Here is a 57,149-nt window from a genome sequence, read left to right as displayed (position 1 = left end):
AGCTGGGTCTCGATGATCTTGGCCGATCCGGCGATCTCGGCGAGCTTCTGCAGCCGCGGATCGGGCACCGCGACGTTCCCGACATTGGGCTCGATCGTGCAGAAGGGATAGTTGGCCGCCTGCGCCGCCGCGGTCTCGGTCAGCGCGTTGAAGAGCGTGGACTTGCCGACGTTCGGAAGGCCGACAATGCCGCAGCGGAAACCCATGGGAGAATGCCTGTTCGTCAAGAATTGGGGAAAGCCCGGCCGATAGAGGGTTCGCGACGCTTTTTCCAGCGTGGAGGCGGCGAGGCGCGGAAGCGGAGCGGTTCGAGGGCCTGCCCGTTGTATCGCCGATGATTCTCGACCTTCTCGACCGGCTCGCATCGCAGATCGCGGGCTTCGACGGTGCCGACTTCTCCACGCCCCCGGGCGAGCCCGCGGTGCTTCCGCCGGATTCGGTTTCCTGGCGCGTGTTCAGCAATCCGGTGACCATGTACGTCGGCGGGATCGCCGCGGTGCTGCTCGAGCTCGGCGAACCGCGCGTGCGCCACGGCGTGTGGGATCATTCCAGCTTCAAGCGCGATCCCGCGCGCCGGCTGCGGCGGACGGGCACCGCGGCGATGATTACGGTCTATGGCGCGCGGAGCCGCTTCGAGGCGCTCGCGGCGCGCGTGAGCCGCATGCACGGCGCGATCGAGGGAACGACGCCCGACGGGGAAGCCTATCGCGCCGACGATCCCGAGCTGCTGCTCTGGGTGCAGGCGACGGCCAGCTGGGCGTTCCTCGAAGCCTATGCCCGCTACGCCGCGCCCGTCCCGGCCGCCGACCGCGACCGCTATTATCGCGAGGCGAGGCCCGGCGCCGCGCTCTACGGAGTCGAAAATCCCCCCGAATCCGAAGCCGCGATGGATGCGCTGATGGCCGCGATGGCGCCGCGGCTGGAGCCTTCGCCGATCCTCGGCGAGCTGCTGGAGATATTGCGCACCGCCAGCATCCTGCCGCGGCCGGCGCGCTGGCTTCAGCGGATTGGCGCGCGTGCGGCGGTCGATCTGCTGCCGGCGGACATGCGGGTTCGCCTCGGGCTGGCCGGGCGGCTCGGGGCCGGCGAACGGCTGCTGCTGCGTCGCCTCGCCCGGCTGGCCGAGCGCGTCGAGCTGCCGTCGAGCCCTGCCGCCCGGGCCCGCGCCCGGCTCGCTACCCCTCGGTCCGCGCCAGCCACGCCCCCAGCGCTGCATTCACCGCTTCATGCTGTTCCCAAGGAATAAAATGCCCCCCCTCCTCGATCCTCACCAGCGTGAGGTTGGGGACCAGCCGATCGAGCCCGTCGAGCTGGCACGGGAGCAGCGCCTTGTCCTTCATGCCCCAGATCACCAGCGTCGGCTGGGTGACGGGCGGGAAGGGGGCGTCGATCCAGCCGGGCCGGTCGACCGCCTCGCCTTCCTCGGGCACGACAATGCTGCTCGCGCGGTACCAGTTGAGCATCGCCGTCATCGCGCCAGGCTGGCTCCATTCGTCGAGATAGGCGGCCTTGTCCTCGCCCGCGATGGCGCTCACCAGGTGCTGGGTGAAGGTGGAGGCGAAGAAACGCTCCAGTCCCGCGCCGACCAGCCCCTGGTCGATGCGTGTATCGCGGAAGGTGCGGATGTAGCGGCTCGCGCGGCGCTGCTCGGGGTCGTCGATCAGCGTGCGCTGGAAGATTTGCGGATGGGGCGCGTTGAGGATCACCAGCCGCGTGATCCGCCGCGGATGCTGGAGCGCCGCCATCCAGGCGATTGCGCCGCCCCAGTCGTGCGCTACCAGAGTGAAGCGATCGATATCGAGCGCGTCGGCGAGCGCGATCAGGTCCGCGACCGGCTTGTCGGGAGTGTAGTTCTCGACGCCCTCGGGCTTGGACGAGCGCGCATAGCCGCGCTGGTCGGGCGCGACTACATGATGGTTCGCCGCCAGCACCGGGATCTGGTGGCGCCAGGTGCGGTGCGATTCGGGGAAGCCGTGGAGCAGGATGACCGGCGGGTTCGCCGGGTCGCCGGCAATGGCGACGTCGAGCTCGACACCGGTGGGGAGAGCGAGGCGCTGGAGTTCGTAGGATTGCATGTTCCCCTCCCGCTTGCGGGAGGGGTTGGGGGAGGGGCTTCCCCTCCTCGCCGCGCCCAGACCATGCCCTCCCCCGACCCCTCCCGCAAGCGGGAGGGGAGAGGCTCAGGGATAGCTCACCGTCTTCGGCACTTCCGGGATCGGAATGAATTCCTTGTCGTCGCCCGGCACCTTGGGGAACAGCCCGGCCTTCCAGTCCTCCTTGGCCTGATTGATCCGCTCGCGGTCGGAGGAGACGAAGTTCCACCACACGTGGCGCGGCGTGCTGAAGGCCTCACCGCCGCACAGCATCACGCGCCCGCCGCCTTGCGAGCGCAGCGTCGCCGCGATGCCGGGGCGCAGGATGTAGAGCGTCATCGGCTCGAGCGTCATCCCGTCGAGGCTGGCGTCTCCCAGCGCGACATAGAGCGCACGCTCGTCGGCCTCGGCGTCGATCGGGATGCTCGCGCCGGGATCGAGCTGGATGTCGGCATAGATGGTGCCGGCATAGGTGGTGGTGGGCGCACGCGCGCCCCACAGGCTGCCCATGATCACCCGTGCCCGCGCGCCGCTCGCCTCGACGATCGGCAGCTCCGCGGCGGCGACATGCTCGAAGGCCGGGTCCATCTCCTCGACGGCTTCGGGGAGCGCGAGCCAGGTCTGGATTCCCGAGAGTTCGGGCCCCTTGGCGCGCTCGGCCGAGGGCGAGCGCTCCGAATGGACGATGCCGTTGCCCGCGGTCATCAGATTGACCGCACCCGGCTCGATCGTCGCGAAGGTGCCGAGCGAGTCGCGGTGGTCGATCGCGCCGGCGAAGAGATAGGTGACCGTGGCGAGGTTGATGTGCGGATGTGGACGTACGTCGATGCCGGTGCCGACCGACAGGTGCGCGGGTCCCATCTGGTCGAAGAAGATGAAGGGCCCCACCATCGTCCGCGGCCGCGACGGCAAGGTGCGGTGGACCTTGAAGCCGCCCAGATCGTGGCTGGTCGGTTCGATCGTTTGCATGACCAGATCGTCGAGCATCGCTTTCTCCGTGGCTGTCGTCAGGCCATAGCCCTTCCGGAGCGAGGGGGACAATCATCCCCAGGTACAGTTCATCCGGCGTCGAGCTCGGGATAGTGACGGAATATGCCCTGGGTGTTGAACCCGATCCGCCGGTCGCTGGCGAGGTAGGCCGCGACGCCGGGCAGGTGCGCGACGCGATCGCGGATCGCGAGCAGGCGCGGGTAATCGCGTTCGATCGCAGCCATCCGCCGGGGGAACATGTAGCGCAGCCCCTCGATCAGCTGGAAGATCGAGGTATCGCCATAGCTCCATTTGTCGCCCGCAAGCCATTCGCCCTGCACCGAGCGCTCGAACCAGCCGAGGAACTTGGGCATCCGCGCCTCGCGGAACTCGGCGGCGAAGCGGGCGGCTTCGGCTTTCTGGTCCTCGTAATACAGCCCGACGCCCACCGGATGATGGACCTGGTGCACTTCGGCGACGAAATCGGTGACGGTGAGCTGGACCTCGTGCAGCCAATACCGCGCGTCGGCGTCCGTCGGGCCGACGCCGTGCGCGTCGCCGAGGTAGAGCAGGATGTTGGCGACCTGCGCGATCACCTGGTCGCCGGTGTCGAGATAGGGCGGGGCGAAGGGCGGTCGGTGCGTGCGCGCCTTCATGTCGGCGATCAGCGCATCGCTGCCCCGCTCGCGGGCCATGTCGACATAGGCGATCCCGGCCGCCTCCATCGGCAGTCGGACGAACTCGCCCCGGCCCTGGATTTCGGCCCAGTACCAGAGCTTGTACGCCATCGTCATTCTCCCGGTGCGCGGGCCTTGATCGCGAGTGCGTGGATGCGCCCGGCGAGCAGGTCGGCGAGCGCATTGTTGATCAGCCGCTGTCGCTGAACGCGCGAAAGCCCCACAAAGGCTCCGCTCTCGACCGTCACGGTCCAGTGCGATTCGCCGGTGCCGTCGTCGCCCAGATGCCCGCGATGCCTGGCGCTGTCGTTGACGACCTCGAGCTGCGTCGGGTCGAGCGCGGCGGTGAGACGGGCGGCGATCTGGTCGGCCAACGGGCCGGTGGCAGGCGTGGTCATCGCGCCTATATAGGCCCTTTGGTTGAGGGAGTCCCGTGGCGAGCAGCCATAGCAGGAAAGAACGTCCGAACGCGCGTTTCCATGGCCGTGTGGAAGCGTCGGGCCGGCTGTGCGCCGAGCCCGGCTGCACCGAGCCCGGCGAGTTCCGCGCGCCCCCGGCCGAGGGCCGCCACGGCTTCGACGGACCGGCGCAATATCGCTGGCTGTGCCTCGAGCACGTCCGCGCGTTCAATTCGGGGTACAATTTCTTCGCGGGCATGAGCCCTGACGAGATCCACGACGCCCAGCGCCCGCTTGCCGGCTGGGAGCGCGAGACCCGCGCGTTCAACGCCACAGGCGGTGCCGACCGGCCGCCGCGCTGGGCCGACTTCTCCGATCCGCTCGACGCGATCGGCGCGCGCTTCCGCGAGAAGATGAAGGACCGCGCCGAGCGCAAGGACGGCAAGCCGCTGTCGGGCAAGGACCGCGAGGCGCTGCGCACGCTCGCGCTCGAGCTCGATTCGGACCGGACGGCGCTCAGGAAGCGCTATTCGGAGCTGGTCCGCAAATATCATCCCGACCGGAACGGCGGAGACCGCAGCCACGAGACCAAGCTGCAGCAGGTGATCGAGGCCTATCAGCAGCTCAAAAGCTCGCCGGCCTTCGCCTAGCTTGTATCGCATTCATCTCCCCTTCCTTTCAGGGAGGGAAGCGCGTTACGCTAGCGCCGCCGCGCATCCTGCGCGACCAAAGGTCACACCAGGGTCACACTATCGCGGCGGTTCGAGCGGGGCCTGACCATCGGCCGATCCGGCGCCGCGATGCCGGAAGTTGACACGGCGGAAGTGGACAAAGTGGATACCCAAACGCGGGCGCATGCGCGTGCGTACGTGCCTGCGCGCGTGCGTGTGCGTGTGCGCGCGAGACGCCGATTATATTCAGATTGAGAAAGAGCGTTCCTGATTTGTTTCAGGCCAAATCCTATTTTGCAAGCGGCAAGATTTTGCGCCGGGGGGCCTGGGCTGTATCGACATTCGTCTCCCCTCCCCAAAAGGAAGGGAGCGCGTTAGGCTGAATGTCGATACGCACTAGTAGTTCACCTTGGGAAAGAAATCGCCGCGGCCCTCGGGAACGGTGTCGAGCAGGCCCCACACCGGATCGATGCTGTCCAGTCCGCGATGGTCCTGCCCCGGGTCCTCGGGCGCGAACACCAGCTCGCTGCCCCAGAAGTGGCGTATCGTGTCGCCGTCCCGCGTGAAGACGTTGAGTATCGGCTCGTCATGGTTCTCGCCCTCGGCATAGCCGCGCTCGGCGCGCATCGCCGCGGGCATTCCGGCGGTGTTGCCATGATAGTCGACCGGATAGGCATTGCCTGCGGTCGAGAGCAACTGGAGGTGATTCCACCCGCGCGCATGTGCCCATGCGGCCAGCCGCGCGATCGGCGAGCGCGCGACGACGTAGAGCGGTGCGCGCTTGGTCACGTGTCGCGCGGCGCCGTCGAGCCCGTCGAGCAGGTGCGTGCAGCCCGGGCACGGACTGTCGCGCTCGGGGCCGTACATGTAGCTGTAGATCAGGATCGTGCGGAAATCGCCGAACAGCTCGGACAGCCGCACGGACCCGGGTCGAAAGTCCGCGCCGATACGCTCGAACACATAGTCCTGGGGCACCGCGCCACCGGGCGGAAGCGCGCGGCGCATTGCGGCCACGGCCTCCGTCCGGCGGCGTAGTTCGATCTCCGCATCGAGCAGCGCGTTGCGCGCCGCGCGATATTCACGGCTCTCGTTGGGGAAAGCCATGCGCGCGAAGTCCGTCGACATGGTTCAGGCCTCCGCCCTGGCTCCCTCGGCGAGTGCCGCCAGCTGGTCCGCGACCGCTCCCCAGCCGGGCTCGAAGCCCATCGCCTTGTGCTGGTCGTAGGCTTCCTGGGTCCAGTGCCGCGCGCGGCCGGTGTAGCGGGTCTTGTCGCCCTCGGCCTCGAACTCGAAGAAGCCGATCATGAAGGGGCCTGCCGGTTCCCAGTCGCCCTTGAAGGCATCGGTGAAGACCACGCGCTTGCCGGGCACGGCCTCGAGGATCACGCCCTCCAGATGCTGCTCCTCGCCGTCGGGACCGTACATGACGGTGTTGGAGCGCCCGCCGGCGCGCAGGTCCCACTGGACCTCGGCACGCCAGGGCTTGGGGCAGAACCATTCGTTGGTTTGTTCGGTGAAGACGCGCCACACGACGTCCACCGGGGCATCGATCAGCCGCGTGACCGAAAGCTCATATTGCGCCATCGTTCCTCTCCTTCACTTGGTTCCGACGAGCCCGAAGGCCGCACCCTGCGGATCGGTCGCCATGACCACCCATTCGCCGCCCGGCACTTCCATCGGGCCGGCGCGGACGGTGCCGCCACCCTGCTCGATGCGCGCCTTCGCCTCGTCGATCTGGCCCACGCGGAAATAGAAGCCCCAGCCGATCGGCTGTCCTTCGTTCTCGCGCGGCATCATCGCGCCCCAGACTTCCGCGTCGCTCGCACCGCGCAGGAAGCTGTAGTCGCCCCACGGCATCGGCATCGCGCCGTCCTTCTGCCAGCCGAAGACCTCGCCGTAGAATTGCAACGCGGCCGCATCGTCGGTGGTCGAAAGCTCGTTCCAGCTCGCCTTGCCCATGCCGCGGCGATCGTACGCCTTGCTCGCCTCGGGGCTCTCGCCGCGCATGACGTAGAATTTGACGCCCTGCGGATCCTCGACCAGCGCCATGCGGCCGACCTGCTCCATCGTCGTGGGCGGCATGTGCACCTTGCCCCCGAGCGACTCGATCTTCGCCACCATCGCGTCGACATCGTCCACGCCGATATAGCCGAGCCAGGCGGGCGGAGTGGGCATCGGGTTGGGCATCACGCCGCCCAGGCCTTCGCCGCCCGCGTTGAGGATGGTGTAGTCGCTCGGCGCGCCTTCGAACTTGGTCGGCGTCCAGCCCACGACCCGGGTGTAGAAATCGAGCGCGGCCGGCGCGTCGTTCGTCAGCAGCTCGTACCAGATCCAGCTTCCGTGCGGATTGGTCATCGTCCCTCTCCCTCTGCTTGGCCGTTCAGCCCTGGCTCTCGTCGACGATCGGCTCGAATCCGCCCCAGAACATGCGCTTGCCGTCGAAGGGCATCGGGCTCGGCGGCTGCATCCGCTCGTCCTTCATGATCTTCTCCCAGCCCGTGTCGCGCGTCGCCTTGTCGGGCCAGATGATCCAGGAGAAGACGACATTCTCGCCTTCCTCGGCCTTGGTCGCCATGAAGAAGTCGGTGTTGGTGCCGCGGGGCACGTCGCTGCCCCAGCCTTCCATGATGCGCAGCGCACCATATTCGAGGAAGACCTTGGAGGCCTTGGCCGCCATCTCCTGATAGGCCTGCTTGCTGCCCTCGGGCACCGGCACCACGAAACCGTCCAGATACGCCATTGTCCCTCTCCTCACGCTGCCTTGGGTTGTTCTGCAGTGAAATCGGCGAGCTGCGCCGTGATCGCCGCGGCATAGCCGGGCCTGGCGAGGCAGCGCTGCTGATAGGCCGCGAGCCGCGGCTGCTCGGCCAGCAGCTCGGTATGGTCGAGCATGCGGAGCGCCGAGGCCATCATCAGATCGCCGGCGGTGAACCGGCCCTGCAGATAGTCGCGTTCGCCCAGCGCGTCGGCCAAGTGTGCAAGCCGCTTGCGGACGGTCTCCACCACGCCGGGCCGGCGCAGCGCCGTCCATTCCTCACCCTCGGCGAAGAAGTCGATCGTGGTCAGCTCGATCAGGAATGGCTCGACGCTGTTGAGCGCCGCGATCATCCAGGCGGTGGCCCGGGCACGCCCCGCGGTGTCAGCGGGAAGCAACGCTTCGCTGCGCGCGCCGATGTGCAGCACGATCGCACCCGATTCGAAGAGCTGCACGTCGTCGTCGCGATAGGCCGGCACCTGGCCGAAGGGCTGCTCGGCGAAATAGTCCGCCGGCTTGTCGACCGGGCTGATCAGCCGCGTTCGATAGGGGATGCCGGCTTCCTCCAGCGCCCAGCGGACGCGGAAGTCGCGGACGTAGCCGCGCGCGAACTCGGGTACCCAGTTATAGGCAGTGACTTCGACGCGGGCGTTCGGATCGACGGGCATGGCCTCTCTCCTCTCAGTTGCCTGCGGCGGCGCGTTCGATCGTCGCGATGTCGATCTTGCGCATCTGGAACATCGCCTCCATCGCGCGCTTTCCGGCGGCCGGGTCCGGGTTGTCGAAAACCAGCTCGAGCAGGCGCTTGGGGGTCACCTGCCAATTGACGCCCCATTTGTCCTTGCACCAGCCGCACTGGCTTTCCTGCCCGCCGTTGCCGACGATGGCGTCCCAGAACTTGTCGGTCTCTTCCTGGCTGTCGGTATGTATCACGAAACTGACCGCTTCGCTCTGCTGGAACTGCGGTCCGCCGTTGAGGCCGATGAACTTCTGCCCGAGCAATTCGAACTCGACGACGATCACGGCGCCCGCTTCTTGCGACGGCGTGTCGGCCGGCGTGCGCTGGACGCGCGTGATGCGGCTGCCGGGGAACAGCGAGACATAGAAGTTCGCGGCTTCCTCAGCGGTGTAATTGTACCATATGCAGGTCGTGAGCTTGTCCATCTTCTCTCTCCTGTCGATGCGGGTCAGGCGTCGCCTTCTTGTTTGCTTCCCTTGAGCAGGGCGACGATCGCCATCGCGTGGCCGTGGCCCAGCGCGAAATTTTCCTTGAGATCGGCAACCACGGTGCCGGCCTTCACGTCCGGGCGCAGCAAGCCCCCGGCCAGCCAGTCTTTCGCGGCGGCATAGGCACGGAAATCGGCCGGGCTCTTGCCCGTCCTGGCTTCGATGTTGGTGAGATAGGCCTGGAAGGACATGATCTCTCTCCTGACGGCGCGGCGCTCAGGCCGCTTCTTCCTGGATTTCCTCGCCGGAAGCGGCGAGCGCGGCTTCCACGTCCATGTACATCGGCTCGAAGATGTGCCCGTCGGGGTCCTCGAACGAGCGGCCGTACATGAAGCCCATGTCCTGCTTCTCCCGCACGTCGGCCTTGCCGCCGGCTGCGGCCGCCGCCTCGACGATCGCGTCCACTTCCTCGCGGCTGTCGCGCGACAGGCAGAGCAGCACTTCGGTCGTCTGATGCGCGTCCGCGATCGGCTTCGGGGTGAAGCTTTTGAAGAAGTCGCGCGACAGGATCATGAACGTGATCGTGTCGGACCAGACCATCGCCGATGCGGTGTCGGCCTGGCAGAAACGCTCGTCCTTGGTGCAGCCGATCGCCTCGTAGAAGGCTGTCGACCGGGCCACGTCGGCCACCGGCAGGTTCACGAAAATCATCTTCGCGTTCGACATCGTTCTTCCCCTCACTGCACGGGCGTCGCCGGGCTCCGGCGAATCACCTACTTGCCTCTGATGCCCGACGGAGTTACATAAAGCAACCATGGAGTCACAAAAAATAACCAACTCGGGTCTGAGCAAGTCGCGCCGCTGGTATCCGGACTCATGCGGTACTGCGTTGGCGATGGAGCTGGTCGGCGAGCGCTGGTCGCTGCTGGTCGTGCGCGAGCTGCTGCTCGGCGGCCGTCGTTTCAGCGAGCTTCGCGCGGGGCTGCCGGGGCTGAGCGCGAACATCCTCACCCAGCGGCTCGAAGGGCTCGAGGCGTCGGGCGTGCTCCGCAAGCGCACGCTGCCGTCGCCCGCCAATGCGCAGATCTACGAGCTCACCAAATGGGGCCGCGCGCTCGAGGAGCCGATCTTCGCGCTCAGCCGCTGGGCGGCGGGATCGCCGTTGCACGACGTGACGCTGGGCCTCAGCAACACGGCTTTCATGCTCTCGCTGCGCACGATGATCGATCGCGAGGCAGCGCGGGGCTTCCCGGCCGAGCTCGGCTTCCGCGTCGGCGGCGAGCCGTTCCGCGCGCGCGTCGACGACGGGCGGCTGGAGATCGAGCGCGCCGATCCCGAAGGCGCTGCGCTGGTCTTCGAAGGTGAGCCGCTGACGCTCGCCTCGGTTTTCTACGGCCCCGACTCGCTCGCGGAATCGCAGCGGCTGGGGAAGGTGCGCTTCACCGGCGATCCGTCACTCGGTCAGCGCTTCGTCGACCTTTTCGGACTTCCTGCGTTCGACAACGACTGAGGCGTTGCGGTGGGCGGGGCGAGGGACTAACTCGCGAGGCGCATTTCCAGGAAGTGATGATGGCCGATATTCCGAACACGCAGCCCGACAGCCGCGAGACCACGATCCTCGAAGCTCCCGACAAGAAGGTGAGCGTGCGCGATCTGTTCGGCATCGACATCGACATGGAGGTTCCGGCCTTCAGCGAGGCGGACGAGCGCGTCCCCGATCTCGACCCCGCCTATGTCTTCGATCCCGACACCACGCTCGCGATCCTCGCGGGCTTCGCGCACAATCGCCGCGTGATGATCCAGGGCTATCACGGCACCGGCAAGTCGTCGCACATCGAGCAGGTGGCGGCGCGGCTCAACTGGCCCTGCATCCGCATCAACCTCGACGCGCACATCAGCCGCATCGACCTGATCGGCCGCGACGCGATCGTGCTGCGCGACGGCCAGCAAGTCACCGAATTCCGCGAGGGCCTGCTTCCCTGGGCGCTGCAGACGCCGACCGCGCTCGTCTTCGACGAATATGACGCGGGGCGGCCCGATGTGATGTTCGTGATCCAGCGCATCCTCGAGACCGAGGGCAAGCTGACGCTGCTCGACCAGAACCGCGTGATCCGCCCGAACCCGTGGTTCCGCCTGTTCGCGACCGCCAACACGGTGGGCCTGGGCGACACCAGCGGCCTCTATCACGGCACCCAGCAGATCAACCAGGGCCAGATGGACCGCTGGAACGTGGTGGTGACGCTCAACTATCTGCCGGCCGCGACCGAGGCGCAGATCGTGCTCGCCAAGTCGGGCGAGTATGACAAGCCGGGCGGCAAGGAGCTGGTCGAGAACATGGTCCGCGTGGCGGACCTCACGCGCAAGGGCTTCATCGCCGGCGACATCTCGACCGTGATGAGCCCGCGCACCGTGATCACTTGGGCGCAGAACGCCGAGATCTTCAAGGACGTCGGCTTCGCCTTCCGCCTCTCGTTCCTCAACAAGTGCGACGAGGCCGAGCGCGCGCAGGTCGCCGAATATTATCAGCGCGTGTTCGGCAAGGACCTGCCCGAGAGCGTCGTCGGCAAGGCTTGACGGCGCATGGCCGCCGACACTCCTCTCGAACGCCTGCGATCCGTGCTCGGCGGTACTGCGCGTGCGCTTTCGGGCGAGGCGGAGGCGGAGCTCTCGTTCACCTCCGATCCGCCGCGGCAGGACGGGCGCAGCCTCAAGGTGCCGGCGCCCGCCCGCGACCTGCCGCCCGAGCAAGTGGCGGAGGCGCGCGGCTTCGCCGACGGCTTCGCGCTGCGGATGAAGCATCACGACAGCGGCCTCCACTTGCGCGGCGCCCCCAGCGAAGCCGTCGCGCGCGCCGTGTTCGACGCCGTCGAGACCGCGCGGATCGAGGCGCTGGGTTCGCGCGGCTATGCGGGGATCGCCGACAATCTCGAGCATGCGCTGACCGTCCGGCTGCGTTCGGACCCGATCGCTCGCGCGCGCAGCCGCGAGGAAGTGCCGCTCTCGACCGCAGTCGGGCTGCTGGTGCGCGAGCGCCTCACCGGCCGCGAGGCGCCGGCCAGCGCCGCGCTCGGCATGGCGCTGGTCCGCGACTGGATCGAAGAGCGCGCCGGAACCGACCTCGACGCGCTCGCGCTTGCGATCGACGACCAGCAGGCCTATGCCCAGCTCGCGAGCAAGCTGCTCCACGACCTCGAGCTCACCGAAGGCGACCAGATCCCCGACGAGGCCGACGAGGGCGGCGGCGAGGACGAAGGCACCGACGAGCAGGAGGAGCCCGGCGAGGAGGAAGGCGACAGCGAGGCCCAGCAGGGCGAGGGCCAGGTCGAAGCGCGCGGCGAGCAGCGCGAGTCCGACGCGAGCGAGGAAGGCGAGGACCAGCAGTCCGACGCGATGGACGACGGCGAGGGCGAGCTCGGCGACGAAGGCGAGGACGGGGCTATGCCCACGCGCCCCAATCGCCCGTGGAGCGACTTGCCGCCGCAGTTCGAATATCGGCCCTACACCACGCAATTCGACGAAGTGATCGCCGCGACCGAGCTGTGCGACGCCGAGGAGCTCGATCGGCTGCGTTCGTACCTCGACCAGCAGCTCGTCCATCTCCAGGGCGCAGTGACCAAGCTCGCCAACCGGCTCCAGCGCCGGCTGATGGCGCAGCAGAACCGCAGCTGGGACTTCGACCAGGAGGAAGGGCTGCTCGACGCCGCGCGACTGGCGCGCGTCGTGGTCAATCCGATGCAGTCGCTCTCGTACAAGGTCGAGAAGGACACCGATTTCAAGGACACGGTGGTCACGCTGCTGATCGACAACTCGGGATCGATGCGCGGGCGGCCGATCTCGATCGCGGCGATCAGCGCCGACATCCTGGCGCGCACGCTCGAGCGGGTGGGAGTGAAGACCGAGATCCTGGGCTTCACCACGCGTGCCTGGAAGGGCGGCCAGTCCCGAGAGAAATGGCTCGCGGAGGGCCGGCCGGCGCAGCCCGGGCGGCTCAACGACGTGCGCCACATCGTCTACAAGCAGGCCGACGAGCCTTGGCGCCGCGCCAAGCGCTCGCTCGGGCTGATGATGCGCGAGGGGCTGCTCAAGGAGAATATCGACGGCGAGGCACTGCTCTGGGCGCACAACCGGATGATCGGCCGGAGCGAGGACCGCAAGATCCTGATGGTGATCTCGGACGGCGCGCCGGTCGACGATTCGACGCTGTCGGTCAATTCGGGAAGCTATCTCGAGCGTCACCTGCGCCAGGTGATCGGCTGGATCGAGGCGCGTTCGCCGGTCGAGCTGGTCGCGATCGGCATCGGCCATGACGTGACGCGCTATTACAGCCGCGCCGTGACGATCATGGATGCCGAGCAGCTCGCCGGCACGATGGTCGAGCAGCTCGCCGCGCTGTTCGACAGCGAATAGGCATGGCAATGGCGGTGGTACCTCCGCCCGGCGGTTTCCGCGGGCCGGTCAAGCGATCGGTAACGATTGCCGGGCATCAGACCTCGATCAGCCTCGAACCGGCCTTCTGGGAAGCGCTCGAAGCTGCCGCCGCCGAGCGGGCGTTGCCCCTGAACGCACTGGTCGCGGCGATCGACCATGCGCGCATCCAGACGGACGATCCCCCCAACCTCGCGAGCGCGCTGCGCACGTGGCTCTTTTGTCACCAGCAACGGGAAATCTGAGAACCGTTCGCATTAGCGTTGACACTGCAAACGATTCGCAATAGCCGAACGCGCAACGACACCTAAAGGGGGATCCTCGTGACGCGTTCTACGTCCGCCGCAAAGCCGGCTTTCCTTGCTCTTGCCTGTGTGGGCTTCGTCGCCTCGGCGTCGCTCGCGCATGCCGAGCCCGAAAGCACGCCGCCCGCGGACGCGGCCGACGACGAGCAGGACCAGATCCTCGTCACCGGCAAGAAGGGCGAGATCGACAGCCCCAAGGCGACCGCGCGCGTGGTCGACACCCCCCGTTCGGTGGTCGTCCTCCCCGAGCAGGTGATCGAGCAGACCGGCTCGGCGACCCTGGCGGACGCGCTGCGCACCGTCCCGGGCATCACCTTCGGCGCGGCCGAGGGCGGCAATCCGATCGGCGACCGCCCCTTCATTCGCGGGTTCGACAGCCAGGGCAGCACCTTCGTCGACGGCGTGCGCGATCTCGCCGCCCAGACGCGCGAAGTCTTCGCCACCGATCAGGTGCAGATCGTCCGCGGCTCCGATTCGACGCTCGGCGGGCGCGGCGCCGCGGGCGGATCGATCAACATCGTCAGCAAGCTGCCGGTGGCCGGCAATTTCGTCACGGCTTCGGCGAGCTACGGCACCGACGACTATAAGCGCGTGACGCTCGATGCCAATGCGCAGCTCGGCGAGAAGATCGGCGTGCGCCTCGCCGCCATGTGGCACGATCAGGACGTCGCCGGCCGCGACGCGGTCTATTCGCGCCGCTGGGGCGTCGCGCCGTCGTTCACGCTCGGGCTGGGCACCGACACCCGGCTGACGCTCGGCTATTATTATCTCGAGAGCCACGAACTGCCCGACACCGGCATCCCCTATCTCTATGTGCTCGCCAACCTGCCCGGCACCGGCGAGGTGCTGAGCGAGCCGGCGATCGGCGACGTCACGCTGATCGACGGCAGCACCGGCCATGTCGATCGCGACACCTTCTACGGCCTCAGGAACCGCGATTTCCGGGATACGACCACGCATCAGGCGACGATGCGCGTCGAGCACGACTTCGGCACCGTCACGCTGCGCAACACCTCGCGCTACAGCTACAATGACCAGGCCTATATCTACACCCAGCCCGACGACAGCCAGGGCAATGTCTTCGGTACCGCGACGGCGCCGGGCGGGCAGGTGTGGCGCCGCGCCAACACGCGCTACGGCTATACCGAGGCGCTGACCAACCAGACCGACCTCTACGGCAGCTTCCTCACCGGCGCGATCAAGCACAGCTTCGCGGTGGGCGCGGAACTGAGCTGGGAGAAGGCGCGGCGCGGCACCTTCGTCACGCGCGGATTCGTCAATGCCTCGGGCGTCGAGCAGCTTTCGCAGGGCGGCACGATCACCCCGCGCTGCACGCCGGCGGCGGTCACGCGCTTCTATTGCACCAGCCTGTTCGATCCGAACCCGAACGATCCCTGGGTCAATTACGCCAACGACACCTCGACCACCCGCGCGCCGATCGTCCGTTCGCTGCCGATCGCGGAAACCCAGAACGACGCGAGCACCGTCTCGGTCTACGGCTTCGACTCGATCACCCTGACTCCGCAGTTGATCCTCAACCTCGGCGCGCGCTTCGATCGCTTCACTTCGAAGGTCATCCCTGGCCAGCCGGTGACGGCGACCGGTACCTTCCGGCTCAGCCGCACCGACGAGATCTTCAACTGGCAGGCGGGCCTCGTCTTCAAGCCGACGCCGCAGACCAGCCTCTATGCGAGCTATGCGACTTCGGCGACGCCGCCGAACAGCCTGCTCGGCGAGGGTTCGGAGTCAAACAGCCTCGGCACGCCGCAGAACCAGACGGCCTATGAAGCGGCGCTCGCGCTGCTCGACAGCCTGAAGGTCGAGAAGACCAGGTCGTACGAAGTCGGCGCCAAGGCCAGCCTGTTCGACGAGCAGCTCGCGCTGAGCCTCGCCGCCTTCCAGACCGACACCGACAATGCCCGCGTCACCGGCCCGGACAATACGCCCCAGTTCGTCGGCAAGCGGCGCATCCGCGGCGTCGAGTTCAGCTTCAACGGCAACATCACGCCCTGGCTGAGCGTGTTCGGCGGCTACACCCACCTCGATCCGAAGATCATCGACGGTGGCTTCTCGGTGCTGACCGCGCCGGCGGTGCCGGGCCAGGCGGCGAAGACGGTGCTCGTTCCCTCGGTCAACACCGGCCGCACGGCGACCCAGACCGCCGAGGACAGCTTCACGCTCTGGGCAGACCTGCGTCCCACCTCGCGGCTCAGCATCGGCGGCGGCGCCTTCTACACCAGCCGCGTCTATGGCGGCTATCAGGACAATCGCACCGCGACCCAGAATGCCGCCGGCGAGGTCATCGTGAACCCCGCGACCAAGGTGCTGGTCCGCTCGGTGCCCAGCTATTGGCGGCTCGACGCGCGGCTCGGCTACAAGCTCAGTGAAAACATCGAGCTGAGCGTCAACGTGAACAACCTCACCGACGCAGTCTATTTCACTCAGGCCTATACCTCGCATTATGCCACGATCGCGCCGGGCCGCTCGGCCTTCGGCACGCTCAAGGTGAAGTTCTGATCGCTTGAGCAGCCCGCTCGACTCGCTCTCCCCCCAGGAGGTCGCCGCCCGCCTTTCCGCTTCGCCGGAGGAGCGGGCGGCGCTTATTCGCGAGGGCGCCGAAGCGGGCGTGGCCGAGGCGCAGGCGGTCTATGGTCAGATGCTCCTCGATCAGGGCTCGGCGCGCGAAGGCTTCGGCTGGTTCAACAAGGCGGCTGCGCAGGGCCATCTGATGGCGCTCAACATGGTCGGCCGCTGCTACGATCTCGGCTGGGGAACGCCGGTCGACAAGGTTCGCGCGGCCGAATGCTTCCGCATCGCCGCCGAGCGCGGGCTTGACTGGGGCATGTACAATTACGCGACTGCGCTGGCGCTCGGCGATGGCGTGGCCGAGGACAAGGGCGCCGCACTCGCCTGGTTCGAGAAGGCCGCGGCCCTGGGCAATGCCAAGGCCGTCAACTATATCGGCAGCTTCCACGAGGACGGCTGGGTCGTGCCGCGCGACATGGCCAAAGCGGCGGAATGCTATGCGCGCGCCGCCGAGGGCGGGGACTTCCGCGGCCAGTTCAATCATGCACGGATGCTGGCTGCCGACGGGCGGATGGGCGAGGCCCGCATCTGGCTGGCGCGCTGCGCGGAAAGCGCGACTCCGGCCTTCGTCGAAAAGGCGCGCCGCTGGCTCCGCGCCTCTCCCTGGCCCGAACTTGAAGAGGCACTGTCATGCTGATCGCGATCCCGGACCTGCTCTCGCGCGAAGAAATTCAGCGCGTCCGCGCCATCATCGATGCCGCCGAGTGGGTCGACGGCAACGCCACGTCGGGCGTCCAATCGGCGCTCGCCAAGGCCAACGAACAGCTTCCCGAGGGGAGCGACGCGCACGCCAGGGCCGGGGCGATCATCCTCGATGCGCTCGCCGCATCGCCCCTGTTCGTCGCCGCCGCGCTGCCGCTCAAGGTCTTCCCGCCACTGTTCAATCGCTATGGCAAAGGCCAGACCTTCGGCACGCACGTCGACAATGCGATCCGCATCCGGCGGGGCAGCGACTTCCGCATCCGCTCCGACCTGTCGATGACGGTCTTCCTCGAGGAGCCGGATCGGTATGACGGCGGCGAGCTGCGGATCGAGGGGCTGTTCGGCGATCAGTCGGTCAAGCTGCCCGCCGGCCATGCGGTGCTCTATCCCTCGTCGAGCCTGCACCGGGTCGAGCCGGTGACGCGCGGACGCCGCGTCGCGAGCTTCTTCTGGATCCAGTCGATGGTGCGAGACGACGGCCAGCGCCGCATCCTGTTCGATCTCGATCGCGCGGTGCAGCGGCTCGCCGGCGAGCTGGGGCAGGGGGATACCTCGGTGATCGAGCTCACCGGCGTCTACCACAATCTGCTGCGGACATGGGCCGAGGCATGATGCGATTGACTAGCAATAGCGGTGCGCTAAGGGGCGCGCAGAAGGAGCGCGCATGACCAAGATCGGCCTCAGGAATTTGTGGTTTCAGCTGCACAAGTGGATCGGCCTGATCCTGGCGGTGCTCATCATTCCGATCTCGATCACCGGCGCGGCGCTCGTCTGGCACGATCCGATCCTTGAATGGATGCACCCTGAGCGTCACCACGCCACGTCCGCGCCCGTGCTGCCCCTGACGGCCTATGTCGATTCGGCGCGCGCGGCGCTGGGCGAAGGCGAGCGGCTGTCGCGCATCGAGCTGCGCAAGGGCGAGCCGGTGGTCGTGATGGCGAGCAAGCCCTCGCGCGGCCGCCCGCAGCGGACGACCTTCTACCTCGATCCCGCCACCGCGCAGCTGATCGCGCGCGAGAACAGCAGCCAGGGCGTGTTCCAGGTGATGCACGTGCTCCACGGCTCGCTGATGATTCCGGGCGTCGGGCGCACGATCGTCGGCTGGATCGGCGTGGCGATGCTGCTCTCCTCGATCAGCGGCCTGTGGCTGTGGTGGCCGACGGTGGGCAGCTGGGTGCGCGGGCTGCGCTGGCGCCGCCACCGCAATCTCGACACCAACCTCCATCACATGATGGGCTTCTGGATCGCGCTGCCGCTTTTCGTGCTGTCGCTCACCGGCGTGTGGATCTCCTTCCCTCAGGTGTTCGCTGGGTTCGACGGCGGTGCGCCCAAGGGCCCCAGCCCGATGATGCTGATGATGCGCGCCAAGCCGCTCGAGACCACGGCCACGCCGCTCGACCAGGTAGTTGAGCATGCGCGCGCCGCAGCGCCGGGCGAGGTCCGCTCGGTGATGTGGCCCACCGACATGAAGCCCGAATGGACCGTCCAGATCGCCGCCAAGGGCCCGCCCGCGACGGTGACCGTGTCGGACAAGGACGGCAGCGCGCAGCTCGCGCCCGCGCCGGCCGGCCCCCAGGGCCAGACGATCGCGCGCACGATGCGCCAGATCCACGACGGGCAGGGCCTGCCCTTCGTCTGGCAGCTGATCGTGTTCCTCGGTGGGCTGATCCCCGCGATCCTGGCGATCACCGGCATCATCATGTGGTGGCGCGCGCGGGGTTGGCGCGGCCAGCTCGCCGAGCGCAAGCGCGCCAAGGCACTCGCCTAGGCCGTTCGTAAATTCCCCTCCCTGCCTGCAGGGAGGGGAGATTAGAGACGCCGCGGTTACCGCCCCAGCAGCACGCGTGCCTGGCCGGCGATCTGCGCCAGCATCGCGGCGTTGGGCGCCGCGGCCTGGCGCGCACGGCGCACCAGCCCGGCGAACTGGTCGACGCGCGTGCGGTTGGCCTCCAGCCAGCTGTCGACCGCCGCCTCCGGATCCTTGCCGTCGCTGCGCGCGAGGAATTCGAGCCGCAGCTGCTGGAAGTCGCGCGCCAGGCCCGCGATCAGCAGCCGCTCCCAGGGATCGCCCGTGGTGATCCGCGCCGCGGTCGACTGGGCCCAGTCGAGCCCCAGCGCCTGCCCCAGATGGGTGAAGGCGCGCGTCAGCACGGTCTCGTCGATGCCCTTGCGCACCCCCAGCTCGGCAAGCCCGACGGCGCCGTCCATCTCGAACAGCCACACGACCTTGGCGACCAGCTCGGCAGGCGCGCCCGCGGCTTCGAGCTGCGCGGAGATGCGCGCGCTGTGCGTCTTCACTTCGTCGAGCAGCAGCGCGTCGGTCTGGCGGCCGAGCGCGTCGATGCCGGGCTTGAGCCGCTCGATCACTTCGGCAGGGCTGGCGCCCGGGCGGCAGACGCGGAGCAGGTCGGCGATCTGGCCGCGCACCGCGACCGCCATCTCGTCGAGCAGCGCCAGCCGCGCGCCTTCGCCGATCGCGGCGCTTTCGACCTCCGCCCAGGTCTGGCGCAACCCGAACAATCGCTCGGCGACGACGAACATCGCCGCGATGTCGCCCATCGCGGCGCCTTCCTCGTCGGCGAGCTCGAACGGATGGAGCACGCCCATCCGATTGACGATGCGATTGGCGAGCTTGGTCGCGACGATCTCGCCGCGCAGCCGGTGCGCCTCGATCGCGTCGCCGAACCGCGCCTGCATCGCCTGCGGGAATGCGTCGAGCAGGTCGTCCTTCAGCTCGGCGTCCTGCCCCAACCCGGCGTGCTCGATCGCATCCTGCAGCGCGAGCTTGGTCGAGGCGAGCAGCACCGCCAGCTCGGGCCGCGTGAGGCCGCGGCCGTCCTGCGCGCGGCGCAGCAGTTCCTCGTTGGTGCCGATCCCTTCGACCGCGCGGTCGAGCCGTCCGTCGGCTTCGAGCATCTCGATCACGCGGACATAGCTCGGCAGCGAGACCACCCCGTCGTGCTGCATGAACGACAGCGCCAGCGTCTGCAGGCGGTTGTCCTCGAGCACCAGATGCGCGACGTCGTCGGTCATCTCGGCGAGCAGCGCGTTGCGGTCCTCGAAGCCCAGCCGGCCTTCGGTCACTTCGCGGTTGAGCGCGATCTTGATGTTGACCTCATTGTCCGAGCAGTCGACGCCCGCCGAATTGTCGATGAAATCGGTGTTGATCCGCCCGCCCTGCGCCGCGAAGGCGATGCGACCGGCTTGGGTGACGCCCAGGTTCGCGCCTTCGCCGATCACCTTGGCGCGGACCTGCTCGGCGTTGACGCGCAGCCGGTCGTTGGCCGGGTCGCCGACTTCGCCGTGGCTCTCGGACGCCGCCTTCACGTACGTGCCGATGCCGCCGAACCACAGCAGCTCGATCGGCGCCTTTAGGATCGCGCTGATCAGCCCGGTGGGGTCGATCTCGGCCACGTCGAGACCGAGCAGCGCCTGCACTTCGGGCGTCAGCGGGATCGACTTTTCGGTGCGTGCGAACACGCCGCCGCCCTGCGAGATCAGCTTGGGATCATAGTCCGCCCAGCTCGACCGCGGCAGCGCGAACATGCGGTTGCGCTCTTCCCAGCTCTTCGCCGGATCGGGATCGGGGTCGAGGAAGATGTGGCGGTGGTCGAAGGCGGCGACCAGCTTGATCGCCTTGGACAGCAGCATGCCGTTGCCGAACACGTCGCCCGACATGTCGCCGCAGCCCGCGACGCGCACCGGCTCGCTCTGCACGTCGACGCCCATTTCCAGGAAATGGCGGCGTACCGAGATCCAGGCGCCCTTGGCGGTGATGCCCATCGCCTTGTGGTCGTAGCCGTGCGAGCCGCCGCTCGCGAAGGCGTCGCCCAGCCAGAAGCCATGCTCGGTCGCGATCGCATTGGCGACGTCGGAGAAGGTTGCGGTGCCCTTGTCCGCGGCGACGACGAAATAGGGATCGTCGCCGTCGAGCACGGTCACGCCCTCGGGGTGCACGACTTCGGTGCCGACGATATTGTCGGTGATCGAAAGCAGCGCGCGGATGAACACGCGGTAGCTCTCGGTGCCCTCGGCAAGCCAGGCGTCGCGGTCGACGGCGGGAGAGGGGAGGAGCTTGGGATAGAAGCCGCCCTTGGCGCCGGTCGGCACGATCACGGCGTTCTTGACGCGCTGCGCCTTCATCAGGCCCAGGATCTCGGTGCGGAAGTCGTCCCGCCGGTCGGACCAGCGCAGCCCGCCGCGCGCGACCGGGCCGGCGCGCAAGTGGATGCCCTCGACGCGGGGGCTGTAGACCCAGATCTCGCGCCACGGCAGCGGCTGGGGCAGGCCCGGCACCCTGGCCGAATCGAGCTTGAACGCCAGCGCCTCGCGCGCCGCGGGGGCGAAGGCATTGGTCCTGAGCGTCGCCGTCACCACGCCCTTGAGCGTGCGCAGGATACGGTCGTCGTCGATCGCCGAGACCTTGGCGAGCCCCGCGTCGATCGCGCGGGTCGCGGCTTCCACCGCCGCCTCGTCGCGCGCCCGGGCCGGGTCGTGCGCCGCCTCGAACCGCTCGATCAGCGCCTCGGCCACTGCGGGCGCGCGGCGCAGCGCGTCGACCACCGTCGCCATGCCGTAGCTCATGCCGGTCTGGCGCAGATAGCGGAACCAGGCGCGCAGCAGCACCACGGCCGAGGGGCGCATTCCCGCCTCGACGATCAGCCGGTTGAACGCGTCGTTCTCCGCACTGCCCTCCAGCACCGCCGCGATCGCGTCCTCGACCACGGTGGGATCGCCGGCGAGCGGCCGCACGCCGGCGCCGAGCGCGACGTGGAAATCATGCACGAAGCTGCCGTTGGCGAGCTGCGTCGGCACTTCCTCGATCACGCGGAAGCCGAAATTCTCGAATGCCGGCACCGCGTCCGAAAGCGCCAGCGCGCCGCCCTGGGCATAGAGCTTGATGCGATATTCGCCCGGCTTGCCCGGCGCAGCAGTGATGCGCGCCGCGCGGCTCGCCGGCGTGTCGAGCGAAGCGATGCGCAGGATGTCGCGCGCGGCCTCCTCGGGCGTGCTGGTCGCGCGATAGACCGCCGGGAAGGCGGCTGCATAGCGCAGCGCCAGCCGCGTCGCCCCGCTGCCCGCCTGCTCGCCGAGCGCCGCCTCGACCGCCGGCTCCCAGCCGCGCACCATCTGCTCGAGCTCGCAGTCGAGCGCCGCCGCATCGGGCATCACGCCGCCCGCGCGCAGGTCGAGCGTGTAGCGAATCAGCGCCACCACTCCGTCCTCGAGCGCGATCGTCCAGTTGATCAGGCTGGCGTTGGCGGCCTCGCACAGCATCTCGCCGATCGCGACGCGGCGCGTGGTCGCGACTTCGTCGCGCGGCAGCCAGGCAAAGGCGAACAGGTGCCGTCCGAGCAGCGAGCGCACCAGCACCAGCTTGGGCCGCGGCCGATCGGCGATCGACATCGCGGTCAGCACCAGCTCTTCGAGCGAGGCGGAGTCGAACGCGGTGGTCAGGTCGTGCGGCAGCGCGGTCAGCGCATGCGCCATCGCCTTGCCCGTGTGCCCCTTGGGATCGAAGCCGAACTTCTTCTCCAGCGCCGCCAGCCGCGCGCGCAGCACCGGCACTTCTTCGGGAGCGGCGAACAGCGCGGCGCTGGTCCACAGCCCCGCGTGGATCGAAAGCCCGGTCACTTCGGCGCCGGTGAGGATCGGCACCACCACGATGTCGAGCGGCGCGCGGCGGTGGACGGTCGAGATCGCGTTCGACTTGAGCAGCAGCGGCGCCTCGCCGCCGGCGCGGAAATGCTCGATCGCCGCCTGGCGCGACGTTTCGGCGAGGATCGGCGTCTCCAGCGTCTGGCGCGCAAGCCCGATCTGGTCGGTCGTGGTGCCGTCGGGGCGCCATTTCTCGTGTGCGAGCAGCGTCATCGCGCCTTCGCAGAACCAGCGCAGCAGCGCCGCGCCTTCCGAAGAGGCGATGCTCCCCGCGTCCGCCGCCATCGCGCCCTGCAGCGCGCGCCAGTCGTCCACTGCGCCGCGGACCTGGTCGAGCGTCTGTTCGAGCTCGGCCACCAGCGCGCGCCGCGAACGCGCGTCGGCGCGCTCCATTTCGATGTAGATCATCGATTCGCGGTTGCCGTCGCCGATCGAGACCAGCTTGCCTTCGCCGTCGCGCGTCGTCGGGATTACCGGGTGGATGATGCGATGGATCGCCAGGTCGCGCGCGGCGATCGCGCCCGAAATCGAATCGACCAGGAAGGGCATGTCGTCGTTGACGACCGCCAGCCGCATCCGGCGGCGTTCCTCGTCCAGATAGGTCTCCAGCCGGATCTGCGGCCGCCCGGCGGCGCGCACCGCGGCAGTCTCCGCGACGAAGGCGGCCGCATCGGCGCGCTCACCCTCGTCGAAGCCCTCCAACTCGCCCGGCAATGCTCCTTCGAGCAGCCGAGCCTCGAACGCCTGCGTCAGCGACGTCATCATGGTCTTCATGGCCGCACGCTATGCGCTGGCAGCCGCGCGACCTCAAGGCTGGAGGTCAAAGAAAAGGTATCAATTGCGACTAAGCTGTGTCCGAAAGGACACTAGGCTGCGGCCCGCCGGATCACGCGCTCGGTCAGCGCCGCGTCGTCTTCCACCCTGGCGATGATGTCGAGTCCCTGCTTGCCCGAGCGGGCGAGCAGCAGCACGAACTCGTCGCTGCCGCCTGCGATCGGCACATGCGCCAGCGGCGGACGCGAACGCAGCTCGGCGGCGGCACGCGCGAAGATGTCGGTGCGCTCGGGGCGGCGGTGCGCGCGCTCGGCCTTCACCACGCCCTTGATCCCGCCTTCGGCCGCATCGAGGAACACTTCGAACGCATTGGCGGCGACGCCGGTGCGCTTGGCGAAGGCGAGCACCGCGGCGAATTCGGTGATCCGCGTCTTGTCATAGTCCGCGCCGAAGACGAGCTTGACCGCCGGCGTCATCGGCGCGCGCGCCTGGGCGGTCAGCCCCGCATCGGCGAGCAGCTCGGCATAGGCCTCGCCATCCGCCTCGGCGGCGAGCGCGAAATCATAGGCGCGGCCCAGCGCGCGATAGAGCGCGGCGCGGCTGCGCGTGTCGGCGGCGCCGGCGGCAGCGGCCGATTCGCGGGCATGCGCCAGTCGGTCGGCCAGGCTGGCGTCGTGCGGCAGCTCGGCGGGCTCGTCGAAGCCGGCGCTCGGCCCGTCGGCCCAGATCGGTGCGGCGAGCGGCGCGGGCGGCGTCCGGCGCGATTCGGCCATGGCGGCTGCGAGCTGCGCCTGCACCTCGGCGTCGACCAGCTCCTTCCAGTTGATCACGCCATAGATGAAGTCGATCGCCTCGCCGTTCGACGAATAGGGCATCAGGATGCCGCGATAGAGCGTGTTGTGCCCGCGCTGGCCGACGAACTCGGCCTCGAAGCCGATCGGCGCGCGATTCGCGATGATCTGCAGATAATGGTCGGTCAGGCGGGAGAGCAGCGAGCGGCTGGGCACCTGCGCGACATGGGTGATCGATCCGTCGACGCCGCATTCGTCGCGCAGCGCGCGGCCGAGATAGCGAATCGCCGGATTGTCGACGCCGCCGGTGAAGTCGAGCAGCACGCTGTGCGGGCCGAAGTCGGCGATGCTCGCGGGCTCCAGATCCTCGATCGAGGGATAGGGGCGGCCGTGGAGCAGCGACACCCAGTGATTATAGGCGCGCACCTGCATGCGCCGTTCGTCGGCGCCGATGTCGATCGTGCGTTCGGTGACGGCTGCGTCGTCCGCCGGCTCGGGGGCCGATTCGAGCGGCTCGCTCATGCCGTGGGCCATATCCATGCGCGTGCTCCATGTCGGGCGCGAACCCGTTCCTTGTGGAGCGTTTGTGCACGCGCCGTGGTAAACGACGCGTAAAGGGCGTGATCGCGGGATCGTGCGGCTGTGCGCGTCAAGCGAATCGCAACGCTTGTCAGCCATGAATCATGCTGGTAAGCGCGCCGCTCCCAACCCGAGCGCGTCGCGCCGGGCGTGCCGCGTTAGCTCAGCTGGTAGAGCATCGCATTCGTAATGCGGGGGTCGCAGGTTCGAGTCCTGCACGCGGCACCATTTCTTCCCCGAATCGCGTTCTGGCCGGCACTTTGGGCCATCTGCGTCGGGATTCATTCCTTCGGAAAACGAAAAGGCCGGGCCGCTCGCGCGCCCGGCCTTTCCTTCTTCCATCAGCGCTTGTCGATGCTGATCCGGCCCGGGCCATAGGCAACGACCTGGAGCAGGCCGCCGGCGATGGCGAGGTTCTTGAAGAAGTGGATGAACTGGTTCTGGTCGCCCAGCGCCGAGTGGAAGAACACTGCCGCTGCAACGGTGAACACCGCGAGCGCCAGCGCCACCAGCCGGGTGCGATAGCCGATCACCAGCAGCGCGCCGCCGACCAGCTCGACGAGGATCGCGATGGCGAGGCCGACCTCGGGGAGCGGCAGCCCGGCGGAGGCAATATAGCCGATCGTGCCGGCCGGCGCAGTGAGCTTGGCGAAGCCGCTCAGCAGGAAGATCGTGGCGATGCCGAGCCGGCCGACGAGCGGCAGCGCGCCGGGGATGCCGCTTTCGGTCGCAGTGGTGCCGGCGAGGGGCTGGGTCTGGGTGGTCGTGAGCATGGTCGTTCTCCTTGTTCGTGCAGTTTTGAAGATCAGGCGGAAATCAGGGCGATCGCGTCGATCTGGGCGCGGCTGAAGCCGTGGGCGGCGAGCGCCTCGGCCTCGTCGGAGGCCGGCCCATGCGTGACGCGGGCTGTGCAGACGAAGCGGCGCAGTGCCTCGAGCCGCGGATCGGCGAGGGCGGTCTTGGGCGAGCCGCCGAAGACGGCGCGGAGCACGCGCCCGGCGCGGTCGCGCAGCGATCCGGCGCGCGGCGGGATCGCGCAGCCGCAGTCCGCCGCGTCGTGCAGCGCGACCGAGACTGCCTGCCATTCGGTGCGGCTCAGTTGGGGCTCGACGGACATTGCTTCCTCCTTTTCGTTTCGGTGACGCAGCAGGTAGCGCTTGCCCGTTATCCAAGTGAGTGGGATAAGTTTGTCGAAACTGTTCGAGAAAGTTGAATGGCAAACCCCGGCACGCCCACCTTCGACCAGCTCCGTTTGTTCCTGGCGGTGGTCGAGGCGGGCAGCTTCGGCGGGGCCGCGCGGCGGCTGAACCGCGCGGTGTCGGTGGTGAGCTATGGCATCGCCAATCTGGAGGCGCAGCTCGGGGTGCAGCTGTTCGAGCGCGAGGGCACGCGCAAGCCGCAGCTGACTCAGGCGGGCAGGGCCGTGCTCGCCGAGGCGCGGACCGTGGCGCAGGGGATCGACGGGCTGCGCGCCAAGGTAAAGGGGCTGCTCGACGGGCTCGAGGCCGAAGTGAGCATCGCAGTCGACGTGATGCTGCCCACCGAGCGGCTCGGCCGGGTGCTGCGCGCCTTCCGCGCGGAATTCCCCACGGTGGCGCTCCGGCTGCACGTCGAGGCGCTGGGCGCAGTCACGGCGCTGGTGCTCGACGGCCAGGCAGGCGTGGCGATCAGCGGCCCGCTCGCCACCGATGTCGAGGGGATCGAGCTCGCCGTCGCGGGATCGGTGCAGATGGTGCCGGTCGCCGCGCCCGGCCATCCGCTCGCGCTGCACCCGATCGGACCCGGTGCGGTACGCGAACATATCCAGCTGGTGCTCACCGATCGCTCGCCGATCACCGCCGGGCGCGACTTCGCGGTGCAGAGCCCGCGGACGTGGCGGCTCGCCGACCTCGGTGCCAAGCATGCGCTGCTGCGCGAGGGGATCGGCTGGGGCAACATGCCGCTGCCGATGGTCGAGGCCGATCTGGCGAGCGGCGCGCTGGTGCGGCTGGCGATGCCCGAGAACCAGGGCGGCACCTATCGTTTCTGCGGCATCTACCGGCGCGACACGCCGCCGGGACCCGCGGCTTCGTGGCTGCTCCAGCGCTTCGTCGATGCGGGGGCCGAGGACCAGCAGCTCCAGGGCGCGCCGGACGCCTGAGGCCGGCGGAGCAGCCCGCCATACCGACTAAGGTCGTAGTTCCCCGACCCTGCCTCGGGCGGTTACATCACGCCGTTTGCCCGGCATTCGGGCTGAAGCGAGCGGGCGAGGCGCGTGCGGGGCATCGACAACATCAGCGTCACGTTCCGGCGCGCGCTGCGCCATCTCGCGGTGGCCGTGCTGCTCCTGTGCGGCGGCGTGGCGAGCGCGCAGCCGGTCCCGGCCGCGATCCCGCTCTGGCCCGACGGCGCACCCGGCTCGCAGGCGCGGCGCGGCGAAGCCGAAGTGGTCGAGAACAGCTACATCCACAACGTCCACCAGCCGTCGCTGACGGTGTTCCGGGCCGATCCGGCGCACGCCAATGGCGCGGCCGTCGTGATCGTTCCGGGCGGCGGGCACCGCATGCTGGTCTGGGTCAACGAAGGCGTGATGCCGGCGCGCACGCTCAACCGCTTCGGCGTCACCACCTTCGTGCTCAAATACCGTCTCGCGCGCGAGCCGGGCTCTTCCTATTCGATCGAGCGCGACGCCGCCGCCGATGCCGCGCGCGCGGTCCGCTGGGTCCGCGCGCATGCCGCCGAATACGGCGTCGACCCGCACCGCATCGGGCTGATGGGCTTCTCCGCAGGCGGCGAGCTGGTGTCGATGGTCGCGGACAATCCGGTTCCCCCCGCCACGGCCGATGCGATCGACGGCGAGAGCGCGCGGCCCGATTTCCAGGTGCTGGTCTATCCCGGCCCGCTCGGGGTTCCGGCCAAGGCAGTCGCCGGAGCGCCGCCCGCCTTCCTCGTCGCGGGCTCGCTCGACAAATGCTGCGCGCCGCCGACGCTGACGCTCTACCAGCAGCTGCGCGACGCGGGCGTCTCCGCCGAGCTCCATCTGTTCGCCGACACCGACCATGGCTTCAACGTGGCGATGCATTCCGAGCGGCTGTCGCTCCAGCACTGGCCCGACCGCCTCCACGACTGGCTGAGCGACGGCGGCTGGCTGGTGCCGGATGGCGGGCGCAAGGCGACGCCGAGCAGCACCACGCCGTGACCGCATCCCCGATCCTCCCGCCACCAGGAGCATATTGAATGGAAATGGGCCGCCGTGACCTGTTGCTCGCCGCCGCGTCGAGCGCCTTCCTGTCGAGCGGGATCGCGCGCGCCGCGCCCGACCGCCCGCTCGGCTATGCGATCGTCGGGCTCGGCATGTACGGGCTCGACGTCATCACGCCGCAATTCGCCAATTGCGCGCACAGCCGCCTCGCCGCGGTGGTGAGCGGCGACGCCGCCAAGGCCCGCCGCGTCGCCGCCGAGCACGGCCTGCCCGAACGCTCGATCTATTCCTACGAGACCTTCGACAAGATCCGCGACAACCCCGACGTCGACATCGTCTACGTCTGCCTGCCCAATTCGATGCACGCCGAGTACGTCATCCGCGCCGCCAGGGCCGGCAAGCATGTCATGTGCGAGAAGCCGATGGCGGTCTCGGTCCAGGAGTGCGAGGCGATGATCGCCGCGTGCAAGGCCGCCAGCCGCAAGCTGATGATCGGCTATCGCTGCCATTTCGAGCCGTTCAACCTCGAGGCGATGCGCCTCGCGCGCGCCGGCGCCGCGGGCAAGATCCGCTACGTCCGCTCCGAGCACGGCTTCGTCCAGGGCGATCCCTCCAAATGGCGCCTCAAGCGCGCGCTCGCCGGCGGCGGCTCGCTGATGGACATGGGCGTCTATTCGCTCCAGGCCGCGCGCTACATGACCGGCGAGGAGCCGATCGCCGTCCAGGCGCTCGAATCGACCGACCGCAGCGATCCGCGCTTCCACGAAGTCGAGGACCAGATCGACTGGCAGCTGCTCTTCCCCTCGGGCGCGGTGGCGGCGTGCAAGTCGATGTACAGCGCCAACCAGAACCGCATCATCTGCGTCGGCGACAAGGGCCGGATCGAGCTCGAGCCCGCGACGCGCTACGACGGCAACCGCATGTGGACCGGCCGCGACGGCCGCGAGCAGGAAGTCACCAGCCCGCCGCCCGGGCCGGCCAAGACCCAGTTCGCCGGCCAGCTCGACCATATGGTCGAATGCATCCGCACCGGGCACGAGCCGATCGTCTCGGGCGAGGAGGGGCTGCGCGACATGCGCATCGTCGAGGCGATCTACCGCTCGGCGCGCGAAGGAAGGATGATCCGGCTATGAAGACCCTGCTGCTCGCCGCGCTGCTGCTCCCCGCGCCGCTCCTCGCGCAATCGGCTGGGGACCCCACCGGCTTCGCTTCCAGCGCCGAGGTGCAGGCGCAGGTCGAGGCGATGCGCAAGGAAATGAAGCCGGGCCAGGGCTTCCTCTGGCGTCCGCTGGTCCGCGGCGGCGATGCGGTCGCCGCGCTCGAATATTGGACCAGGCCGGGCAAGCCCGCGGTGCACCCCGACCAGGCCGAATATGTCGTCGTGATCGCAGGCGAGGGGACGATGATCTCCGGCGGCCGACTCGCCGATCCCGTCACCACCAACCCGACGCTGGTCGAGGGCAGCCGGATCGAGGGCGGCACGACGCGCACGCTTCGTCCCGGCGACGTCTTCCTCGTGCCCGCCGGCACCCCGCACTGGTTCGGGATCAAGGGCGAACGACTCGTCATGCTCGGGACCAAGATCGCCCAGCCGGCCCGCTGAGGACGCACCCGTCCGGACACTAATCTGGTAAAAGCCCCCGCCAGGCAGCTGTAGTTTCAGCAAAATCGTCCGATGATGCGTGCGAGTCCGCGCCGCAGCTACAAAAGATCGTGCAAAGATACGCCTCCGATCCCGGGCAAGACGCATGGGAATCGATGCGCGGATTCGTGAGTCCGTTTTACCGGACCCGTGTCGCGTCCATTTTGGTCGCGCGATTGTCGATGTATGTCGCGGAACAATGTATTCGATCTCATATACATGTCGAATCCATCCTATCCATAACGAAGAGATAACGCTAAAGCGCGCTTGACGAAGGATGCAGCAATATGCATCCATCAAGTCCTCCGAACAGGGCCGCCATATAAGTCGTTTCCATAAGCACATGCTGTGCTGATGTGGGCAGGATTATCGTATTCCTTCTTTATTTGCAGAAGGAATGCGATCGAGCTTCTGCGCCTTGCCCATTACTATTGGGAAGGATTGGCGATGTATTTGGATGGCTATCCGGGCGTTTACGTCCAGGAAGTACCTTCGGGCATTCGAACGATCATTGCGGCGTCGACTTCGACCTTCGCCGTTCTCGGACATTTTCCGCGGGGCCCGGTCGGCAGGCCGGTCAAGGTCACGAGCTGGAACGACGTCGTGCGCACCTTCGGCGATCTCGATCGCCGTTTCGTGGCGCTCTACACGCTGCAGGATTTCTTCCAGCAGGGCGGCGCCTATGCCTGGATCAGCCGCGTCGCGTTCGAGCGGCCCACGGCCACGCTCACCAGCATCGAGCAGGCGCTCGTCGTCGAGGCGCGCAACACCGGCACCGGCGGCAACACGATCAATGTGGCGGTCGTCCCCAATGCTGACGGCAGCTTCAACCTGAGCGTCGCGAATGGCGGCGATCCCGCCACTATCTACGCGAATCTCAGCGCCGATCCGGCCTCGCCCCGCTTCGTCGAGCGCATCGTCAATGCGACCGAGGCAGCGGGCGGATCGCCCCTCGTCCAGGTGCGCAACACCAATTTCGCGCCCGCCGCCGCCGCGGTGGCGGCGCTGGCCGGCGGCGCCTCGGGCGTCCGCGCCTCGCGCACCATCGCCTCGGTGCCGCAGCCCGCGCTCACCCTGCAGGGGCTCGAGGGATGGACCCCGGCGACTCGCGTGACCGCCACGGCCAATGCCGCCAATTTCGACCTGGCGTTCAGCGGCTTCGCGGGCGGCCCGGTCAGCGTCACCGGGCTCACGCTCCAGCCCGGCGGCAATTACGTCGGGGATCGCGTGGCGACCGTCGTGGACGGCAACGGCCGGCGCGTCGCCGCGGTCGTTCTCAGCCGCAACGCGCTGCGGCTGCCGACCGACAATAGCGGAGCCGCCCCTGCGACTCTCGCCGCCAACGCCAATGTCGCGGGATCGGCCGCCGGCCAGCCCGGCTCCGCCGCGGTGAACATCGCCCGCGCGCAGGGCGCCGGCAATGCGCTGACCGTGACTGCCGCAAATCCGGGCGCGTGGGGCAACGATCTGCGCGTCGGGATCGCCGCGGTGCCCGGCGGCTTCGATCTCGTCGTCAACGAATATAGCGGCACCGAGATCGTCGCCACCGAGACCTATCGCGGGCTCAGCATCATTCCGGGCGACGCCCAGTTCGCCGAGGCCGTCGTCAACCCGGTGTCGCGACTGATCCGCCTGTCCAACGTCGGCGGATCGGCGCCGCGCGAGTCGAGCAGCGGCGTGGCGGTGGATCGCCTCACGCTCGCCGATCTGACGCCGCTCGGCGGCGGCACCGACGGCACGCTGCCGGGAGAGCCAGCCTGGGCCGCCAATGCCGCGGCGGTGTTCAGCGGCGTGTTCGATGCCGCGCAGGGCGTCGGCAGCTACGACCAGATCGTCCCCGAGCTGTTCAACATCATGGCGGTGCCCGAGGCGCCGTTGATGACCGACGGCGGCTTCGACACCTACAGCGCCGCCGGCAATTATTGCCGGACCGCGCTCGCCTTCCTGCTCGTCGACCATCCGATCGCCAACGATCGGGTCGACCTCATCGGCAATTGGGACATCGCCGGGCGGCTCGGCTCGGATCTCGCGCGCAGCGCCGCCATCTGCTTTCCGCGCCTCGACAAGGCCGATCCGCTCGGCGGACGGCGCCAGATGCAGTCGAGCGGCGCGGTCGCCGGGCTGATGGCGCGCATCGACGGCCAGCGTGGCGTGTGGAAGGCGCCGGCGGGGCTCGAGGCGTCGATCAGCGGCGCGGTGCCGACGATCGGCATGACCGACCGCCAGCAAGCCGGGCTCAACCGGGCGGGGATCAACTGCCTGCGCGTCAAGCCGGGCGCGGGCACGGTGCAATGGGGCGCGCGCACGCTCGCCGGCGCGGACATCCTCGCCAGCGAGTGGAAATATGTGCCCGTCCGCCGCACTGCGCTGATGATCGAGCAGACGCTGCGCGACGCGCTCGGCTGGGTCGTGTTCGAGCCCAATGACGAAAGCCTGTGGGCGCAGATCCGCCTGAACGTCGGCGCCTTCATGCAGTCGCTGTTCGTCCAGGGCGCCTTCCAGGGCGGCACGCCGCGCGAGGCCTATCTCGTCAAGTGCGACGGGGAAACCACGTCCCAGCAGGATGTGAACTCCGGGATCGTCAACATCCTGGTCGGCTTCGCGCCGCTCAAGCCCGCGGAATTCGTCGTCGTCCGGCTGACTCAGCTCGCCGGCCGCCTCGCCAACTAAACAGGGGGACCCGCCATGGCAGGTTTCATCGTCAACGCGCAGCGCTTCGATCCGTACAAGAGCTTCCGCTTCCGCCTCAAATGGGACGGCAAATATGTCGCCGGCATCTCCAAGGTGAGCGCGCTCAAGCGCACCACCGAAGTGGTCGAGCATCGCGACGGGGGCGACCCCACTGCGATGCGCAAGTCGCCCGGCAACACCAAGTTCGAGCCGCTGACGCTCGAGCGCGGCGTCACCCACGACACCGAATTCGAAGGCTGGGCCTCGCTCGTCTGGCGGATCAACAACCCCGCGAGCGCGCAGATCGCGCTCAAGGGCTTCCGCAAGGACCTGCTGCTGGAGCTGCACAACGAAGCGGGGCAGGTCGCGCTGGTCTACAAGATCTATCGCGCCTGGGTCTCCGAGTTCAGCGCGCTGCCCGAGCTGGACGCCAATGCCAACGCCGTCGCCATCCAGTCGCTCGTGCTGCAGCACGAAGGCTTCGAACGCGACCTGGATGTCCCCGAGCCGACCGAACCCGCGGTCGTCTAGGCGCGGCCATGCTCGCCCTCGACGAACATGTCGCGCTCGCCCTGATCGAGCAAGGAAGCCGGCTGGCTCCGCTCGACCAGGCCGTGCTGCTCGCAGCGACGCTGGACGGCGTTTCCGCTGCAGCGGCGGCCGACATGCCCGTCGACCGGCGCGACCGGCTGCTCATCGACGCGCGCATGGCGACGTTCGGCCGGCAGATCGGCTTCTTCGCGCGCTGTCCGCACTGCGGCGAAGGCAATGAGGCCGATTTCGATCTCGGCGCGCTGCCCGAGGCCGCACCGGCCCAGGGCGTCGCGGCGCGCGTCGGCGGGCGCGAGGTCCTGCTGCGCGCGCCCACCAGCGCGGCGATCGCCAGGGCAGTGCTGGCGGCCCGGCCGGACCTGTTGATCGACGAGATCGCCGGCGGCGATGCCGATCCGGACGATCCGGAGTGGCGCGAGGCGGTCGAGCGGGCGCTCGCCGGCGCGTTTCCGCTGCTCGACATCCGCTTCGAACTGACCTGCAGCGGCTGCGAAACGATGTTCGACACGCGCTTCGACATCGTCCCCTGGCTGTGGCGCGAGATCGAGAGCATCGCCGCGCGCACCATCGACACCGTCGACCGGCTCGCGCGCGCCTATGGCTGGACCGAGCGCGAGATCCTCGCGCTCAGCCCGGCGCGGCGCGGCCTCTATCTCGCGAAGCTCGCGTCATGAGCGGCCTGCTCGCCACCTTGCTCGAAGCCGCACAGGGCCGCGCCGCAGTCGCCGTGCACCGGCCGCACTCCCGTTTCGAGCAGGCGGACGTCCTCGCCGAAGACATCGAATGGGCCGCACGGCGCGACGACGATGCGCCGGCAGAAAGTCCTGCGCGACGTGCGGCACCCGTCACTCGCCCCGTCGCACCTGTCGCCGCACGGGCGCCGAAGCGGCCGGGCCGCGCAGCAGAAGCCCGCGCAGCGCCCCTCCTGCCGTCGGTGGCCAGCCGCCCCGCGGCGGCGGAGGCGGTTCCGAGCCGCGTTCCCAACGAGACCCCGACGGCGATTCCGAAGTCCCAGGCGGACATCGCGGCAGAGCCGCAGCCCGCCGCCTCGACCGCACGACAGGACAGCGCCCAGCTTCTCCCACCGAAGGCCGCGGAGGCGCCGGACTCGCGCGTCGAGCCGCTGCTCCCGCCGCAGGAGCCCGCTCTGGCCGACGCGCGGGCGATCGATCGGGCCGCGTCTCCGGCCGAGCCCGGCGAGACGATCCTGCGAAGCGACACGGGCTTCACGCTGCGCATCGGCCGCATCGAGGTCCGCGCCGCGGCGGAAACCCCCGCGCAGTCCGCCCGGCCCGCCGCCCGGCCGGTCGTCACGCGGCCGGTGGTGCTTCCCCGCGCAGCGGTGCGCCAGTCGCTCGACGACTATCGCGCCAGCCGGAAGCGCTGAGCGATGCCGGACGGCTTCGCCCTCGCCGCACTCAATCATGCGATGCGGACTTGCATCCAGCAGAGCATCAACGATGCCGCCGATGTGCAGCAGACCGGCCAGTTCGACGTCGTCACGCGCGCGCCCGATCAGATGGCCACGGCCAATCCGGCGCGCGCGACGCTCACCATCTATCCCTGGCGGCTGACGCCCAACACGTCCTGGATGTCGAGCCGGGGCGCCGCCTATGCCCCGAGCGGGGAGCGCCGGGCCAGCGCGCTGCTCGCGCTCGACGTGCTCTATGTGCTCGGCGTCTATGGCCAGGACAGCTCGGCGGGCGACGCCCCGCTCGGCCTCGCGCTGCTCGGGCTTCACGAAACGCCCATGCTCGCGCGCGAGCGGCTGCAGGCGATGGCGGCGGCGAACTTCCCCAACGGGTCGCCGCTTCCGCAGGCGCTGCTCGATCTGGCCGATCAGCCCGCGCCGATCACCGTCGAGCCGATGTTCCACGAGCTGGAGGCCTTCTCGCAAATCTGGTCGACCTTCAACAGCGGGGTGCGCACCGGCATGATCTATCGCGTCGGCACGCTGCTCATGGAGAGCCGCCGCCGCGCCGCGACTGCCCCGCCGGTGCGCGAAGGCCGCTATTCGGTGACGCTGCTGCGCGCCCCGAGCATTGATCGCGTGCTGCTCGCCGCCGGCGCGGCGGGGCCCTTCGCCGAACGGGCGATCGCCTCGCCCGGCGAGGTGCTGCGTCTCGAAGGCTCGGGCCTGCGCGGCGACATCACTGCGGTCGTGGTCGGCGCGGTCCTCGTGCCCGCCGATCCGGCGCGCCTGCGCAGCGATCGGCTCGAAGTCGATCTCCCCGCCGACCTGCGGCCCGGGCTGGTCTCGCTCCAGGTCCGCCAGGAATGGCCCAAGCCGCCGGGCTCGCTCCCGCCGCCCGCGACAGGCACCATAGCGGGCGAGCGCTCGAATCTCGTGCCGCTCGCCATCCGCCCGGTGCTGCGCCCCGCCAACGGCTTCACCATCGGCAATCGCCAGGTCAGTCCGCAAGGCGCGGTGCGCTTCGACGTGACCGCGCGTTTCGACGTCGACGTCGGCAGCCATCAACGCTGCGAGCTGATGCTCAACGCCACCGCGGCCGGCGCGGACGGCCGCTTCGCCTCCTTCTCGTTCACGGCGCCGCAGCCGGCGCCCGGCGTGCCGGAGTCCTCGGTCGACCAGCGCGTCATCCCGATCAGCGGCGTGCGCCAGGGGGATTATCTCGCCCGCGTCGTCGTCGACGGCGCCGAAAGCGCGCTCACCGAGGACGGCGGCGGCGTCACCGGACCTGTCCTGACGGTGCCGGCATGACCGTCTCCGCCATCCCGCTCTCGGTCCGCCGCGATGGTGCGCAGGTCGCCGCGGCGCTCGACAGCCTGCACGAGCGGCTCGCCGAGCTGGCCGGCTGCAAGGCGCCCGATCCGGTCGACGCCGAATCCTGCCCTGCACCGCTCCTGCTCGAGCTCGGCCGGCGGCTCGCTCTGTCGGACCCCGAGCGCCAGTGCCTCTTGTTCGCCGCCGCGGCCGAGCTGTGCGGCACCACCGCGGGGCTGGTGGCGCGGATCGGTTCCGGTCCGCCGAGCGTGGCGCTGGCGATGCGCGTCTGCGACGGGCTCGACTGGCAGGCGCTGCGGCCGGACGGCGCGCTGCGCCGCGCGCGGCTTCTCGCGATCGGCGGGGAGGGGCGTTTTACCGAACGGCCGATGTGGGTCGAGGAGCCCGTGCTGCACTTCCTCAGCGGCGTCTCGCAGCTGGCACCCGCGCTGGCGGCGCTCTCGCTGGCGATCGGGCCTCACGAAGCGCCGACCGACGACGCCACCGTCGCCGAGATCGCCGCGCGGATCGACGTCCGCTTCTCGGCGCCCCCGGTCGCGCTCGCGTGCGAGGATGTCGGCGAAGCGATCGGCCATGCGATCGAGGGGCTGCGGCGCGCGGGCCTCGGCGCCCTCGTCCTCCCCGCCGCGCGCCTCCCCCAGATTGTCGACGAGCTTGATCAGCTCCAAAATCTCTGGCTCCGCGACAGCCTGTTGCATGGCCTCGGGCTCGTGCTGGTCTGCGACGGGGCTACGTCCCCGGCGCAGCTCATGGGCTGGACCGGGCCGGTGATCCTCGCGGGGCTCGACGCGCCGCCGCCGCTGCTGGGCGCGCACCGAATTTCGGTGCAGCACGATCGCGGCAAGCGCCGCGCCGCCTGGGGGGCTGCGCTCGGTGACGCCCAGGCCGCGCATGCCGGCCGGCTGGACGAGCTCGCCGCGCGCTTCCGCCTCTCGACTCCCGCCATCGCCGCGCTCGCCGCGGCGCATGGACGCGACGAGCCCGCGCGGCTCTGGGCAGCCGCGCGCGACGCTGCCCGCCCGCGCGACATGGCGCTCATCGATCGCATCGAGCCCGTCGTGACGCTCGACCGCGTGATCCTGCCCGATGATGCGCGCCGCACGCTCGAGACGATCGTCTCCGCCGCGCGCGTCCACCACCGCATCCTCGATCAATGGTCGGGCACCGCCGCGGGCGGGCGCGGCCTCGGCATCGCCGCGCTCTTCTCGGGCGAGAGCGGCACCGGCAAGACCATGGCGGCCGAAGCGGTGGCGCGCGCGCTCGGGCTCGACCTCTACCGCGTCGAGGTCTCGGCGATCGTCAGCAAATATATCGGCGAGACCGAGAAGAACCTCCGCCGCATCTTCGCCGCCGCCGAGGCGGGCGGGGGCGTGCTGCTGTTCGACGAGGCCGACGCCATCTTCGGCAAGCGCAGCGAGGTCCGCGACGCGGTCGACCGCTATGCGAACATGGAAGTGGGCTATCTGCTCCAGCTGATGGAGGGCTTCGCCGGCCTCGCCATCCTCACCACCAACCTGCGCGACGCGCTCGACGAGGCCTTCACCCGCCGCCTGCGCTTCATCCTGCAATTCCCCATGCCCGGCATCGACGAGCGCCGCCGCATCTGGGAGCGCGCCTTTCCCCCGGGCCTCGACGCCGCCGCGCTCGACTGCGCCCGCCTCGCCCGCCTGCCGCTCTCGGGCGGCATCATCCGCAACATCGCGCTGGGCGCCGCCTTCCGCGCAGCGGCGCAGGGCTCGGGGGACGCGCTGACCATGGACCATGTCCTCGATGCCGCGCGCGAGGAATATCTCAAGCTCGGCCGCCCCGTCGCTGAGATCGAGGCGAGGTGCTGGTCATGAGCGGCGCCGTGATCGAGCTCGGCGAATTCCTCCTCCCCGGCGCGAGCGCGGCCGAGGGCGCGCGAGTCGCCGCCGCCTTCCACCGCGAGGTCGGCCGGCTGTGGGAAGCCGATCGCGCCGCCGGCATCGGCTGGAGCGATACGCTCGGCGCTTTTGTCCTCGAGCTCGACCCGGCGATGCGCGGCGAGGACCTGGGCCAGGCCATCGCCCGCAACGTCCGCGACCGCGCGCGCCTGACCCACGGAGGCCCCGCATGAAGGCGCAGGCCCGCCTCCGCGCCTCGGCCGCCCCCACCGCCACCGCGCGTGCGGATCGCGGCGCGCGCGCCGTGCCGCTGCCGCACCGCGGCATCATCGTCAGCCGCTACGGCGGGCGTGCCGCGCACATCCCGGTGGTGGTCGGCCCGGCGGTGGCGGAGTCGCTGCGCCGCCGCGGCGCGAAGGGCGCAAGCCTCGACGGCGTGGTCTTCCTGCCGAACGAGCAGGTCGGCCCCGATCTCGTCGCGCACGAAGTCGCCCATGCGCTTCAGCAGCTGCAGGGCGGCGCACCGGCGCTGGCGAACGACCTGCCCACCCTGATCGACCGGCTCGCGCATGTGCCCGTGCTCCCCGAATCGGCGCCCGCCGAAGTCGAGGCCCAGGCGGGCGAGAACACCGCCCAGGTCGCGCACGATCCGGTCCACGGCACGCTCCCGCCCGGCGTCGTGTCGCTCCGCCGCCTCGCCGACACGCCCGTCCACGACGCGGCGCCCCAGCCCGCACCGGCTCCCGAAAGCCCCACCCCGGCCACGCCCGCACCGCCGACCGCCCAAGCAGCGCCCACCCCCGAAGCCGCTGCCCCCGAAGCCGCGCAGGGCGACATCGCCCCCACCTTCACTCCGCCCGAATTCGTAGAACCCACGCTCGACCCCGAGGTCGCCGCCCAGCGCGAAGCCGCCGCCGCCGCCGCACGCGAGGCGCTGGCTGCCGCCGACAGTCCCGAAGCCGTCATGGCCGCCTATGGCACCATGGCTCCCTCGCAGCAGGCCGCCGTCCAGCCCGAGCTCGGCGCGCGCCTCGGCGACGCCGCCACTGCGTCCAACGCCAAGCTTGGCGAAGCGACTCCGGTGATCGAAGTCGAGAGCCGCGGCGGCGACGGGCCGCTTCCGATGCCGCGCCCGGTGGCGGTGCCGGCCGACGCGCCCGACATCGAGCTCGACGCCGCCGCAGACCCCACCGTGCTGGTGCCCGAGGGCCCGGTCCAGCCTCAGCTGCGCGTCGATCCCGCCTATGGCCCCGCGATCGAGCGCCGCTTCACCGAAAGCTCGACCGCGGAGCGCGTCGAGGAAAGCCTCGACGCCGTCTCCACCGCCAATCCCGGCATCGAGACACGCGTCGCCGATCGCGCCGCAGTCCCGCTCGACGGCGCCAATGATCCGCAGCGCCTCGACGATGCCGTCGGTGCGCAGCGCGAGCAGGCATCGGCGGTACGACAGGAAGCCGCGCAGGCGGTGATGGACGGGCCGGGCCCCGAGCAGGTCGTGCCGCGCGCGCTCAACGCCAGCGCGCCCGCGCCTGCCTTTCCGGGCCCGCAGACCGAGGGGCTCCAGCCCGCGCCCGAGGCTGCGCAGCTCCAGGCGATGGCGCTGCCCGACAGCGTCGTCGCCAGCTTCGACACCGCGTCGGCCGCCCAGATGCAGGCCAGCGCCGAGACCTCGCGGCAGGAGATGGCGCGCGCGCAGGATACGCGCGACACCGCGCATCAGCAGGCCGTGGACACCGCGGAGACCGACCGCCAGGCGGCCGAGCAGGAAGCCGACGGCAGCCAGCGCCAGGCGGTCGCGGACGAGCGCCAGGCGATCCAGGACAAGCGCCAGGAAACCGTCGACGAGCAGAACCGCCAGATGGCCGAGGTCAATGGCCAGGCCTCGCGCGCGCGCCGCGATAAAAGGGCCGAGGCGCAGCGCGAAGTCGATGCCGGCCAGCGCCGGATCGACGACCGCTACGACGAGGCCGAGCGCGACGCCGAGGCCGAGATCCGCAAGGGCGAGGAAGACGCCGAGCGCGAGCGCCAGCGCAAGAAAAGGGAGTCGGAAGAGGCGAGCTGGTGGGAGCGCGCCGTCAACTTCATCCGCGATGCCTTCGATGCGCTGGTCTCGTTGGTCAACCGCATCTTCGACGCCGTCCGCAGCGCCATCACCGGGCTGATCGATCTCGCCCGCCGCGCCGTCGTCGGGCTGATCGAGGCGATCTCCCAGGCGCTGCAGGCGCTCGTGAGCGCGCTCGGCGAGCTGCTCAAGGGGCTGGTCGACGGGCTGCTCGGCGAGATCTTCCCCGAGCTCGCGCGCGCGCTGAACGAGGCGATCGACAGCGCCGTCAATCGCGTCAACAGCGCGATCGACAGCGTCGCGCAGAGCCTCGTCAGCGCGGTCAATGCGATAGCCGCCGCGCTCACCAGCGCCGTGAACGCACTGCTCGACGTCTTCCAGGGCGCGATCAACGCGGCGCTCGCCGTATTGGAGGCTGCGCTCACCGGCGATTGGGGGGCGTTGCTGATCAAGGTCCTCGATGCCGTGCTTTCGGTGCTCGGCATCGATCCCGCCGCCTTCCATGCGATGATCGCCCAGGCCTCCGAGGCGGTCTCGACCATCGTTAACGATCCCGGCCAGTTCGTCTCGAACATGATCGACGTGGTGGTCGGCGGGGTGCAGCTCTTCGCCGATCATTTCGGCGAGCATCTGCGGCGCGGCATCATCGGCTGGCTCACCGGGGCGCTCGGCGACATCCAGATCCCCAACGAGTGGAACCTCTGGACCGTCCTCGACCTCGCCCGCCAGATCCTCGGCCTCACCTGGGATTTCGTGCGCGAGCGCGCGGCGCGCATCATCGGGCCGGAGAATGTCGAGCGGCTGGAGATGATGGCCAGCTGGATCGGCACGCTCATCACCGAGGGGTGGAGCGGCCTGTGGAACCGCATCCAGGAGTCGCTCGCCAGCTTGCGCGACAGCGTGCTCGCCTCGATCCGCGAGTTCGTCATGGAGCGGGTGATCATGGCGGCGATCACCTGGCTCGCCTCTTTGTTCAATCCGGTCGGCGCGCTGGTCAAGCTGGTGATGACGATCTGGAACATCTACCAGTTCGTCAGCAGCCAGCTGCAGCGCCTGTTCGGCATCGTGCAGACCGTGGTCGGCGCGATCGCCAATATCGCCGCCGGCGTGCTCGAGCCCGGCAAGCTGGCGGTCGAGGCGGTGCTCGGCAACCTCGTGCCCGTGGTCATCGACTTGCTGATGAGCCTGCTCGGCGTCACCGGCGTCGCGGCGCGGGTGCGCGAGATCATCCAGCAATTGCGCCAGCGCATCGCCGACGCAGTCGATGCCATGCTCCAGCGCATCTTGCAGACGCTCGGCCTCCGCCGCGGCCGCGGCCCCGCCGCCGAAGAGCGCGCCGCGGTCGAGGCCGCAGCCGCCGCCGGCGGGGCGCCGGGCCAGATCGGCCACCCGGTACGCGTCGACGTTGCGGAGGGCGAGGACCACACGCTCTCGATCGACCGCACGGGGGCGGGCGGAGCGACCGTCATGCTGCGCTCCGATCCGCGTCCGCTGGGGCAGTGGCTCGATACGCTGGCTGGAATGGCCGCGTCCGAGCCCAACGCCACGAAGAAGGCCACTGCCGAAACCAAGATCGGCGAAGCGCGCACGCTGCTGAACCAGCTTGATCCGATCGCGGACCAGGCCGCCGCGGCAACGGCGTCGGCGGCAGCTACCGCGCCGGGTCCCGCCCACCCTGCACCTGCAGCGCCCGCGGCCGCCACTGCGGTTGTCGATCGCGCGACGAGCATCGAGGAACGGTTGGGGCCCGTCCTCAAGCAAATCTTCGACAACATCGGTGGGGGGACCGACGCCTTCATCGAGCGCTATCGCGCGCAGATCGACGCGCTGCATCCCGACGCCCGGAACGGGATCAATCGCGAGCTGCGTCGCGATGTGGGCCTCTATGCCGCCAGCCCCGACTGGGCTGGGGTCGAGACACGCCTCAAATCGACCTATGCGCTGTTCGCCCAGCCATATCTCGCCCAAAGTGCCGCCTTTCCCACTGCTGCCCGCGAGGCGGCGACCCAGGCCCTCACCGGTCACAAGACCGGGCTGGAGCGGCGACCGGCCGAGGACCCGAACGGTCAGCGGAGAGCGGCGACGCCCGAGGCGGTGCTGCGTCTTCTCGCGGAAAATGTCACGGCCACGGCGCCGGGCGCATACGGCGCGCTGCACGCCGCCACGGCAGAACTCATCCTTCGTCCGAACGGCCGCACCTTCCGCAACATCATGCCGGAGCTGATCGCGGCCGTGGCCCAAGCCACCACCTCTCTCGCGACGAGCGCCGGCGAGCGCGATCCGGCGCTGGTTGCCGCCGTCAGCGCAGCCGGGGGGATCATCCCGTTCATGAATGCCATGGCGCTTACCCGGCGGTCAGGAACGATGACCGAGAGCGCCCTGGAGGCGGCATGGGGCAATCAGGCCAATGTCGACTATATGAAGGACCTGTTCCGCGACGTCATGCCGGCCATGCACGAGTGGATCCCCAGCAACTATATTCCCAACATCCTGCGCATCGCGTCCGCTACGGGTGCGACAGCCGAGGAGGCCGGCGAAACCGTGTCGCTGTGGGTGACTGCGCAGAACCGCTGGCGCACGCCGACCCGGATGCTGATCTTCAAGCCCGAAGGCCCTTATCGGAGGGCTTTCCCGGCCAATGTCCCGCAACCCGATGGCACCGTCGTCCACCGGAACGTCGTCGTGCTGCAAGGCCACAGCGGCGCCCTCTATGCCCGGGCCGAAGAGGACGCGCTGAGCACGCGCTCCGTGGGCCAGACCAAGGGGCAGCCGGGATGGCACAATGCCCTGCGGAATTTCTTCGAGGCCAATGCCAATGCCGGCACTTCGGATTCGCGCGCCTCGATCCGTACGATCATCGGTGCCGTCGAAGGGTTCGTCGAGGAGACCATCCTGCAGAGCGCGATCGGCGGCGATGTCGCCAATTTCACGACCTATCAGGATGCATCCGGCGACGACGAGACGCTGGCCCAGGTCCTGTCGAGAGCAACGGCTTCGTTCGGGCGCCTCCAGAATGATTTTCGCGACATCAGGGGGGTCGTCGGATGACCCCCCTCTCCCCCCGCACGCTGCGCGGCGCGATCGTGTCGTTCCGGCTACCCAACCCGATCCCGAACGTGATCGTCTTCCAGTACAATCCGGTGACGCTCACGCGCACGCTCGAGGTGCGCACCGCGGGCGGGGGCGATGCGGCGGGCGAGGAGGCGTTCCGCATCGCCGGCGCGCCCAACGAGACGATCAAGCTCGACATCGAGCTCGACGGGGCGGACAGCGACGTGAACGACGCCTCGGGCGGCGTGCAGCGCCAGCTCGCCGCGCTCGAGATGCTCATCGCCCCGCCGACCGAGCTGGTCATCGCCAACACCATTCTCGCCCAGATGGGCACGATCGAGCTGATCCCGCCGCAGGCGCCGTTCACGCTCTTCGTATTCGGCAGCCAGCGCATCCTCCCGGTGCGCATCGCCGAGTTCGGCGTCACCGAGGACGAGTTCGAGCCCGGCCTCCGCCCGATCCGCGCCAAGGTCTCGCTGGGCCTCAAGGTGCTGACCTATTCGGACCTGCCGTTCACGCACCCCGGCTACCAGATCAGCCTCGCGCAGCAGGTCGCCAAGGAAGCGATGGCGCGCGTCGCGACCGCCAGCTCGCTCGACGCCGTGCTCGGCGCCGGCCAGCGGATCCTGTGAGGAGATGGGCATGAACGATCCCGACGGCCGCTACGCCAGCAGCGAGATCCGCACCCGGATCGGCCCGGCGGGCCAGCCCGTCGCCTATCTCGCCCGGCGCTTCCTGCCCGAGCCCGATTCGCTCACCATCGCCGGCATCGCCCAGATGGCGCCGGGCGAGCGGCTCGATCTCCTCTCCGCCCGCGTCCAGGGCGTATCCACGGCGTGGTGGCGCATCGCCGACGCGCACCGGCTGATCCATCCCGGCGACCTCGAGGAGCCGGGGCTGCAGCGGCTCAAGGTGCCCTTGCCGGAGCCCGGCAGATGAACCTGTTCGGCGTCCATCTCACGGTCCTCGCCGGCCCCGGCCTGCCGATCCCGCTGCCGCAGAGCGCGCTCGACGCGCTCGACACGCTCGAGATCGCGCTCGGCACCGACGAGCCTTCGGCGCTGCAGGCGCAGTTCAAGGCGGGCCGCGGATCGACGCTGGCCGACATCGCCGACTATCCGATCATGAACCAGGCGGGACTCAAGGCCGGCTCGCGCATCGTCGTCCTGCTGACGCTGGGCATCGTCCCGGCCGTGCTGTTCGACGGGATCGTCACCCAGACCCAGCTCAATCCGGGCCAGGGGCAAGGCGACGGCACGCTCGCCGTGACCGCGGCGGATGTGCGCGCGGTGATGGACCGCGTCGAGCGCTCCGAAAGCTATCCCGCGATGCCGGTGGCCGCGATCGCGGCGCTGGTGATGGCGCGCTATGCCCAGCACGGCCTCATCCCGATGATCATCCCGCCGCTGGTCATGGACGTCGACCTGCCGATCGACCGCGTTCCGACCCAGGCGGGCACCGACCTCCAGTTCCTCAAGCAGCTCGCCGAGCGCTCGGGCTGCATCTTCACGGTGACGCCCGGCCCGGCGCCGATGACCAGCACCGGCTATTTCGGGCCCGAGCCGCGGATCGGGCTGCCGCAAAGCGCGCTGACCGTGAACATGGGTCCCGATTCGAACGTCCTGACGATCGACTTCCAGAACAATGCGACCGACGCGCATGCCGTCACCGGCGACGTGCAGGACCGCAGCACCAACCGGTCGGTCACCGTGCGCACCACGCCGCCGCTCGCCATGCCGTTGGCGACCGAATCCGCGCTCGCCAATCCGGTGACCGCGGGCGAGCGCCGCTACGAGGCGCGCGGCGGAAGGTCCGCCGCCGGCGCGATCGCCGAGGCGCAGGCCCAGGCCGAGCGTTCTGCCCAGGTGCTGACCGCCGAGGGCGACCTCGACGGCACGCGCTACGGCCGCGTGCTCCAGCCGCGCCAGCTCGTCGGGCTGCGCGGGTGCGGGCGCGCGCATGACGGCCTCTATTTCGTCCGCGAAGTGAAGCACCAGCTCAAGCGCGGCGAGTACAAGCAGCATTTCAAGCTCAGCCGCGAAGGGCTGGGCACGACCACGCCGGTGGTGGTGCCATGAGCGAGACCTATCCCGGCATCTATCGCGGCACGGTGATCGGCAATGTCGATCCGATGCAGCTCGGCCGGCTGCAGGTGCAGGTGCCGGGGGTGCAGGGCCAGTCGCAGCTCTCCTGGGCGGCGCCCTGCGCGCCGTTCGGCGGCAAGGGCGGGATCGGCGGCTTCTGCCTCCCGCCGATCGGCGCGAACGTGTGGGTGATGTTCGAGGGCGGCTCGCCGCAGGACCCGGTCTGGATGGGCACCTTCTGGAGCTCGCAGGAAATGCCGCCGGCGCAGCCCGCGATCGAGCAGACGCGCGTGTTCAAGACCGACGGCATCCAGGTGAAGCTCGACGACATTCCCGGCGCCGCGATGCTCGAGATCAAGATGGCGAGCGGCGCCAAGCTGACGCTCGGCCCCAGCGGCATCGAGATCGACAATGGCCAGGGCGCCAAGATCGCGCTGTCGGGGCCGCAGGTGAGCATCAACAGCGGCGCATTGGAGGTGATCTGATGGGCGCACCGATCATCACCTCGCAGACGCCCGTCAATTGCGGTCACGCCGGCGTCGGCACGCACGTCCCCGGCCAGGTGCGCGTCAAGGTCGCGGGCAGTCCGGCGGCGGTGGCGAGCGACCAGCACATGGTCGCGGGCTGCTCGCTCACCGGCTCGCCCACGCCGCCGTGCGTGACGCTCGCATGGAGCGTGCCGGCGCTGCGGGTGAAGGCATCGGGTCAGCCGGTGCTGGTGCAGACGAGCATCCCGATCGCAACCGGCCCCGGCATCGTCATGCCCGGGCAGACGCGGGTGATGGCGACATGAAGTGGCTTTCCCATCCCTATCGCGCCGAGCTCGGCCGCAGCGCCATGTCGGACGAGGCGCAGCACCTGCGCGATATGCTCGAGCTGGTGCTGTTCACGGCGCCCGGCGAGCGGGTCCACCGGCCGGACTTCGGCTGCGGGCTCAACCAGCTCGTCTTCCTCGGCAATTCGCCCGAGCTGGCGGTGACCGTGGAGATGACGGTGCGCTCGGCCGTCCAGCGCTGGCTGGGCAATGTTCTGACCATCGAGACCCTGACCGTGGCGGCCGAGGACGCGGTGTTGCGCATCGACCTCGACTATCGCCTGCGCGCCAGCCGCGAGACGGTTTCGACCAGCTTCTCGAGGAGCGCCACATGAGCTGGCCGAGCGGCGACATCCGGCGCGAGGTCCGCGCCGCGCGCCTGCGCGAAGCCGCCGCCAATGGCGCGACGCCCGTAAACGGAATCGTCTCGGTCGAAGTGACCGAAGCGGCAGGTGCCATCCGCTTGGTCTGCGAACTGGTCTTCGCCCCGCCGGCTGGGCCGCCGGCGCCGATCCGCGCCAGCGACGTCTCGATCGCCGGCGGCGTGCGGCGTCCGCAGGTCGCGGTGACACGCGCGGAGATCGCCGGAAATATCCTGACCCTGACCGTTGCCGAGCGCGGCGACTTCTCGATCTACGAGCTTTCGCTTCGGCGAAACGGCGCGCTGCTGCCCGATTTCGATCCTTTGCTCTCGGACATTCCGGTGGGTTTCCGGCTGACCTGCCAGCAGGGATTCGATTGCGAGGCCGAGGCGCCGCCCGCGCCGCTGCCGCCCGCCGACGGCGCGATCGACTATATGGCGCGCGACTATGCCGGTTTCCGCAGCCTCATGGTCAACCGCTTCGCGCAGCACGTGCCCGGCTGGACCGACGCGGGCGCCGCCTCACCCGAAATCACGCTCATCGAGATGCTGGCCTCGGTCGCCGACCGGCTGGCCTATGCCCAGGATGCCGTTGCGACCGAGGCCTATCTCGATACGGCGCGGCTGCGCGTTTCGGCCAAGCGGCATGCGCGGCTGGTCGGCTATCGGATGGGGGACGGCAGCAATGCGCGCGCCTTCGTCCATGTTCGCCTGCGCGCACCCGCAGCCGGTTTCGCGCCGCTGCTCGCCACCGCCAGCATCGGCACGCGGTTCATGACGCGCGCGCACGGCGTCGCGCCGGCCAGCGGCGAGACGCCCGAAGTGCTCGCAGCCCGGGCGGCGGGCGCCGCGATCTTCGAGGCGATGGAGGATGCGCGGCTCAGCAGCGCGCACAACCGCATTCGCATCCACGATTGGCTGGAGGGCGACCGCGTCGTCCTGCCCAAGGGTACCACGTCTCTCACCGTGGTGGACGAAGGCCGCACCATCACGCTCAAGCCACGCGACCTGCTGCTGATCGAGGAAGTGCTCGATGCCGGCGGCAATGCCTCGCCCGACCCGCAGCGCCGCCATGTCGTGCGACTGACCGGCGTGACGCCCTCGGTCGATCCCGTCGGCCGGCTCGACAACGGCAATCCCGTCCCGCTCGAAATCCTCACCCTGGCCTGGGGCGCCCCCGACGCGCTGCCCTTCGATCTGCCGATCGCGCGCGTGGACAGCAGGGATGAGATCGACGGTATTCCGGCGCACTCGCCCGGGCAGCCCACGGCCGTCGCGCGCGGCAACATGATCCTGGTCGATCATGGCGAATGGAGCGGCGCGGAAGAGATTCTCGCGCGCCGCCGGCCGGGACGGCGCCGCTACGAGCTGCCGCTGTCCGGCGGACCGATCACCATGGCCGCGCCGCTGCTGGCCTCGGACTCGGCGATCGGCACGCTGCACCCGGCCGGCACCCCCAGGGCGGAGCTCGGCGTGCGCAGCGATGCCGGGGCCGGCAGCGATCCCTTGTGGAAGGTAGTCGAGGAGATCTTCGACCCCGAGGGGCAGAATCTGGTGCTCGACATCGGCGACGACGGACGCGCCACGCTGCGCACCGGAGCGATCGAGGATCAGGCGGCCTTCGACGCCGATCGCCCGTTCATGGTCCGGTACCGGCTCGGCAACGGCGCGCAGGGCAATGTCGGGGCGGAGGCGATCGCGCATCTCCTGTCCGATCCGCATCACGACCGCGACGGCGCGCTCGTCCCGGGCCTCACGGCGCGGCCGGGCGACGTCGAGGCCGTGCGCAATCCGCTGCCGGCGATCGGTGGCACCGAACCGGAGACGATCGCGCAGGTGCGGCTGCGCGCCCCGATCATGCTGCGCGAGCAGGAGCGCGCCGTCACGGGCGAGGATTATGTCCGCGTGCTGCTGGGCGACCCGCTCGTCGCCAATGCGCGCGCCGTCGAGCAATGGACCGGTGCCGCCCGCGCGATCGTGCTGCTCGTCGATCTGGTCGGCGGGAGCCGCGTCGATGCCGCTCTGGAGCAGCGCTTCCGCGACCGGCTGGAGCGCTATCGCCTCGCCGGCCATATCCTGGAGTTCCGCGATTCCAATCTCGTGCCGATCGAGATCGCGATGCGGGTGTGCGTGCGCGCCGGCGTGCCGCGCGACGCCGTGCTGCAGCGGCTCATGCGGCTCTTCTCGGATGGGCACTTGCCCGATGGCACGCCGGCGCTCTTCCATCCCGACAATCTCGGCTTCGGCAGCGCTCTCCGCCTGTCGCGCCTCTACGCCGCAGCACAGGCGGTCGACGGCGTCTCGCATGTCGAGATCACGTCGCTGTGCCGGCAGGGCGTTCACTCGGACGATGCGGTCTCGCTCGCCGACGGCACGCTGAACATCGGTGCCTATGAGATTCCGGTCCTCGCGAACGATCCGAACTTTCCGGATCGGGGCGTCGTCCACTTCACCATGGAGGGCGGGCAATGAGCGCACCCGAGCAGGTCGAGCCTCTGGACATGATCCACAATCCGCCGGGGCTGCGCGCGGTCAGCTACGCGCATGGCCGCCACGCCGCGCTGCGCCAGGCCATGCTCGACGGCATCGCCCGCGACACCGGGTATCTGCGCGATCTCAACAGCCGCGACCCCGCCGACCCGACGATCGCGCTCATCGACAGCTGGGCGGTCGCCGGCGAGGTGCTCAGCTTCTATGCCGAGCGGATCGCCAATGAGGGCTCGCTGCAGACTGCGACCGAGCGCCGCTCGCTGCGCGCGCTTGCCCGCCTGATCGATTATGAGCTGCGGCCCGGCAAGGCCGCCGAGGCCTGGCTGGCCTTCACGCTCGAGGATGCCCCCGGCGCGCCGCTCGACGTGCCGATCCCGGTCGGCACGCGTGCCCAGTCGATCCCTGGGCCCGGCGAGACGATGGTCACTTTCGAGACGGTCGAAGCGATCACCGGCCATCCGCACCTCTCGGCCATGCGCCCGCGCATGGACCGCGACCAGACGCTGCAGGACGTCGCCGACGCGAATGCCGCTTTGTGCCAGGGGGTGATCACCGACGTGCGGCGAGGCGACTGGCTGCTGCTGGTGCGGGGAACGGGCAAGGACCTGTTCCGGGCCGAGAACGTGACGGCCGATGCACCGGCGCAGACCACACGCATCAGCTTCACTGCCCAGCCTGTGAATCCCTTCATCTTCCTGCCGGTGCTGATGACCTTCTATCCGCTGACGACCAGCTTCGCCGGTCACGCGCTCGCACCGGCGCTGGTGACGGGCGAGATCGCCGGCAAGCGCCGCAAGCAAGTCGCCATCGAAAGCGAGTTCCGCTCGGCGCGGATCGACACGCACAAGCTTGCGCTGCACCTCAACCTGCGCCGCTTCCTGCTGCCGGTCTTTCCTTCGCCGCAGGGCCTGTTTCACTTCAAGGTGCGCGCCGCGGTGTTCGGCCACAACGTGCCCAATGAAGCGGCGGCGGGCGCCACGCCCAGCCCGGCGCCGCCCACGCTCGCCGTCGGCGCCACCAGCATCAAGCTCGATGCCGAATATCCCGAGCTTCGCCCGGGAAGCTGGATCGCCTTCAACCGCACGGCCGGCGCGCCCTTCATCACCAAGGTGACGAGCGTCGACACGGTCAGCGCGCGCGTCGGCAAGCTCACCGCCCGGGTGACCCAGGTCGGCCTCCAGTCCGGCCTGCCTTCGGGCTGGGCCATCTCGTCAGCCAATGTGACGGTACTCGCCGACAGCCGCGATCTGCCGCTCGCGCCCATTCCGGTCAGCGAGGATGTCGCGGGATCGGAGCTGCGCCTCGACCGCTATTTGCCCGATCTTCTCCCCGGCCGCCCGGTCGCGGTCACCGGCGAGCGGTCGGACCTGCCCGGCGTCGTCGAGAGCGAAGTGCATGTCATCGGCGACGTCGAGCTGGACGACGGGCGCAGCGTGGTCACGCTCGCCTCGTCGATCGTCGGGCCCTTCGCGCGCGGCACGGTCCGGGTGAACGCCAATGTCGCGCTGGCCACACATGGCGAGAGCGGGGGCCAGCCGATCGGTCACGGTGACGGAGCCTCGGCTAACCAGAGCTTCACGCTGCCGGTCTCGCCGCTCACGCACATCGGCGCCGCCAATCCCAAAGGGCTCGCGGCCGCGCTCGTCATCCGCGTCGACGGGCTGCTCTGGACCGAGGTCCCGTCGCTCCGCGACGCGGGTCCGAATGATCGCGTCTACCAGCTGCGCTATGGCGAGGACGGCTCGGTGCGTGTCGTCTTCGGCGGCGGGGTCAACGGCCGCCGCCTGCCCAGCGGCGTGAACAATGTCGTCGCCTGGTGGCGCAAGGGCCTGGGCCGCGAGGGCATGGTGCGCGCGGAGCAGCTCAGCCTGCTCTCGGGCGCGCCGCAGGGCGTCAAGGCGGTCACCAATCCGCTCCCGGCCACCGGCGCGGCCGACAGCGAGACGCTCGAGGAAGCACGCGCCAATGCGCCGCTCTCGGTCATGACGCTCGACCGGATCGTGACTCTGGGCGACTATGAGGACTTCGCCCGTGCCTTCGGCGGCATCGCCAAGGCACAGGCGGTGTGGTCGTGGAACGGCACCTCGCGCGCGATCACCCTCACCGTTGCCGGGGTCGCCGGGGACGTGCCCGCCCAGCGCGACATCGACAATCTGCGCGCCGCGATCGCCAAGGCGTCCGATCAGGCGATCGCGCTGACCATCCTGCCCTATCGCCCCGCCACCTTCCGCGTGGCGGCGGCGATCCGGATCGACCCTGCTTTCGTGCCGGACGCAGTCAAGGCCGCAGTCGCGGCCGCGCTGGCGGACGCCTTCTCCTTCGACCGCCGCAGCCTCGGCCAGCCGGTCTATCGCTCCGAGGTGATTGCAACACTGCAAGCAGTTCCCGGCATCGACTGGATCGACCTCGACGCGCTTTACCGGGGCGAGATGGCAGCGCTGGCGGAGACGTTGTTTGCCGAGGCGCCGCGTTCGGGCGTGCGCTTCGCGCCCATTGCCGCCGAACTGCTCAGCCTCCACCCAGCCGGGCCCGACCTGGTGGTGACCGCATGACCGGCGCGCCTTTCCCCACCGCCGCCGAACGGTTGCTCGCGCTGCTCCCGGACATCTTCCGCATCCGCGACCATGAGCAGGCGGTGCGGATCGCCGCCGCGCAGGGATTCCTCGCGCCCGATCCGCTCGCCGACGTCGCCGAAGGCCCGCTCGTCACGCTGCTCGCGGCGCTCGGCCAGCAGCTCGACCTGCTCGAGGCGGAAGTCGACTGGCTCTACGAGGACCAGTTCATCGAGACCTGCGCCGATTGGGTCGTGCCCTATATCGGCGCGCTGGTCGGCGCGCGCATCCTCGATGTCGGCGATGCGGAATCGGCGCGGCAGCAAGTCGCCGACACGATCCGCAACCGCCGCGCCAAGGGCACGAGCTGGGCGCTCGCCAACCGCACCCGCAACATCATGGTCGCCCCCGCAGAGGCGATCGAATATGCCGCGCACGTCGTCCAGACCTACAACCCGAATTTCCCGGGCGACGGACGCGCGATGACGATGGCGATCAACGGCGCGCCCGGCCGGCTGCTCGCCTTGCCCTCGACGATCCGCCAGCACCTCGCCGAACTGCGCGACATGCGCGAAGGCGGCCGCTTCGCCCCGCAGAATGTCGGCGCGCGCGTATGGACGCGCCATAGCATCGCGCACGGCGAAGTGGTGCCGAGCGCAGTCGCCGGCGGGCAGGCGGGCCGCTTCCGCTTCGACCCGCTCGGGCGCGACATCGCGCTCTGGTCCGTCCCGCGCGATCTCTCCAACTCGGAACGCCTGCGCTCGCGCCTGCTGCCCGACCAGATTCCTGGCCCGATCCCGCTCATCCCTGCGGTCGACTTTCCCGAGGATTATTACGGACCGGGCGACAGCGTCCTCATCTCGATCGCGGGCGTCGACCAGCCGCTGGACCAGATCTGCTTCTGCGACCTGGGCGATGACGGCGGCCCCGGCCAGTGGAATGCAAATGGTTCGGCCGACGAGCTGGGGCGCATCCGCATCGACCCGACGCGGGGGCGCTTCCTGCTGCCCGGCGGCGGCGCGGGGGTCGATCCGACGACGATCCGTGTCCGCTACCACTTCGGCACCGCGCTGCATTTCGGCCGAGAGCCTTGCGTGGGGGGTGCCCAGCGCGAAGTCGCCGACGCCGCATCGGAAGCGCGGATGCGTGCGGCATTCGGCGCGCGCGACCGGCGGCCGCCCGTGCCGATCGACTTCTCGGCGCCGGCCGTGCTCGCGCAGGACGCCGCCCCGGCGCAGGTCGCCACGCTTCTCGAGCAGGCACTGGACGCATTCGACCAGCAGCCCGCGGTGCGGATCGACTTCGGGGGGACGCTCGCGCCGCCGGCCTCGACCAGCCTGCCTACAGACGCCAATGTCGAGCTGCGCGGCGGCGACGGGGTGTGGCCGACGCTGATCCTGGCCCAGGACTGGCAGATCGCGCAGGGCGAGGGCGCGATCCTCACCCTGCGCGGGTTGCGCCTGTCGGGCGACGCCATTCGCGTGCTCGCCGACGGGCTGCACCAGCTCACGCTCATCGACTGCACCGTCGTTCCCGGAAGCGGCAGCATCCGCATCGAGGAGCCCAACTGCAAGCTGCTGGCGCTGCGCTCCATCCTCGGCGCGATCCGCGTCGCTCCGGCGGTTGAGATCGATCTGGTCGATTGCCTGGTCGACAGCGGCGCGGCCGACGTCCCTGCCATTGCCGCGCTCGACGAGACGGCGGGCGGCATCCTGTGGACCGAGCGCTGCACCATCATCGGCGATGCGCGGCTGCTCGCCTTCGACGAAGTGGACGACACGATCTTCGCGGCGCGGCCCGACCGCGCGCTCGCCGACCCGCCGGTTTCGGCGCGGCGCCTGCAATCGGGCTGCGCGCGCTACAGCGCAATCCCGCGCGGCTCGGTCACTCCGCGTCGCTATCGCTGCTTTCCGGGCGAGGGTGACACCAGCTCGCCGGCGCCGGTCTTCGAGAGCCTGGCCTATTCCGACGCCGGCTATGGCGCGCTCGTTCCCGCCAATCCCGACGGCGTACTGCTCGGCGCGGAAAACGGCGGCGAAATGGGGATCGGCAACGGCACGAGCTACCACCGCCGCAAGCGGCTGCTCGATCGCGATCTCGTCGAATGGGTGCCATTCGGCATGGCCTCCGCAACAGAACTCATGAGCTAGGGAGGGAAGGATGCGTGGCGATTTCACCCGCGACACCCGCGTACGGGCGGGGCGGACGGCGACACGCGCCGTGCTGCTCCAGCAGGGCCGTCCGCTGCTCGATTCGGATTTCAACGAAGAGGCCGGCCTCGTCGCTGCCCGCAGCGAGGCGATCGTGCGCCATGTGGTGGGTCTGCACGGCGTGCCGCGCGACGACGCCGGCTTCGCCATCACCGCGGCGGGCGGAAGCTTCACCATCGGCGCGGGTTCGCTCTATGTGGAGGGCCTGCCGCTCCATAATCCGGCGACGCTTGCCTATGAGGCGCAGTTTCCGCCCGGCATCCTCCCCGCGCTGAACGCCGCGATCCCCGACAATCAGGAAGCCCTTGTCCATCTCGAGGCGGTGCTGCGGCCGGCGATCGGCCCGGACCTGTCCGACCCTGCGCTCGACGGCGTGGAGACGGCGGTTCGCGAAGTCGCCGGCTGGGCCGTGCGAGTCACGCCGCTCGCCAGCCTGGGCGTGGCTCGCGCCGCGCTGATCGAGGGGCTGGACCGCAATCAGGATGTCCTGCCGTATCTCGGGACGACCGGCGGTCTCGATGCCGGGGTCGACACTCAGGATCCCGATCCGGGACCGTGCGGGATCGCTCCGGGAGCCGGTTATCTCGACCAGCTCAATCGCCTGTACCGCGTCGAGATCCACGATGCCGGCGCCGCCGGCGCGGCGACCTTCAAATGGACCGAGGATGCCTCACGCGAAGCAAGCCTGCGGGCGTCCGGAGCGGGCTTCGCCATCGACCTGCCGCAGGCGCGCATCGCCGAATGGTTCCCGACCGGGGCGGTGGTCGAGCTCATCGACGATGACCGCGCACGTGCGGGGTTGACCGGTCCGATGGGCTCGATCACCAGCGCCCCCGGCGCCCAGCTCGCGATCGGCGGGGTGGCGGCCGGGCAGATCACCGCGACCACGCGCATCCGCCGCTGGTCGGCCATGCCGGTTGCCGTGCCGGCCAACGGCGCCTGGGTGCGGCTCTCGCGCGGCGTGCGCGTCCGTTTCGCGACGGGCAATTATGCCGTCGGGAGCGCCTGGACGATTCCGGCACGTACCGTGCTCGGCGACGTGCTGTGGCCGCCATACCCCGCCGGGGACTTGAGTCAGGTCGTCAGCGGCCAGCCGGTCGACTTCTATGCGCCGCTGGAGGGACGCCGCTATCGCGCGCCGCTCGCGCTGGTTCGCCGCAACGGCAATGCGATCACCGTCACGCAGGACCTGCGCGATCGCTTCCCGCCGCTCACCGACATCACTGCCGAGCTGGTACGCTTCGACGACAGCCGCTCGGGCCTCGGCGCCGCCAACGTCCAGCAGGCGATCGACGCGCTGGCGCAGCGCGAAGGCGATTGCTGCACCTGGCACGCGGCGCCTGGTACCGACCTTCAGGCGCTGGTCGACTCGATCCCCCCGCGCGCCAACGGCACGCTCTGCCTCGCCACCGGCAATTACGAGCTGACCGCGCCGCTGCGCATCGCCGGCAAGGGCCATGTCCGGGTGATCGGCGTGGGGCCCGGCAGCAAGCTCTGGCGGCGCAACGGGGCGCAGACACTGTTGGTCGAGAATTGCCTCTCGATCGAGCTGGCGGACCTGGTAGTCGCGGCCGAAGCGCCGGGCGTACCCGAAAAGCTCGGCCGGACGGGGGGCGCCGTCGATGTTTCGGGCAGCGGCCCCGTCCGCGTGTTGCGCGCGACGCTGATCGCGCGAGGGCGGCGCTGGAAACAGTCGGCTGCGCTGCGCGTCGCCTGCTCGACGGCACGGGGCGGGGGCGATGTGACGATTGAGGATTGCGACATCGTCGCGGGCGACCTGGCCGGCGGGATCATCGTCATCGACCCTGATTGCCTCCGCATCGAGAACAACCGCATCCGCCCGCGCAACGAGGCGATTGCCCTCACGCTCGATCGCTGGGCCCAGGATCTCCACATGGCGGCGGCGGTGGGGAGGCTGGCAGTGAGCTATGCCTCGGCGGGCCCGCGCGAGCCGCGCCCGGCCACCAGGGTCGATGCACGGCTGTTCAAGGTCGTCGATCTCGACCTGTTCAACACGCCGTTTTTCGCGACGACTCTGTTTTCGGACAATAGCGAGCTGCGGCGGCGGCTCTTGCTGGAGCTTCCCACCGGGCAGGCGCGCGACTTCTCGATGCGGCTCCGCCAGCTCGCCTCGCGCATTCTCGTGCATGGCGGCACGCCGCGGCTCGGCGGCGGGGCCTATGCGGGCTTCCAGCGCTTCTACAACACGATCCGAACGCTCGTCGCTCCTGCGATCGACAGCGCCATCGTCGTCGGCGGAACCCATGCGCGCGATGTGACGATCGCGGGCAACCGCATCGAGGGTGCGCTGCGCGGCATCCGCGTGGCCGTGAACGCCGGCGTGCAGCAGCAACGCCTGCCGCTCGGCACCTTGCGGATCGAGCGCAACCTGATCCGCCTCCGCGTCGCGCCGACCGACGTCGTGCGGTTCGGCATCTATGTCGGCAATGCCGAGCGGTGCTGGATCGTCGACAACGACATCGCCGGCGAGACTGCGGACCCGGATTTCGCCGATCCACGCGCCACGCAACTGCGCGCGCAGCATTTCGACGCGCTGCATGCCGAGGGTGTCCGCGTGGTCGGGACGCTCGGCCCGCTGCTTCATATCCGTGGCAATATGGTCCGCTCCTGCCCGTTCCCCTTCACCGTGACGCGGACCAATGGCACCGACTCGCGCGCCAAGCTGTGGTTGGTACAGGGAAATTATACCGACGGTGGGGTCACGCGGTACCGCCTCGATGCAAGTTGCAAAGCGACCGACAATATATGAGCATCAAGCTTGACATTGTAGCGGATAAGTGAAACTATCATCGAGCCACCATCTAATGGTCTGGGATTGCTTGGATCGGTTTTGCTTTGGTGCTGAACATTCGTGTACAGTTCTTTGGCAGTTTCTGTGAATGGTAGTTTAGGGTCGAAACCTGGAGCGGCAACGGCGGCGAAGTTCCCATCGGTTCTTCGTCGCCACGCTCGTTTGGGGATGGCGGCTCCGATTCTCGGCTGATCCTCAGGACAGAGGTTCCGACGCCGCAGAGTGGCGTGCCGCGAACGGTCATGTTGGCAGTGAACACCTTGTCGAGCCCCAGCACGCTCGCGGCGTCGACCAGCCTGGTCGTGACCGAAGGAGCAGGAGCAGAGGTGCGAGGGGAAAGGGGCGGGTCGCAGCCATGAACGAGCTCCTTTCAGAAACGGAATTCGGACTCGAGGCCCGGCATCGCGATCGTCCGGTGCGGGCCGGTCTCGCGGATGAAAGCGTCGGGCGCAAAGGCGGAAAGCGGGACGCACAGGCCGAGCCCGGCCGCAGGGTCTAGACACGATCCTGCTCGGCGGCCGGACACCGGCGCGTTCGACCTCTTCTCGCCGCTCCGCCAGAGCCTGTCGGAAGCCGGTGTTGCAGCGCCGATCCCCATCGATGAGAATACCGCGGATGGCGCGATCGTCGGCGCGGGCTCAGCTTCGATCTTGCCTTCTGGGTCGAGGTCGAGTCGCGGCTGCCGCGCGCTGAAGAACGGAAGGATGCGCATGCGCGGAGGAGCGGGACGGGGACGGGAAAGCGCCGTGCTGGAGATCTGTGTCCAGGATGCCGCGGGGATCGCCGCCGCGGTCGAGGGCGGCGCCGACCGCATCGAGCTGTGCAGCGCGCTCGAGCTCGGCGGATTGACGCCTTCGGCGGCGCTCGTCGCACGCGCGGTGGCGACGGGCATTGCGGTGCACGCCATGGTCCGCCCGCGCGCGGGGAGCTTCGTCCATGATGCGGACGAGGTGGCGCTGATCGCCGACGAGATCGTGCGCATGCGTGCGCTGGGCGCGGCGGGAGTGGTGGTCGGCGCACTCCGCGAGGGCGGGCGCCTCGATACCGACGCGCTCGCGCGCTTCCGTGACGCCGCGCGAGACATGGCGATCGTGCTGCACCGCGCGATCGACGTGACGCCCGATCCGCTCGCGGCGGTCGAGCAGGCCTGCGGACTCGGCTACGACAAGATACTCACCTCGGGAGGGGAACTGCGTGCCGCCGACGGCGCCGCAACGATCGCGCGCATGGTCCAGGCGGCACAGGGCCGACTGTCCGTCATCGCCGGGGCCGGGGTGAACGCCGGGAACGTTGCGGCGCTGATCCGCCGCACCGGGGTGCGCGAGGTGCACAGCTCGGCGAGCGCGCCAGGGCCCGAGCCGAATGCGCGCAGCCTCGCCATGGGATTTGCGGTGCGGGGGCGGCGCGTGACGAGCGCATCGGTGATCCGGCGCCTGCGCGACGCGATCGAGGAGGATGTCGAATGACCAGCGGGGTTTCGAGGCGGGCGGCGATGGGCCTGGGCGCA

51 protein-coding genes, 1 tRNA gene and 1 pseudogene (2 of these 53 cut by a window edge) are annotated in these 57,149 nt (G+C 69.5%); 35 read left to right on the top strand and 18 right to left on the bottom strand.

The window, feature by feature from the left end; translation table 11 throughout:
• Positions 1-206: the start of a redox-regulated ATPase YchF gene (ychF, locus tag J7500_RS01000; RefSeq protein WP_294059198.1), read on the bottom strand. The gene continues 892 nt to the left of window position 1, outside the view; 206 of the gene's 1,098 nt are visible here — the first part of the coding sequence; the start codon lies at positions 204-206; the stop codon falls past the left edge of the window.
• A gap of 128 nt (positions 207-334) precedes the next feature.
• Here ychF and J7500_RS00995 point away from each other — a divergent pair, with 128 nt between their 5' ends.
• A complete protein-coding gene (locus J7500_RS00995) occupies positions 335-1,246 on the top strand; it encodes an oxygenase MpaB family protein (protein WP_294059195.1) in 912 nt (303 codons plus the stop codon).
• Here the strand turns inward: J7500_RS00995 and J7500_RS00990 are convergent.
• From J7500_RS00990 to J7500_RS00975, 4 genes are all read right to left on the bottom strand, one after another.
• Complete coding sequence (locus tag J7500_RS00990; RefSeq protein ID WP_294059194.1) at positions 1,176-2,075, bottom strand: alpha/beta hydrolase; 900 nt, start codon at positions 2,073-2,075, stop codon at positions 1,176-1,178. The genes J7500_RS00995 and J7500_RS00990 overlap by 71 nt on opposite strands.
• A 105-nt stretch (positions 2,076-2,180) precedes the next feature.
• On the bottom strand, positions 2,181-3,080 hold the full coding sequence (locus J7500_RS00985; RefSeq protein ID WP_294059192.1) for a pirin family protein: 900 nt from the start codon (positions 3,078-3,080) through the stop codon (positions 2,181-2,183).
• Between the two features lie 71 nt (positions 3,081-3,151).
• Positions 3,152-3,850 carry a glutathione S-transferase gene (locus J7500_RS00980; RefSeq protein ID WP_294059191.1) on the bottom strand — a complete coding sequence of 233 codons (699 nt, stop codon included), beginning with the start codon at positions 3,848-3,850 and terminating at the stop codon, positions 3,152-3,154.
• 2 nt (positions 3,851-3,852) lie between these two features.
• On the bottom strand, positions 3,853-4,137 hold the full coding sequence (locus J7500_RS00975; RefSeq protein WP_294059189.1) for a BolA family transcriptional regulator: 285 nt from the start codon (positions 4,135-4,137) through the stop codon (positions 3,853-3,855).
• A gap of 89 nt (positions 4,138-4,226) precedes the next feature.
• On the opposite strand from J7500_RS00975, the gene J7500_RS00970 reads away from it, so the two are divergent.
• On the top strand, positions 4,227-4,787 hold the full coding sequence (locus J7500_RS00970; RefSeq protein ID WP_294060651.1) for a DnaJ domain-containing protein: 561 nt from the start codon (positions 4,227-4,229) through the stop codon (positions 4,785-4,787).
• A gap of 417 nt (positions 4,788-5,204) precedes the next feature.
• Here the strand turns inward: J7500_RS00970 and J7500_RS00965 are convergent, their stop codons facing one another.
• Genes J7500_RS00965 through J7500_RS00930 form a run of 8 tightly spaced genes read right to left on the bottom strand, consistent with a single transcriptional unit; the run spans position 5,205 to position 9,456 of the window.
• Positions 5,205-5,933, bottom strand: coding sequence for a DUF899 family protein (locus J7500_RS00965; protein ID WP_294059186.1), 729 nt, complete (start codon positions 5,931-5,933; stop codon positions 5,205-5,207).
• 3 nt (positions 5,934-5,936) lie between these two features.
• Entirely contained in the window at positions 5,937-6,392 is a 456-nt protein-coding gene (locus J7500_RS00960) for an SRPBCC family protein (protein ID WP_294059184.1), read from the bottom strand.
• Between the two features lie 12 nt (positions 6,393-6,404).
• Positions 6,405-7,163, bottom strand: a complete 759-nt coding sequence (locus tag J7500_RS00955; protein ID WP_294059181.1) for a VOC family protein — start codon at positions 7,161-7,163, stop codon at positions 6,405-6,407.
• Positions 7,164-7,188: 25 nt separating this feature from the next.
• Positions 7,189-7,548: a DUF1428 domain-containing protein gene (locus J7500_RS00950; protein ID WP_294059180.1), complete on the bottom strand. Its 360-nt coding sequence runs from the start codon at positions 7,546-7,548 to the stop codon at positions 7,189-7,191.
• 11 nt (positions 7,549-7,559) lie between these two features.
• Positions 7,560-8,231: a glutathione S-transferase family protein gene (locus J7500_RS00945; protein WP_294059177.1), complete on the bottom strand. Its 672-nt coding sequence runs from the start codon at positions 8,229-8,231 to the stop codon at positions 7,560-7,562.
• Positions 8,232-8,244: 13 nt separating this feature from the next.
• The gene (locus J7500_RS00940) at positions 8,245-8,727 is read right to left on the bottom strand and encodes a VOC family protein (protein WP_294059175.1); all 483 of its coding nucleotides are present in this window, start codon (positions 8,725-8,727) and stop codon (positions 8,245-8,247) included.
• Between the two features lie 23 nt (positions 8,728-8,750).
• Complete coding sequence (locus J7500_RS00935) at positions 8,751-8,981, bottom strand: DUF4287 domain-containing protein (protein ID WP_294059173.1); 231 nt, start codon at positions 8,979-8,981, stop codon at positions 8,751-8,753.
• 25 nt (positions 8,982-9,006) lie between these two features.
• Positions 9,007-9,456 carry a VOC family protein gene (locus J7500_RS00930; RefSeq protein ID WP_294059172.1) on the bottom strand — a complete coding sequence of 150 codons (450 nt, stop codon included), beginning with the start codon at positions 9,454-9,456 and terminating at the stop codon, positions 9,007-9,009.
• 88 nt (positions 9,457-9,544) lie between these two features.
• Here J7500_RS00930 and J7500_RS00925 point away from each other — a divergent pair, with 88 nt between their 5' ends.
• From J7500_RS00925 to J7500_RS00890, 8 genes are all read left to right on the top strand, one after another.
• On the top strand, positions 9,545-10,240 hold the full coding sequence (locus tag J7500_RS00925; protein WP_294059170.1) for a winged helix-turn-helix transcriptional regulator: 696 nt from the start codon (positions 9,545-9,547) through the stop codon (positions 10,238-10,240).
• Positions 10,241-10,299: 59 nt separating this feature from the next.
• Positions 10,300-11,304: a cobaltochelatase subunit CobS gene (gene cobS, locus J7500_RS00920; protein WP_294059168.1), complete on the top strand. Its 1,005-nt coding sequence runs from the start codon at positions 10,300-10,302 to the stop codon at positions 11,302-11,304.
• Between the two features lie 6 nt (positions 11,305-11,310).
• On the top strand, positions 11,311-13,137 hold the full coding sequence (gene cobT / locus J7500_RS00915) for a cobaltochelatase subunit CobT (RefSeq protein ID WP_294059166.1): 1,827 nt from the start codon (positions 11,311-11,313) through the stop codon (positions 13,135-13,137).
• Between the two features lie 2 nt (positions 13,138-13,139).
• Positions 13,140-13,400: a ribbon-helix-helix domain-containing protein gene (locus J7500_RS00910; RefSeq protein WP_294059164.1), complete on the top strand. Its 261-nt coding sequence runs from the start codon at positions 13,140-13,142 to the stop codon at positions 13,398-13,400.
• A gap of 78 nt (positions 13,401-13,478) precedes the next feature.
• On the top strand, positions 13,479-15,977 hold the full coding sequence (locus tag J7500_RS00905; protein WP_294059162.1) for a TonB-dependent siderophore receptor: 2,499 nt from the start codon (positions 13,479-13,481) through the stop codon (positions 15,975-15,977).
• Between the two features lie 4 nt (positions 15,978-15,981).
• The gene (locus J7500_RS00900; protein ID WP_294059160.1) at positions 15,982-16,683 is read left to right on the top strand and encodes a tetratricopeptide repeat protein; all 702 of its coding nucleotides are present in this window, start codon (positions 15,982-15,984) and stop codon (positions 16,681-16,683) included.
• Positions 16,677-17,360 carry a Fe2+-dependent dioxygenase gene (locus tag J7500_RS00895; protein WP_294059159.1) on the top strand — a complete coding sequence of 228 codons (684 nt, stop codon included), beginning with the start codon at positions 16,677-16,679 and terminating at the stop codon, positions 17,358-17,360. The genes J7500_RS00900 and J7500_RS00895 overlap by 7 nt, the downstream gene beginning before the upstream one ends.
• Before the next feature lie 52 nt (positions 17,361-17,412).
• Positions 17,413-18,516, top strand: a complete 1,104-nt coding sequence (locus tag J7500_RS00890) for a PepSY domain-containing protein (RefSeq protein ID WP_294059157.1) — start codon at positions 17,413-17,415, stop codon at positions 18,514-18,516.
• 56 nt (positions 18,517-18,572) lie between these two features.
• Here the strand turns inward: J7500_RS00890 and J7500_RS00885 are convergent, their stop codons facing one another.
• Both J7500_RS00885 and J7500_RS00880 read right to left on the bottom strand, forming a co-directional pair.
• Positions 18,573-23,180, bottom strand: a complete 4,608-nt coding sequence (locus J7500_RS00885; protein WP_294059155.1) for an NAD-glutamate dehydrogenase domain-containing protein — start codon at positions 23,178-23,180, stop codon at positions 18,573-18,575.
• Between the two features lie 92 nt (positions 23,181-23,272).
• Positions 23,273-24,511 carry a hypothetical protein gene (locus J7500_RS00880; protein ID WP_294059153.1) on the bottom strand — a complete coding sequence of 413 codons (1,239 nt, stop codon included), beginning with the start codon at positions 24,509-24,511 and terminating at the stop codon, positions 23,273-23,275.
• A gap of 191 nt (positions 24,512-24,702) precedes the next feature.
• On the opposite strand from J7500_RS00880, the gene J7500_RS00875 reads away from it, so the two are divergent.
• Positions 24,703-24,778 (top strand) — tRNA-Thr (locus J7500_RS00875).
• 113 nt (positions 24,779-24,891) lie between these two features.
• Here the strand turns inward: J7500_RS00875 and J7500_RS00870 are convergent.
• Together J7500_RS00870 and J7500_RS00865 are read right to left on the bottom strand one after the other, a co-directional pair.
• Complete coding sequence (locus tag J7500_RS00870; RefSeq protein WP_294059151.1) at positions 24,892-25,323, bottom strand: DoxX family protein; 432 nt, start codon at positions 25,321-25,323, stop codon at positions 24,892-24,894.
• A gap of 32 nt (positions 25,324-25,355) precedes the next feature.
• Positions 25,356-25,667: a hypothetical protein gene (locus J7500_RS00865; protein ID WP_294059149.1), complete on the bottom strand. Its 312-nt coding sequence runs from the start codon at positions 25,665-25,667 to the stop codon at positions 25,356-25,358.
• Between the two features lie 96 nt (positions 25,668-25,763).
• On the opposite strand from J7500_RS00865, the gene J7500_RS00860 reads away from it, so the two are divergent.
• The 22 genes from J7500_RS00860 (at position 25,764) to J7500_RS00755 (ending at position 55,600) form a co-directional block, all read left to right on the top strand.
• Positions 25,764-26,690 (top strand): LysR family transcriptional regulator, encoded by a 927-nt coding sequence (locus tag J7500_RS00860; RefSeq protein WP_294059147.1) that lies wholly within the window; start codon positions 25,764-25,766, stop codon positions 26,688-26,690.
• Positions 26,691-26,804: 114 nt separating this feature from the next.
• Positions 26,805-27,728 carry an alpha/beta hydrolase gene (locus J7500_RS00855; protein WP_294059146.1) on the top strand — a complete coding sequence of 308 codons (924 nt, stop codon included), beginning with the start codon at positions 26,805-26,807 and terminating at the stop codon, positions 27,726-27,728.
• A gap of 38 nt (positions 27,729-27,766) precedes the next feature.
• Entirely contained in the window at positions 27,767-28,864 is a 1,098-nt protein-coding gene (locus J7500_RS00850; RefSeq protein ID WP_294059144.1) for a Gfo/Idh/MocA family oxidoreductase, read from the top strand.
• Positions 28,861-29,334: a cupin domain-containing protein gene (locus J7500_RS00845; protein WP_294059142.1), complete on the top strand. Its 474-nt coding sequence runs from the start codon at positions 28,861-28,863 to the stop codon at positions 29,332-29,334. Before J7500_RS00850 ends, J7500_RS00845 begins: the two co-directional genes overlap by 4 nt.
• 486 nt (positions 29,335-29,820) lie before the next feature.
• Positions 29,821-32,043: a phage tail sheath C-terminal domain-containing protein gene (locus tag J7500_RS00840; RefSeq protein ID WP_294060650.1), complete on the top strand. Its 2,223-nt coding sequence runs from the start codon at positions 29,821-29,823 to the stop codon at positions 32,041-32,043.
• 15 nt (positions 32,044-32,058) lie between these two features.
• A complete protein-coding gene (locus J7500_RS00835) occupies positions 32,059-32,574 on the top strand; it encodes a phage tail protein (protein WP_294059141.1) in 516 nt (171 codons plus the stop codon).
• An 8-nt stretch (positions 32,575-32,582) separates the two neighbouring features.
• Entirely contained in the window at positions 32,583-33,269 is a 687-nt protein-coding gene (locus J7500_RS00830; protein ID WP_294059139.1) for a hypothetical protein, read from the top strand.
• Positions 33,266-33,982: a hypothetical protein gene (locus tag J7500_RS00825; RefSeq protein WP_294059138.1), complete on the top strand. Its 717-nt coding sequence runs from the start codon at positions 33,266-33,268 to the stop codon at positions 33,980-33,982. The genes J7500_RS00830 and J7500_RS00825 overlap by 4 nt, the downstream gene beginning before the upstream one ends.
• 3 nt (positions 33,983-33,985) lie before the next feature.
• Positions 33,986-35,317, top strand: a complete 1,332-nt coding sequence (locus J7500_RS00820; RefSeq protein WP_294059136.1) for a Pvc16 family protein — start codon at positions 33,986-33,988, stop codon at positions 35,315-35,317.
• Entirely contained in the window at positions 35,314-37,182 is a 1,869-nt protein-coding gene (locus J7500_RS00815) for an ATP-binding protein (RefSeq protein ID WP_294059135.1), read from the top strand. The genes J7500_RS00820 and J7500_RS00815 overlap by 4 nt, the downstream gene beginning before the upstream one ends.
• A complete protein-coding gene (locus tag J7500_RS00810) occupies positions 37,179-37,439 on the top strand; it encodes a hypothetical protein (protein WP_294059133.1) in 261 nt (86 codons plus the stop codon). The genes J7500_RS00815 and J7500_RS00810 overlap by 4 nt, the downstream gene beginning before the upstream one ends.
• Positions 37,436-42,316 carry a hypothetical protein gene (locus J7500_RS00805; RefSeq protein ID WP_294059132.1) on the top strand — a complete coding sequence of 1,627 codons (4,881 nt, stop codon included), beginning with the start codon at positions 37,436-37,438 and terminating at the stop codon, positions 42,314-42,316. The genes J7500_RS00810 and J7500_RS00805 overlap by 4 nt, the downstream gene beginning before the upstream one ends.
• Positions 42,313-42,951, top strand: coding sequence for a hypothetical protein (locus J7500_RS00800; RefSeq protein WP_294059131.1), 639 nt, complete (start codon positions 42,313-42,315; stop codon positions 42,949-42,951). Before J7500_RS00805 ends, J7500_RS00800 begins: the two co-directional genes overlap by 4 nt.
• Positions 42,952-42,961: 10 nt before the next feature.
• Positions 42,962-43,258 (top strand): hypothetical protein, encoded by a 297-nt coding sequence (locus J7500_RS00795; RefSeq protein WP_294059129.1) that lies wholly within the window; start codon positions 42,962-42,964, stop codon positions 43,256-43,258.
• Positions 43,255-44,397, top strand: a complete 1,143-nt coding sequence (locus J7500_RS00790; protein ID WP_294059128.1) for a hypothetical protein — start codon at positions 43,255-43,257, stop codon at positions 44,395-44,397. Before J7500_RS00795 ends, J7500_RS00790 begins: the two co-directional genes overlap by 4 nt.
• Positions 44,394-44,888, top strand: coding sequence for a phage baseplate assembly protein V (locus tag J7500_RS00785; protein WP_294059126.1), 495 nt, complete (start codon positions 44,394-44,396; stop codon positions 44,886-44,888). Before J7500_RS00790 ends, J7500_RS00785 begins: the two co-directional genes overlap by 4 nt.
• The gene (locus tag J7500_RS00780; protein WP_294059124.1) at positions 44,888-45,196 is read left to right on the top strand and encodes a hypothetical protein; all 309 of its coding nucleotides are present in this window, start codon (positions 44,888-44,890) and stop codon (positions 45,194-45,196) included. The genes J7500_RS00785 and J7500_RS00780 overlap by 1 nt, the downstream gene beginning before the upstream one ends.
• The gene (locus J7500_RS00775) at positions 45,193-45,552 is read left to right on the top strand and encodes a GPW/gp25 family protein (RefSeq protein WP_294059122.1); all 360 of its coding nucleotides are present in this window, start codon (positions 45,193-45,195) and stop codon (positions 45,550-45,552) included. Before J7500_RS00780 ends, J7500_RS00775 begins: the two co-directional genes overlap by 4 nt.
• Complete coding sequence (locus tag J7500_RS00770) at positions 45,549-48,050, top strand: hypothetical protein (RefSeq protein ID WP_294059121.1); 2,502 nt, start codon at positions 45,549-45,551, stop codon at positions 48,048-48,050. Before J7500_RS00775 ends, J7500_RS00770 begins: the two co-directional genes overlap by 4 nt.
• Entirely contained in the window at positions 48,047-50,620 is a 2,574-nt protein-coding gene (locus J7500_RS00765) for a putative baseplate assembly protein (protein ID WP_294059119.1), read from the top strand. The genes J7500_RS00770 and J7500_RS00765 overlap by 4 nt, the downstream gene beginning before the upstream one ends.
• On the top strand, positions 50,617-52,770 hold the full coding sequence (locus J7500_RS00760) for a hypothetical protein (protein WP_294059118.1): 2,154 nt from the start codon (positions 50,617-50,619) through the stop codon (positions 52,768-52,770). Before J7500_RS00765 ends, J7500_RS00760 begins: the two co-directional genes overlap by 4 nt.
• 10 nt (positions 52,771-52,780) lie before the next feature.
• Positions 52,781-55,600 (top strand): hypothetical protein, encoded by a 2,820-nt coding sequence (locus J7500_RS00755; RefSeq protein WP_294059116.1) that lies wholly within the window; start codon positions 52,781-52,783, stop codon positions 55,598-55,600.
• 412 nt (positions 55,601-56,012) lie between these two features.
• Here the strand turns inward: J7500_RS00755 and J7500_RS00750 are convergent, their stop codons facing one another.
• Positions 56,013-56,354: a hypothetical protein gene (locus J7500_RS00750; RefSeq protein ID WP_294059114.1), complete on the bottom strand. Its 342-nt coding sequence runs from the start codon at positions 56,352-56,354 to the stop codon at positions 56,013-56,015.
• Positions 56,355-56,388: 34 nt separating this feature from the next.
• On the opposite strand from J7500_RS00750, the gene J7500_RS00745 reads away from it, so the two are divergent.
• Positions 56,389-57,108, top strand: a complete 720-nt coding sequence (locus J7500_RS00745; RefSeq protein WP_294059113.1) for a copper homeostasis protein CutC — start codon at positions 56,389-56,391, stop codon at positions 57,106-57,108.
• Positions 57,105-57,149: pseudogene (locus J7500_RS00740) on the top strand (N(4)-(beta-N-acetylglucosaminyl)-L-asparaginase); it runs 959 nt beyond the window's last position. Before J7500_RS00745 ends, J7500_RS00740 begins: the two are co-directional and overlap by 4 nt.

This window comes from Sphingomonas sp., assembly GCF_017744835.1.
Lineage (GTDB): Bacteria > Pseudomonadota > Alphaproteobacteria > Sphingomonadales > Sphingomonadaceae > Sphingomonas.
The sequence above is the reverse complement of the archived record's forward strand: the minus strand, read 5'-3'. Positions and strand labels throughout refer to the sequence as shown.

Coding starts and splice junctions, on each gene's coding strand:
- J7500_RS00870 (WP_294059151.1), bottom strand. CDS start 25,323: ATGCTCACGACCACCCAGACCCAGCCCCTCGCCGGCACCACTGCGACC.
- J7500_RS00945 (WP_294059177.1), bottom strand. CDS start 8,231: ATGCCCGTCGATCCGAACGCCCGCGTCGAAGTCACTGCCTATAACTGG.
- J7500_RS00985 (WP_294059192.1), bottom strand. CDS start 3,080: ATGCTCGACGATCTGGTCATGCAAACGATCGAACCGACCAGCCACGAT.
- J7500_RS00950 (WP_294059180.1), bottom strand. CDS start 7,548: ATGGCGTATCTGGACGGTTTCGTGGTGCCGGTGCCCGAGGGCAGCAAG.
- J7500_RS00910 (WP_294059164.1), top strand. CDS start 13,140: ATGGCAATGGCGGTGGTACCTCCGCCCGGCGGTTTCCGCGGGCCGGTC.
- J7500_RS00755 (WP_294059116.1), top strand. CDS start 52,781: ATGCGTGGCGATTTCACCCGCGACACCCGCGTACGGGCGGGGCGGACG.
- J7500_RS00865 (WP_294059149.1), bottom strand. CDS start 25,667: ATGTCCGTCGAGCCCCAACTGAGCCGCACCGAATGGCAGGCAGTCTCG.
- J7500_RS00990 (WP_294059194.1), bottom strand. CDS start 2,075: ATGCAATCCTACGAACTCCAGCGCCTCGCTCTCCCCACCGGTGTCGAG.
- J7500_RS00820 (WP_294059136.1), top strand. CDS start 33,986: ATGCCGGACGGCTTCGCCCTCGCCGCACTCAATCATGCGATGCGGACT.
- J7500_RS00830 (WP_294059139.1), top strand. CDS start 32,583: ATGCTCGCCCTCGACGAACATGTCGCGCTCGCCCTGATCGAGCAAGGA.
- J7500_RS00780 (WP_294059124.1), top strand. CDS start 44,888: ATGGGCGCACCGATCATCACCTCGCAGACGCCCGTCAATTGCGGTCAC.
- J7500_RS00845 (WP_294059142.1), top strand. CDS start 28,861: ATGAAGACCCTGCTGCTCGCCGCGCTGCTGCTCCCCGCGCCGCTCCTC.
- J7500_RS00860 (WP_294059147.1), top strand. CDS start 25,764: ATGGCAAACCCCGGCACGCCCACCTTCGACCAGCTCCGTTTGTTCCTG.
- J7500_RS00805 (WP_294059132.1), top strand. CDS start 37,436: ATGAAGGCGCAGGCCCGCCTCCGCGCCTCGGCCGCCCCCACCGCCACC.
- J7500_RS00815 (WP_294059135.1), top strand. CDS start 35,314: ATGACCGTCTCCGCCATCCCGCTCTCGGTCCGCCGCGATGGTGCGCAG.
- J7500_RS00810 (WP_294059133.1), top strand. CDS start 37,179: ATGAGCGGCGCCGTGATCGAGCTCGGCGAATTCCTCCTCCCCGGCGCG.
- J7500_RS00895 (WP_294059159.1), top strand. CDS start 16,677: ATGCTGATCGCGATCCCGGACCTGCTCTCGCGCGAAGAAATTCAGCGC.
- J7500_RS00765 (WP_294059119.1), top strand. CDS start 48,047: ATGAGCGCACCCGAGCAGGTCGAGCCTCTGGACATGATCCACAATCCG.
- J7500_RS00955 (WP_294059181.1), bottom strand. CDS start 7,163: ATGACCAATCCGCACGGAAGCTGGATCTGGTACGAGCTGCTGACGAAC.
- J7500_RS00940 (WP_294059175.1), bottom strand. CDS start 8,727: ATGGACAAGCTCACGACCTGCATATGGTACAATTACACCGCTGAGGAA.
- J7500_RS00930 (WP_294059172.1), bottom strand. CDS start 9,456: ATGTCGAACGCGAAGATGATTTTCGTGAACCTGCCGGTGGCCGACGTG.
- J7500_RS00965 (WP_294059186.1), bottom strand. CDS start 5,933: ATGTCGACGGACTTCGCGCGCATGGCTTTCCCCAACGAGAGCCGTGAA.
- J7500_RS00880 (WP_294059153.1), bottom strand. CDS start 24,511: ATGGATATGGCCCACGGCATGAGCGAGCCGCTCGAATCGGCCCCCGAG.
- J7500_RS00760 (WP_294059118.1), top strand. CDS start 50,617: ATGACCGGCGCGCCTTTCCCCACCGCCGCCGAACGGTTGCTCGCGCTG.
- cobT (WP_294059166.1), top strand. CDS start 11,311: ATGGCCGCCGACACTCCTCTCGAACGCCTGCGATCCGTGCTCGGCGGT.
- J7500_RS00850 (WP_294059144.1), top strand. CDS start 27,767: ATGGAAATGGGCCGCCGTGACCTGTTGCTCGCCGCCGCGTCGAGCGCC.
- J7500_RS00890 (WP_294059157.1), top strand. CDS start 17,413: ATGACCAAGATCGGCCTCAGGAATTTGTGGTTTCAGCTGCACAAGTGG.
- J7500_RS00795 (WP_294059129.1), top strand. CDS start 42,962: ATGAACGATCCCGACGGCCGCTACGCCAGCAGCGAGATCCGCACCCGG.
- J7500_RS00960 (WP_294059184.1), bottom strand. CDS start 6,392: ATGGCGCAATATGAGCTTTCGGTCACGCGGCTGATCGATGCCCCGGTG.
- J7500_RS00770 (WP_294059121.1), top strand. CDS start 45,549: ATGAGCTGGCCGAGCGGCGACATCCGGCGCGAGGTCCGCGCCGCGCGC.
- J7500_RS00975 (WP_294059189.1), bottom strand. CDS start 4,137: ATGACCACGCCTGCCACCGGCCCGTTGGCCGACCAGATCGCCGCCCGT.
- cobS (WP_294059168.1), top strand. CDS start 10,300: ATGGCCGATATTCCGAACACGCAGCCCGACAGCCGCGAGACCACGATC.
- J7500_RS00785 (WP_294059126.1), top strand. CDS start 44,394: ATGAGCGAGACCTATCCCGGCATCTATCGCGGCACGGTGATCGGCAAT.
- J7500_RS00750 (WP_294059114.1), bottom strand. CDS start 56,354: ATGCGCATCCTTCCGTTCTTCAGCGCGCGGCAGCCGCGACTCGACCTC.
- J7500_RS00840 (WP_294060650.1), top strand. CDS start 29,821: ATGTATTTGGATGGCTATCCGGGCGTTTACGTCCAGGAAGTACCTTCG.
- J7500_RS00980 (WP_294059191.1), bottom strand. CDS start 3,850: ATGGCGTACAAGCTCTGGTACTGGGCCGAAATCCAGGGCCGGGGCGAG.
- J7500_RS00885 (WP_294059155.1), bottom strand. CDS start 23,180: ATGAAGACCATGATGACGTCGCTGACGCAGGCGTTCGAGGCTCGGCTG.
- J7500_RS00825 (WP_294059138.1), top strand. CDS start 33,266: ATGAGCGGCCTGCTCGCCACCTTGCTCGAAGCCGCACAGGGCCGCGCC.
- J7500_RS00790 (WP_294059128.1), top strand. CDS start 43,255: ATGAACCTGTTCGGCGTCCATCTCACGGTCCTCGCCGGCCCCGGCCTG.
- J7500_RS00800 (WP_294059131.1), top strand. CDS start 42,313: ATGACCCCCCTCTCCCCCCGCACGCTGCGCGGCGCGATCGTGTCGTTC.
- J7500_RS00835 (WP_294059141.1), top strand. CDS start 32,059: ATGGCAGGTTTCATCGTCAACGCGCAGCGCTTCGATCCGTACAAGAGC.
- J7500_RS00775 (WP_294059122.1), top strand. CDS start 45,193: ATGAAGTGGCTTTCCCATCCCTATCGCGCCGAGCTCGGCCGCAGCGCC.
- J7500_RS00935 (WP_294059173.1), bottom strand. CDS start 8,981: ATGTCCTTCCAGGCCTATCTCACCAACATCGAAGCCAGGACGGGCAAG.
- J7500_RS00995 (WP_294059195.1), top strand. CDS start 335: ATGATTCTCGACCTTCTCGACCGGCTCGCATCGCAGATCGCGGGCTTC.
- J7500_RS00925 (WP_294059170.1), top strand. CDS start 9,545: ATGGAGTCACAAAAAATAACCAACTCGGGTCTGAGCAAGTCGCGCCGC.